Annotated in this window: 55 protein-coding genes, 1 other RNA gene and 2 riboswitches (2 of these 58 only partly in view); of the genes, 23 read left to right on the forward strand and 33 right to left on the reverse strand. The window is 61.6% G+C overall.

The window, feature by feature from the left end:
• The 3 genes in view from hybA to KI617_RS19000 are tightly spaced (at most 1 nt apart) and all read right to left on the reverse strand, a layout consistent with a single transcriptional unit that may run on beyond the window.
• Positions 1 to 186 carry the 5' portion of a hydrogenase 2 operon protein HybA gene (hybA, locus tag KI617_RS18990; RefSeq protein ID WP_226449007.1) on the reverse strand. It extends 852 nt beyond the left edge of the window, so only the first 186 of its 1,038 coding nucleotides appear in the window; the start codon lies at positions 184 to 186; its stop codon lies beyond the left edge, outside the window.
• 1 nt (position 187) lies between these two features.
• Positions 188 to 1,360, reverse strand: a complete 1,173-nt coding sequence (locus KI617_RS18995; RefSeq protein ID WP_226449008.1) for a hydrogenase small subunit — start codon at positions 1,358 to 1,360, stop codon at positions 188 to 190.
• Complete coding sequence (locus tag KI617_RS19000) at positions 1,278 to 1,535, reverse strand: hypothetical protein (protein ID WP_226449009.1); 258 nt, start codon at positions 1,533 to 1,535, stop codon at positions 1,278 to 1,280. The genes KI617_RS18995 and KI617_RS19000 overlap by 83 nt, the downstream gene beginning before the upstream one ends.
• Before the next feature lie 358 nt (positions 1,536 to 1,893).
• Here KI617_RS19000 and KI617_RS20580 point away from each other — a divergent pair, with 358 nt between their 5' ends.
• The 3 genes from KI617_RS20580 to KI617_RS19015 are packed head-to-tail and all read left to right on the forward strand — an operon-like array spanning position 1,894 to position 2,801.
• Positions 1,894 to 2,043 carry a hypothetical protein gene (locus KI617_RS20580; protein WP_404826823.1) on the forward strand — a complete coding sequence of 50 codons (150 nt, stop codon included), beginning with the start codon at positions 1,894 to 1,896 and terminating at the stop codon, positions 2,041 to 2,043.
• Between the two features lie 7 nt (positions 2,044 to 2,050).
• Positions 2,051 to 2,503 carry a type II toxin-antitoxin system HicB family antitoxin gene (locus KI617_RS19010; protein WP_226449011.1) on the forward strand — a complete coding sequence of 151 codons (453 nt, stop codon included), beginning with the start codon at positions 2,051 to 2,053 and terminating at the stop codon, positions 2,501 to 2,503.
• Between the two features lie 55 nt (positions 2,504 to 2,558).
• A complete protein-coding gene (locus KI617_RS19015) occupies positions 2,559 to 2,801 on the forward strand; it encodes a hypothetical protein (protein ID WP_226449012.1) in 243 nt (80 codons plus the stop codon).
• A 116-nt stretch (positions 2,802 to 2,917) separates the two neighbouring features.
• Here KI617_RS19015 and hypF read toward each other — a convergent pair whose 3' ends face one another.
• Entirely contained in the window at positions 2,918 to 5,194 is a 2,277-nt protein-coding gene (hypF, locus tag KI617_RS19020) for a carbamoyltransferase HypF (protein WP_226449013.1), read from the reverse strand.
• Positions 5,195 to 5,347: 153 nt separating this feature from the next.
• Between hypF and KI617_RS19025 the strand changes: the two genes are divergently transcribed.
• Positions 5,348 to 10,435: a RecQ family ATP-dependent DNA helicase gene (locus KI617_RS19025; RefSeq protein ID WP_226449014.1), complete on the forward strand. Its 5,088-nt coding sequence runs from the start codon at positions 5,348 to 5,350 to the stop codon at positions 10,433 to 10,435.
• A gap of 18 nt (positions 10,436 to 10,453) precedes the next feature.
• Here KI617_RS19025 and KI617_RS19030 read toward each other — a convergent pair whose 3' ends face one another.
• The 14 genes from KI617_RS19030 to KI617_RS19095 form a co-directional block, all read right to left on the reverse strand.
• Positions 10,454 to 11,602: a Fic family protein gene (locus tag KI617_RS19030; protein WP_226449016.1), complete on the reverse strand. Its 1,149-nt coding sequence runs from the start codon at positions 11,600 to 11,602 to the stop codon at positions 10,454 to 10,456.
• Between the two features lie 251 nt (positions 11,603 to 11,853).
• Positions 11,854 to 12,042 (reverse strand): hypothetical protein, encoded by a 189-nt coding sequence (locus KI617_RS19035; RefSeq protein WP_226449018.1) that lies wholly within the window; start codon positions 12,040 to 12,042, stop codon positions 11,854 to 11,856.
• Positions 12,043 to 12,052: 10 nt separating this feature from the next.
• The gene (gene hypB, locus KI617_RS19040; protein ID WP_226449020.1) at positions 12,053 to 13,123 is read right to left on the reverse strand and encodes a hydrogenase nickel incorporation protein HypB; all 1,071 of its coding nucleotides are present in this window, start codon (positions 13,121 to 13,123) and stop codon (positions 12,053 to 12,055) included.
• A 13-nt stretch (positions 13,124 to 13,136) separates the two neighbouring features.
• A complete protein-coding gene (hypA, locus tag KI617_RS19045) occupies positions 13,137 to 13,478 on the reverse strand; it encodes a hydrogenase maturation nickel metallochaperone HypA (RefSeq protein WP_226449022.1) in 342 nt (113 codons plus the stop codon).
• Positions 13,471 to 14,397: a hypothetical protein gene (locus KI617_RS19050; protein WP_226449024.1), complete on the reverse strand. Its 927-nt coding sequence runs from the start codon at positions 14,395 to 14,397 to the stop codon at positions 13,471 to 13,473. The genes hypA and KI617_RS19050 overlap by 8 nt, the downstream gene beginning before the upstream one ends.
• Entirely contained in the window at positions 14,394 to 14,864 is a 471-nt protein-coding gene (gene hybE, locus KI617_RS19055; protein WP_226449026.1) for a [NiFe]-hydrogenase assembly chaperone HybE, read from the reverse strand. The genes KI617_RS19050 and hybE overlap by 4 nt, the downstream gene beginning before the upstream one ends.
• The gene (locus KI617_RS19060) at positions 14,861 to 15,058 is read right to left on the reverse strand and encodes a rubredoxin (protein ID WP_226449028.1); all 198 of its coding nucleotides are present in this window, start codon (positions 15,056 to 15,058) and stop codon (positions 14,861 to 14,863) included. Before KI617_RS19060 ends, hybE begins: the two co-directional genes overlap by 4 nt.
• A 10-nt stretch (positions 15,059 to 15,068) precedes the next feature.
• The gene (locus tag KI617_RS19065; RefSeq protein WP_226449030.1) at positions 15,069 to 15,932 is read right to left on the reverse strand and encodes a hydrogenase expression/formation protein; all 864 of its coding nucleotides are present in this window, start codon (positions 15,930 to 15,932) and stop codon (positions 15,069 to 15,071) included.
• Entirely contained in the window at positions 15,929 to 16,387 is a 459-nt protein-coding gene (locus KI617_RS19070; RefSeq protein WP_226449031.1) for a thioredoxin domain-containing protein, read from the reverse strand. The genes KI617_RS19065 and KI617_RS19070 overlap by 4 nt, the downstream gene beginning before the upstream one ends.
• Positions 16,384 to 16,686, reverse strand: coding sequence for a HypC/HybG/HupF family hydrogenase formation chaperone (locus KI617_RS19075; RefSeq protein ID WP_226449033.1), 303 nt, complete (start codon positions 16,684 to 16,686; stop codon positions 16,384 to 16,386). Before KI617_RS19075 ends, KI617_RS19070 begins: the two co-directional genes overlap by 4 nt.
• 1 nt (position 16,687) lies before the next feature.
• Complete coding sequence (locus KI617_RS19080) at positions 16,688 to 17,302, reverse strand: HyaD/HybD family hydrogenase maturation endopeptidase (RefSeq protein WP_226449035.1); 615 nt, start codon at positions 17,300 to 17,302, stop codon at positions 16,688 to 16,690.
• 174 nt (positions 17,303 to 17,476) lie between these two features.
• Complete coding sequence (gene cybH, locus KI617_RS19085) at positions 17,477 to 18,181, reverse strand: Ni/Fe-hydrogenase, b-type cytochrome subunit (RefSeq protein ID WP_226449037.1); 705 nt, start codon at positions 18,179 to 18,181, stop codon at positions 17,477 to 17,479.
• A 96-nt stretch (positions 18,182 to 18,277) separates the two neighbouring features.
• Positions 18,278 to 20,074, reverse strand: coding sequence for a nickel-dependent hydrogenase large subunit (locus tag KI617_RS19090; protein ID WP_226449039.1), 1,797 nt, complete (start codon positions 20,072 to 20,074; stop codon positions 18,278 to 18,280).
• Between the two features lies 1 nt (position 20,075).
• Positions 20,076 to 21,167, reverse strand: a complete 1,092-nt coding sequence (locus tag KI617_RS19095) for a hydrogenase small subunit (protein ID WP_319004127.1) — start codon at positions 21,165 to 21,167, stop codon at positions 20,076 to 20,078.
• A 347-nt stretch (positions 21,168 to 21,514) separates the two neighbouring features.
• Between KI617_RS19095 and KI617_RS19100 the strand changes: the two genes are divergently transcribed.
• The gene (locus tag KI617_RS19100; RefSeq protein WP_404826754.1) at positions 21,515 to 26,437 is read left to right on the forward strand and encodes an EAL domain-containing protein; all 4,923 of its coding nucleotides are present in this window, start codon (positions 21,515 to 21,517) and stop codon (positions 26,435 to 26,437) included.
• Here the strand turns inward: KI617_RS19100 and KI617_RS20425 are convergent.
• Positions 26,419 to 26,553 carry a hypothetical protein gene (locus tag KI617_RS20425; RefSeq protein ID WP_264180032.1) on the reverse strand — a complete coding sequence of 45 codons (135 nt, stop codon included), beginning with the start codon at positions 26,551 to 26,553 and terminating at the stop codon, positions 26,419 to 26,421. The two genes, KI617_RS19100 and KI617_RS20425, sit on opposite strands and share 19 nt — an antisense overlap.
• Positions 26,554 to 26,616: 63 nt before the next feature.
• Between KI617_RS20425 and ccmA the strand changes: the two genes are divergently transcribed.
• From ccmA to napF, 10 genes are read left to right on the forward strand one after another with little or no spacing between them, the layout of a single operon-like run.
• The gene (gene ccmA, locus KI617_RS19105) at positions 26,617 to 27,225 is read left to right on the forward strand and encodes a cytochrome c biogenesis heme-transporting ATPase CcmA (protein WP_226449042.1); all 609 of its coding nucleotides are present in this window, start codon (positions 26,617 to 26,619) and stop codon (positions 27,223 to 27,225) included.
• A 13-nt stretch (positions 27,226 to 27,238) separates the two neighbouring features.
• Positions 27,239 to 27,907, forward strand: coding sequence for a heme exporter protein CcmB (ccmB, locus tag KI617_RS19110; protein ID WP_226449044.1), 669 nt, complete (start codon positions 27,239 to 27,241; stop codon positions 27,905 to 27,907).
• Complete coding sequence (gene ccmC / locus KI617_RS19115) at positions 27,904 to 28,650, forward strand: heme ABC transporter permease CcmC (protein ID WP_226449046.1); 747 nt, start codon at positions 27,904 to 27,906, stop codon at positions 28,648 to 28,650. The genes ccmB and ccmC overlap by 4 nt, the downstream gene beginning before the upstream one ends.
• Positions 28,647 to 28,847: a heme exporter protein CcmD gene (ccmD, locus tag KI617_RS19120; RefSeq protein WP_226449048.1), complete on the forward strand. Its 201-nt coding sequence runs from the start codon at positions 28,647 to 28,649 to the stop codon at positions 28,845 to 28,847. The genes ccmC and ccmD overlap by 4 nt, the downstream gene beginning before the upstream one ends.
• Positions 28,844 to 29,329, forward strand: a complete 486-nt coding sequence (ccmE, locus tag KI617_RS19125) for a cytochrome c maturation protein CcmE (protein WP_226449050.1) — start codon at positions 28,844 to 28,846, stop codon at positions 29,327 to 29,329. The genes ccmD and ccmE overlap by 4 nt, the downstream gene beginning before the upstream one ends.
• A 2-nt stretch (positions 29,330 to 29,331) precedes the next feature.
• The gene (locus tag KI617_RS19130; protein WP_226449052.1) at positions 29,332 to 31,326 is read left to right on the forward strand and encodes a heme lyase CcmF/NrfE family subunit; all 1,995 of its coding nucleotides are present in this window, start codon (positions 29,332 to 29,334) and stop codon (positions 31,324 to 31,326) included.
• Positions 31,323 to 31,907 (forward strand): DsbE family thiol:disulfide interchange protein, encoded by a 585-nt coding sequence (locus tag KI617_RS19135; protein WP_226449053.1) that lies wholly within the window; start codon positions 31,323 to 31,325, stop codon positions 31,905 to 31,907. Before KI617_RS19130 ends, KI617_RS19135 begins: the two co-directional genes overlap by 4 nt.
• Entirely contained in the window at positions 31,904 to 32,392 is a 489-nt protein-coding gene (locus tag KI617_RS19140; RefSeq protein ID WP_226449055.1) for a cytochrome c-type biogenesis protein, read from the forward strand. Before KI617_RS19135 ends, KI617_RS19140 begins: the two co-directional genes overlap by 4 nt.
• The gene (gene ccmI / locus KI617_RS19145; protein WP_226449057.1) at positions 32,389 to 33,228 is read left to right on the forward strand and encodes a c-type cytochrome biogenesis protein CcmI; all 840 of its coding nucleotides are present in this window, start codon (positions 32,389 to 32,391) and stop codon (positions 33,226 to 33,228) included. The genes KI617_RS19140 and ccmI overlap by 4 nt, the downstream gene beginning before the upstream one ends.
• 10 nt (positions 33,229 to 33,238) lie before the next feature.
• Complete coding sequence (gene napF, locus KI617_RS19150; protein ID WP_226449059.1) at positions 33,239 to 33,718, forward strand: ferredoxin-type protein NapF; 480 nt, start codon at positions 33,239 to 33,241, stop codon at positions 33,716 to 33,718.
• A gap of 3 nt (positions 33,719 to 33,721) precedes the next feature.
• Here the strand turns inward: napF and KI617_RS19155 are convergent, their stop codons facing one another.
• Positions 33,722 to 33,982 carry a hypothetical protein gene (locus KI617_RS19155; protein WP_226449061.1) on the reverse strand — a complete coding sequence of 87 codons (261 nt, stop codon included), beginning with the start codon at positions 33,980 to 33,982 and terminating at the stop codon, positions 33,722 to 33,724.
• A 29-nt stretch (positions 33,983 to 34,011) separates the two neighbouring features.
• On the opposite strand from KI617_RS19155, the gene KI617_RS19160 reads away from it, so the two are divergent.
• The gene (locus KI617_RS19160; protein WP_226449063.1) at positions 34,012 to 35,547 is read left to right on the forward strand and encodes a hypothetical protein; all 1,536 of its coding nucleotides are present in this window, start codon (positions 34,012 to 34,014) and stop codon (positions 35,545 to 35,547) included.
• Positions 35,548 to 35,625: 78 nt separating this feature from the next.
• Here KI617_RS19160 and KI617_RS19165 read toward each other — a convergent pair whose 3' ends face one another.
• From KI617_RS19165 to scpA, 4 genes are all read right to left on the reverse strand, one after another.
• Complete coding sequence (locus KI617_RS19165; protein ID WP_226449065.1) at positions 35,626 to 37,629, reverse strand: acetyl-CoA carboxylase biotin carboxylase subunit; 2,004 nt, start codon at positions 37,627 to 37,629, stop codon at positions 35,626 to 35,628.
• A 140-nt stretch (positions 37,630 to 37,769) separates the two neighbouring features.
• The gene (locus KI617_RS19170) at positions 37,770 to 39,305 is read right to left on the reverse strand and encodes an acyl-CoA carboxylase subunit beta (protein ID WP_226449067.1); all 1,536 of its coding nucleotides are present in this window, start codon (positions 39,303 to 39,305) and stop codon (positions 37,770 to 37,772) included.
• Positions 39,306 to 39,339: 34 nt separating this feature from the next.
• Positions 39,340 to 40,350 (reverse strand): methylmalonyl Co-A mutase-associated GTPase MeaB, encoded by a 1,011-nt coding sequence (gene meaB / locus KI617_RS19175; RefSeq protein WP_226449068.1) that lies wholly within the window; start codon positions 40,348 to 40,350, stop codon positions 39,340 to 39,342.
• Positions 40,351 to 40,357: 7 nt separating this feature from the next.
• Entirely contained in the window at positions 40,358 to 42,508 is a 2,151-nt protein-coding gene (gene scpA / locus KI617_RS19180) for a methylmalonyl-CoA mutase (protein WP_226449070.1), read from the reverse strand.
• 167 nt (positions 42,509 to 42,675) lie between these two features.
• Here scpA and KI617_RS19185 point away from each other — a divergent pair, with 167 nt between their 5' ends.
• The gene (locus tag KI617_RS19185) at positions 42,676 to 43,341 is read left to right on the forward strand and encodes a GntR family transcriptional regulator (RefSeq protein WP_226449072.1); all 666 of its coding nucleotides are present in this window, start codon (positions 42,676 to 42,678) and stop codon (positions 43,339 to 43,341) included.
• 9 nt (positions 43,342 to 43,350) lie between these two features.
• On the opposite strand, the gene KI617_RS20475 is transcribed toward KI617_RS19185, so the two are convergent.
• The 4 genes from KI617_RS20475 to KI617_RS19205 form a co-directional block, all read right to left on the reverse strand.
• A complete protein-coding gene (locus KI617_RS20475) occupies positions 43,351 to 44,637 on the reverse strand; it encodes a methyl-accepting chemotaxis protein (RefSeq protein WP_319004128.1) in 1,287 nt (428 codons plus the stop codon).
• Positions 44,612 to 45,130, reverse strand: coding sequence for a PAS domain-containing protein (locus KI617_RS19195; RefSeq protein ID WP_226449074.1), 519 nt, complete (start codon positions 45,128 to 45,130; stop codon positions 44,612 to 44,614). Before KI617_RS19195 ends, KI617_RS20475 begins: the two co-directional genes overlap by 26 nt.
• A gap of 128 nt (positions 45,131 to 45,258) precedes the next feature.
• The gene (locus KI617_RS19200; RefSeq protein ID WP_226449076.1) at positions 45,259 to 46,932 is read right to left on the reverse strand and encodes a cation acetate symporter; all 1,674 of its coding nucleotides are present in this window, start codon (positions 46,930 to 46,932) and stop codon (positions 45,259 to 45,261) included.
• A complete protein-coding gene (locus tag KI617_RS19205; protein ID WP_226449077.1) occupies positions 46,932 to 47,252 on the reverse strand; it encodes a DUF485 domain-containing protein in 321 nt (106 codons plus the stop codon). The genes KI617_RS19200 and KI617_RS19205 overlap by 1 nt, the downstream gene beginning before the upstream one ends.
• Before the next feature lie 126 nt (positions 47,253 to 47,378).
• On the opposite strand from KI617_RS19205, the gene KI617_RS19210 reads away from it, so the two are divergent.
• Positions 47,379 to 48,155 carry an enoyl-CoA hydratase/isomerase family protein gene (locus KI617_RS19210; protein WP_226449079.1) on the forward strand — a complete coding sequence of 259 codons (777 nt, stop codon included), beginning with the start codon at positions 47,379 to 47,381 and terminating at the stop codon, positions 48,153 to 48,155.
• On the opposite strand, the gene KI617_RS19215 is transcribed toward KI617_RS19210, so the two are convergent.
• The 5 genes from KI617_RS19215 to KI617_RS19235 form a co-directional block, all read right to left on the reverse strand.
• On the reverse strand, positions 48,142 to 48,948 hold the full coding sequence (locus KI617_RS19215) for a sulfite exporter TauE/SafE family protein (protein WP_226449081.1): 807 nt from the start codon (positions 48,946 to 48,948) through the stop codon (positions 48,142 to 48,144). The two genes, KI617_RS19210 and KI617_RS19215, sit on opposite strands and share 14 nt — an antisense overlap.
• Positions 48,945 to 49,406 carry an EVE domain-containing protein gene (locus KI617_RS19220; protein ID WP_226449083.1) on the reverse strand — a complete coding sequence of 154 codons (462 nt, stop codon included), beginning with the start codon at positions 49,404 to 49,406 and terminating at the stop codon, positions 48,945 to 48,947. The genes KI617_RS19215 and KI617_RS19220 overlap by 4 nt, the downstream gene beginning before the upstream one ends.
• A gap of 54 nt (positions 49,407 to 49,460) precedes the next feature.
• Positions 49,461 to 49,641: non-coding RNA, 6S RNA (gene ssrS, locus KI617_RS19225), on the reverse strand.
• A 29-nt stretch (positions 49,642 to 49,670) separates the two neighbouring features.
• Entirely contained in the window at positions 49,671 to 50,006 is a 336-nt protein-coding gene (locus KI617_RS19230) for a cell division protein ZapA (protein WP_226449085.1), read from the reverse strand.
• Position 50,007: 1 nt separating this feature from the next.
• Entirely contained in the window at positions 50,008 to 50,205 is a 198-nt protein-coding gene (locus tag KI617_RS19235) for a hypothetical protein (RefSeq protein WP_226449087.1), read from the reverse strand.
• A 115-nt stretch (positions 50,206 to 50,320) separates the two neighbouring features.
• Positions 50,321 to 50,527, forward strand: a riboswitch (cobalamin riboswitch).
• Positions 50,528 to 50,633: 106 nt separating this feature from the next.
• Between KI617_RS19235 and KI617_RS19240 the strand changes: the two genes are divergently transcribed.
• From KI617_RS19240 to KI617_RS19260, 5 genes are all read left to right on the forward strand, one after another.
• Positions 50,634 to 52,466 carry a TonB-dependent receptor domain-containing protein gene (locus KI617_RS19240; RefSeq protein ID WP_226449089.1) on the forward strand — a complete coding sequence of 611 codons (1,833 nt, stop codon included), beginning with the start codon at positions 50,634 to 50,636 and terminating at the stop codon, positions 52,464 to 52,466.
• A gap of 6 nt (positions 52,467 to 52,472) precedes the next feature.
• Positions 52,473 to 53,450 (forward strand): FecCD family ABC transporter permease, encoded by a 978-nt coding sequence (locus KI617_RS19245; RefSeq protein WP_226449091.1) that lies wholly within the window; start codon positions 52,473 to 52,475, stop codon positions 53,448 to 53,450.
• A complete protein-coding gene (locus KI617_RS19250) occupies positions 53,447 to 54,220 on the forward strand; it encodes an ABC transporter ATP-binding protein (RefSeq protein ID WP_226449093.1) in 774 nt (257 codons plus the stop codon). Before KI617_RS19245 ends, KI617_RS19250 begins: the two co-directional genes overlap by 4 nt.
• A 3-nt stretch (positions 54,221 to 54,223) precedes the next feature.
• Entirely contained in the window at positions 54,224 to 54,814 is a 591-nt protein-coding gene (cobO, locus tag KI617_RS19255) for a cob(I)yrinic acid a,c-diamide adenosyltransferase (RefSeq protein WP_226449095.1), read from the forward strand.
• Positions 54,815 to 54,840: 26 nt separating this feature from the next.
• Positions 54,841 to 55,044, forward strand: a riboswitch (cobalamin riboswitch).
• A 120-nt stretch (positions 55,045 to 55,164) separates the two neighbouring features.
• Positions 55,165 to 55,796 carry the 5' portion of an energy-coupling factor ABC transporter permease gene (locus tag KI617_RS19260; protein WP_226449097.1) on the forward strand. 46 nt of this gene lie beyond the right edge of the window, so the window shows 632 of its 678 coding nt (coding positions 1-632); its start codon is at positions 55,165 to 55,167; its stop codon lies off the right edge, out of view.

A 55,796-nucleotide genomic window follows, 5' to 3' on the forward strand; every position in this document is an offset into this window, starting at 1 on the left:
AGCCTGCTTGCAGGCTGCCACGCAAGCCTGGCAACCGACGCACAACGTGGCGTCGTAAAGCAGGCCGAGGCCTTCTGGCGGTCGAACGAGGGTATCGCGGGCGCAGGCCGTTTCCGGCAGCACGGCCGAAGCAGCCGCTGCGCCGCCGGCCAGGCAGCTCCGTAGAAAATTGCGTCGGGATGTCATGTCAGACCTCCGTTTTTTCGCCAGACTTCTTCGCTTCTTCCATCTGCTCGGCCTTGTGCGACAGGCCGAGATTCTTGGCGACCATCGCCCCGGCACCCGCTGCTGCACCCGCCACGGCGGCCAGCACAGCAGCCGAGCCAAGCGTCGCGCCGACACCCTTTTCCTCGACGATGCGCGGCAGGAAGGCGGAAGGCTCGATGTTCTTCAGCTTGGCCACTGCATGGATCGGCTTCTCGAAGCCGACGCCCTGCTCGGTACAGCCGATGCAGGGGTGGCCGCAGCCGACTGGCCAGGTACCGGCACCCGCGTCACCGAATTGGATGGTCGGACAGTTGGCGTAGGTTTCCGGCCCCTTGCAACCCAGCTTGTACAGGCAGTGGCCCTTGCGGTGGCCGTCATCACCGAACTCCATGGCGAAGCGGCCAGCATCAAAGTGGGCGCGGCGCTCGCAGTTTTCATGCACCAGGCGGGAATAGGCGAATTTCGGGCGACCGAGGTGATCGACCGCCGGCAGGGCGCCGAAGGTCAGGAAATGGACGACCGTGGACAGGAAGTTGTACGGATTGGGCGGGCAGCCGGGGATGGTCACCACCGGCTTGCCGAGCACCTTGTCCACGCCCTTGGCGCCGGTCGGATTCGGATCGGTCGACGGCATGCCACCCCACGAAGCGCAGGAACCGATGGCGATCACCGCTGCCGCGTCGGCCGCACATTCGGTCAGCAGCTCGATCGCCGTCTTGCCGCCGATCTTGCAGTAGATGCCGTTGTCGCGGGTCGGGATAGCACCCTCGACGACCAGGATGTACTTGCCCTTGTTCTCGGCCATCGCCGTCTTGCGCGCCGCTTCGACCTGGTGGCCAGCCGCCGCGAACAGCGTCTCGTGGTAATCGAGCGAAATGACGTCGAGAATCAGCTTTTCCAGCGTCGGATGCTCGGCGCGCAGGATGGACTCGGTACACCCGGTGCATTCCTGAAAATGCAGCCAGATCACACTCGGCCGCTTCTTGGTCGCCACCGCCTCGGCCACCGCGGCATCCGCCCCTTGCGGCAAGCCCAGCGTGGTCGCCAGTGCGGCGCAGAATTGCAGGAACTCACGCCGGTCCATCGACAAACGCGCAGCCGCAGCTTCGATGCGATCGTCCTGTTCCAGCGAAATCAAATTTTGGTTGGCCATGGATCTCCCCTTTTTTGCTTTCACGTCGGCCACTGGCCGACACGCCTCTCTGCTGGGGATCAGGCAATTGTTTTATTGGAATAGCTAACAGCAACAAGCGGGCCAGTAAATAAATTTCATTATTTACAATCACTTGTAAAAATTCATCGTCAAAACCCGGCAAAAAACCCGGCATAGGCTTTCCACTTCGCAAGGCGAGGTGATCAGGGGCTTGTCAGACTTGAGGAGTAGATATTTTGGAGGCGAAGCTGAGTCCTATACATCCCCGAGTTGCCCCCTTAATCGATTGACAACGGCATCAGATTAGATGACATTGCCCTGTCTCATTCGCACGACCGTGGAGCGGTGTGCATTACCAACACGGTGGAAACAGTTACACCATGTAACTATTTTTCAGTTACAATCCGCAGCCCGTTCAAGTAACCTATATGTCAAAGCATCAAAAAGCCTTAGCACGATTGACATCCAATCCACCGGCAGCGGACATTAAATGGTCCGAACTAAAGGTAGTGTTGGAGCATCTAGGCTACGAGATGCTTAAAGGTAGCGGGTCGAGACGGAAATTTTTTCACCGCGGGAAAAATGCATTGATTATTTGCCATGAACCTCACCCATCACCAAATGTGGACAAGAGCTGCATAGCGGACGTTATTGAACATTTAAAGACGCATCAATTCATCTGAGGACAAAGTGAACATTCTCAAGCACAAGGACTATGAAGGTACGGCAGAGCTCGATATGGAGCGTTTTGCTTGCCGCGGAAAAATCCTTTTCATTGATGACTTGGTAACCTACGAGGCAGACTCGCCTTCAAACCTTCAGAAGGAATTTGAGGCTGCCGTCGATGACTATATTGAGACTTGCGCTCTGCTTAATCGAGAGCCGAAAAAACCTCTAAAGGGTCAATTTAACGTTCGCGTCCCTTCCGCATTGCACAAAGCTGCTGCGCTCCGAGCAATCGCCGACGATATCTCGCTTAACGACGTTGTAGTTCGTGCTCTTGATGCCTATGTAAACATCAAGACGGACGTCAATCACAATGTGAAACTAACCGTCGAAATGCCTGATCAGCCAGTCACTATGCAAGTTGCAGGCATGATGGATGCGCAATGGGGAACGATGTTGTATGCAAGCAAACACTAATCCTCCCCCCTTCCAGATTGGTATCGGGCCCTTGCCGGTAGGAGACCCGCTTTCGGTGAAAGACCTGACGGCATTACTGATCAAGCACTACGGGTTGCACGAAGGAAATTTCGATTTACTGATCGAGTTCCAAATTGGCATGGGGGCTTTTGGACCAACCCCCGACATGCAGGCACCGGGAGCCATGATTGGGGTGTCCAAAATGGGGCTAGCGAGATCTGCTCAAATCGGTCCGCTTTCGGTAGATGCGGCAGTGGTAAATCCACCACCCAAATCCCGGATGACAAAAAAGAAATAATTTGCATCAGCTATTAAACCCGCTTCGGCGGGTTTTCTTTTGGAGTACAGCGCTATCCACGTAACGCTGGGGTCTATTTGTTCCTACGCGTTGTGCAGCGATTCCAAGGTAATCCGCTACAGCCGCGCCACCCACGCCTGCCCGAACGCTAGGCCGCCGTCGTTAGGGGGGGCTTGGCGGGCTTCGAGTAGATCGAGACCAACTGAGGAGAAGTGGTCGCGCAATGCCGTCATCAGCACGACATTCATCGCACAGCCTCCACCGATTGCGATTTTTGCCCCTTTTTTCCCGTCGACCGTAGCATTTACCCATTCAGCCAGCCCGGCTGCTACCGTGGCGTGGAAGAGGGCGGCGCCGTAGGCGGCGTTGTCCTTGCAGCCCATCAGGGCCGGCAGTAGCGGCGAGAAGTCGAGTACTTTGCCCTGTTCGCTCAGGGCATAGCCACCGGACAAGGGTTCGACCGGGCCGTGTTTGGCGGCGAGGCCTTCGAGTTCCATCGCCGCCTGCCCTTCGTAGTGCATCAGGTCACGCACGCCGAGCAGGCCGGCGGCGGCGTCGAACCAGCGGCCGAGGCTGGTGGTTGGCGGGCAGCGTAGTTTTCGGTCGAGCATGGTGAGCAGCGGGCCGGGGTCACGGCTCGGGTAGTACTGCTTGATCCAGCCGCCGACGCGATAGCCGAGGCCGGCGCCGTGCAGGGCTGAGACGGCCATGCGCCACGGCTCTTTCGCCGCGCGATCTCCACCGGGCATGGCCAGCGGGTGGAGGTGGCCGAGGCGTTGGCAATCGGCACCGCCGAGGCGCAGCAGTTCGCCGCCCCAGGCGCCGCCGTCCGGGCCGAGGCCGACGCCATCGAGCGCCAGCCCGAGAATCGGTTCGTTGATGCCATGTTCGGCGCAGATGGCGGCGATATGAGCCTGGTGGTGGCCGATGGCGATGGCGGGAACACCCAGTTTTTCGGCCAGGCGCAGGGCCAGATGGGTGGATGGGAAATCGGGGTGCAGGTCGTGGGCGATCAGTTCGGGCGTCACGTCGAGGATGGCCAGCAGGTGTTCAACCGTCTCTTCGAGGAAGCCGATGGCGGCGACGTTGTCGAGGCCGCCGATGTGCTGCGACAGGAAGGCTTCGCGGCCTTTCATGACGCAGAGGGTGTTCTTCAGGTAGCCGCCCAGCGCCAGCACGTTCGGGCCGTCGTCGGCCAAATGAATCGGCACCGGCACGTAGCCGCGGGCGCGGCGGATGAAGGCCGGGCCGGCCGCTGTTGCCCGCACGACGGAATCATCGCAGCGGATGACGATCTCGCGGTTGTGGATCAGGTAGGCATCAGCAATGCCGGCCAGGCGTTCTCGTGCCTCGTCGTTGGCGATGACCAACGGCTCGCCGTGCGGATTGGCGCTGGTCATGACCAGCAGCAGGTCGCTCGGCTGGTTAAGCCAGTCGGTACCGGCCGGGCGGCCGGCGGCTTCGTGCCAGAGCAGCAAATGCAGTGGCGTGGTCGGCAGCATGACACCGAGCCAGGCGAGGCCGGGTGCGATGCCCTTGAGTTCGCTGCCGCCCTTGGCGCAGAGCACGATGGGGGCCGCCAAGCCTTGCAGCAGCGCCAGTTCGCCGGCTCCGATCCGCGCATGCGCGGCCAGCGAAGCGGCATTCAGGCCCATCACGGCGAAGGGTTTTTCCTCGCGCTGCTTGCGTTCGCGCAGTTCAGCCACGGCCGCAGCGTCGCGTGCATCGCAAGCCAGATGGAAGCCGCCCAGCCCCTTGATGGCAACGATCTTGCCGGTGCGCAGCAGATGCAGGGTTTCGGCAATCGAGTCGCCGGCCAGCGGCTGACCGGCGGCATCTAGCAGACTCAGTTGCGGGCCGCAATCGGGGCAGCAGGTGGTTTCGGCGTGAAAGCGGCGGTCGCTGGGCCTTGTGTATTCGTCGTTGCACGGAGGGCACAGCGGGAAAGAGGCGAGACTGGTTTGCGCCCGGTCGTAGGGAATGCGCTGGCTGACGGTGTAGCGCGGGCCGCAGTGGGTGCAGGTGGTGAAGGCGTAGCGCCAGCGGAGATTGGCCGGATCGAACAGATCGGCGATGCACTCGGGGCAGATGGCAGCATCCGGGCCGATGGCGGTTTTGACTTCGCCCGCCTCGCTATCGAGGATGGTGAAACCGGGGGCCGTCACTTCGGCCGGCTCGCTGTCGATGGCATCGATACGGGCCAGTCGCGGGGCCTCACGCGGCAAACGGGTGACGAATTCGGCAAGCTTTTCGCCAGCCACTGCGGCAATCACCCCGCCGCCATCATTACGCACCCAGCCGTTCAGCCCGAGTTCGACGGCCAGTCGCCAGACATAGGGGCGAAAGCCGACGCCCTGGACGAGGCCTCGAATACGGAACAGCCGAGCAGTCATGCCATTTCCCCGGAGAAAAGTGGTGAGCTTACGCCGAGCCATGATTTCGCGCATTACAATGCCACCCAGATACCAACCGGCCAGCCTTTTCGCCCCTCCGTGCGCAGCGATTCCGATTCAATCCCCGACCCCACGCGCAGCAAGCCGCGTTGTTTGAGCATCGATCTCGAAGTCGGCATCCGCAGCGCCGTCATTCACCAACTAGCCGGGCTGCGCGGCGATAGCGACGCCCGCCTGAACTATCCGCCCGGCAAACTCCCGGAAGCACTAAACCAGCTTGATGCGTTGGCTGACGACGCAGCCTTTCTGCTCGGCCACAATCTGATCGCCTTCGATCTGCCGCAACTGCGCGCCGCCAACCCCAACCTGCGGCTGCTGGCCAAGCCAGCTATCGACACCCTGCGCCTCAACCCGCTGGCCTTCCCGAAGAACCCCTACCACCATCTGGTCAAGCACTACCAGGATGGGCAACTGCTGGGCAACCGCAAGAACAATCCACTGCTCGATGCCGAACTGGCCTTGCAGGTATTTTGCGACCAGGAACACAGCCTGCAGCAGATGCAGCAGGCTGCTCCCGATCTGCTACTCGCCTGGCACTGGCTGACGACGCGTGATCAGTCCATTTCCGGCTTGAACCGGTTTTTCATGGTCACTCGCCACAGTGCCGCTCCGAGTGCCGACGAAGCCCGCGCCGCCATCGCCCGTCTCCTTGATGGACAAAGCTGCACAACGACCAGCCGCCAGATCATTGCCGCTGCCGAAGACCACGCCTGGCCGCTGGCCTACGCGCTGGCCTGGCTGTCGGTGGCCGGCGGCAATTCGGTGATGCCACCCTGGGTGCGCTTCCAGTTTCCCGAGGCCGGCCGCCTTATCCGCCAACTTCGCGACACGCCCTGCGCCGCCCCCGACTGCGCCTGGTGTCGCCGCGAACATGACGCACTGAAGCAGTTGCAGCACTGGTTCGGCAAGAACTACGCATTTCGTCCCGAGCCGGTCGACAAGGACAGTGGCCAGCCGCTGCAGCAGGTCATCGTCGAAAGCGCCATGCGCGGCGATCACAACCTCGGCATCCTGCCGACCGGCACAGGCAAGTCGCTGTGCTACCAGATTCCCGCCCTATCGCGCTTTGTCCGCACCGGCGCGCTGTCGGTCGTCATCTCGCCACTGGTCGCGCTAATGGAGGACCAGGTCAAGGGCTTGCGCGAGCGCGGCATCGACTGCTGCGCGGCGATAAACGGCCTGCTCAACATGCCGGAACGGGCCGACGTGCTCGACCGCGTGCGCCTGGGCGACGTTGGCATCCTGCTCATCGCCCCGGAGCAGTTGCGCAATCGCAGTGTGCGCAAAGTGCTGGCACAGCGCGAAATCGGCGCCTGGATTTTCGACGAAGCCCACTGCCTGTCGAAATGGGGCCAGGATTTCCGACCGGATTACCGCTACGTCGCCCGCTTCATTGCCGAAAGCCGCGACGCCTCGCCGGACAAGACGCTGCCGCTGATCCAGTGCCTGACTGCCACCGCCAAGCCGGAAGTCGTCACCGATATCGTCGGGCATTTCCGGGAAAAGCTGGGCATCGCCATGCGCGTGCTCGACGGCGGCGCCCGGCGCGACAACCTGCGCTTCGACGTCATCCCGACCACGCCGGGCGAAAAATACGACCTGGTCGGCCGCCTGATCGCCGACGAGTTGCCGCCGGAAAAATCCGGTGGCGCCATCGCCTACTGCGCCACGCGCAAGCAGACCGAAGAGCTAGCGCAGTTTCTCCGGGAAAAGGGCCTGGCTGCAGCGGCCTATCACGCCCGCCTGCCGCCGGAAACCAAGAAGAACACGCAAAAGGCTTTCATCACTGGCGAATTGCGCGTCATCGCCGCCACCAACGCCTTCGGCATGGGCATCGACAAACCCGACGTGCGCCTCGTCGTCCACGCCGACATCCCCGGTTCGCTGGAAAACTACCTGCAGGAAGCCGGCCGGGCCGGTCGCGACCGAGCGGCGGCGCGTTGCGTGCTGCTCTACACCGCCGACGACGTCGAGCGCCAGCACAGTATGTCGGCCAACTCACGCCTGTCGCGGCGCGACATCCAGAGCGTGCTGCGCGCCCTGCGCCAGATTCAGCGCAAGAAAAACCGCGAGGAACCGATCGTCGCCACCTCTGGCGAGATTCTCGATGAAGACGAGGAAGGCAGCCTCAAGCGCGACATCGCCACCGACGACACCCGCGTCCGCACCGCCGTCGCCTGGCTGGAAGAAGCCGGCCTCGTACGACGCGAGGAAAACAGCGTGCAGATTTTTCCGTCCTCGCTACGGGTCAAGGATTTGGCCGAAGCCGAAAGCAAGCTGGCGAGCAGCATCCCGGCACCGGAAGAGCGGAAAAAATACCTGAATCTGCTGCAGATCCTGATGGTCGCCCCGGCCGACGAAGGCATCACTACCGACGAACTGATGGTCAGCGCCGGTTTCGAGGCCACGGCCTTGCGCGAGGCGCTTTATCTCTTCGACCGGCTGGGCATTTCCAGCAACGACACGGGAATGACCGCCTTCCTCCATGTCGGCGTCGAAAATGCCTCGAAGAAGCGCTTCGAGGTGGCCTGCGCGCTGGAAACCGCGCTGATCGCCCAACTGCGTGAAACGGCGCCCGATGTGATTGCCGGCGACGGCTACCCGCTCAACCTGCGGCTGCTGGCCCAGCGTCTCAAGGATGAAGGCCACCCCCAAGCCCTGCCGCACAGCCTTGGCCTGATCCTCAAGGGTCTGGCCGGCGATGGCCGCAATGACCACAATTGCCCTGATGGGCGCGGCAGCATCACTTTCAAGCGGGCCAGCGACCCGGAAACCGTATTCGTCACGCTCAACCGCAGTTGGGCTGCGCTGGACAAGACCGCCGAACGGCGCCGCACTGCCGCCGGCCTGCTGCTCGCCCATTGGCTGTCTTGCCTGCCCAACGGCGCCCGCGGCATTGACCTGCTGGCCGAAACCACGCTGGGCAAACTGGCCGCCAGCGTTGCCGGCGATGCCCTGCTCGCCGCCGAGAATGGACACGTCGACAAGCTGGTCGACCGTGCCCTGCTCTGGCTGCACGAACAAGACATCCTGCGCCTGAACAAGGGGCTGGCCGTCTTCCGCACGGCGATGACCTTACAGCTTGAGAGCAACTGGAAGCTGCAATTTGAAAAGAGCAATTACCAGCCACTGCAACTGCACTACAACGAACTGACCCGGCAAATCCACATCATGGCCGAGTACGCCGAGCGCGGCATCGAGCGCATGGCCGAAGCGCTGCAACTGGCCATGGATTACTTCAGCCTGTCGCGCGATGTCTTTTGCCAGCGCTGGCTGCCCGGGCGAGAGGAAGAACTGGAGCGTCAAACCACGCCGCAATCGTGGGAAAGCATCGTCGAAACGCTGACCAAGCCCAACCAGCGCACCATCGTCGCCGACGACCGGGACAACACCAACACGCTGGTGCTGGCCGGGCCGGGTGCCGGCAAGACACGGGTGCTGGTGCATCGTATCGCCTACCTGGTACGTATCCGCCGCGAGAACCCCCGGGCCATCGTGGCGCTGGCCTACAACCGTCATGCGGCGCTGGAAATCCGCCACCGCCTGCGCGAGCTGATCGGCAATGATGCCATTGGCGTCACCGTGCTCACCTGCCACGCCTTGGCCATGCGCCTGGTCGGCGCCAGTTTTGCCGAGCGGCAGGCACAAAACGACGACGATTTCGATGCCATCCTCAGCGAAGCCACGGCGCTGCTCGAAGGGAGAGGCTTGCCACCGGAAGATGCCGACGCACAGCGCGACCGCCTGCTGGCCGGCTTCCGCTGGATCTTCGTCGATGAATACCAGGACACCGGCCCCGCCCAATACGCCCTGATCTCGGCGCTGGCCGGCCGCAAGCGCAGCGACGAGGACGGCAGGCTGAACCTGTTCGCGGTCGGCGACGACGACCAGAACATCTACGCCTTCGTCGGCGCCTCAGTCGAATTCATCCGCAAGTTTGCCGACGACTACCAGGCTCAAACCCGCTTTCTGGTCGAGAACTACCGGTCGACCGCCAACATCATCGCCACCGCCAATGCCCTGATCGCCCCGGCCGGCGAGCGCATGAAAACCACGCAGCCGATCCGGATCAACGCAGCCCGCGACAAATCGCCACCGGGCGGCAACTGGCAAGGCCGCGACAGCGTCGGACAAGGCCGGGTGCAAATCCTGTCGGCCGGGCGCAACGCCGAACAACAGGCGATGGCCTTACTGACCGAAATCGAACGCTTGCGCTCGCTCGGGCTCGATCTCAGCCGAACCGCCGTCATCGCCCGCCAGTGGAAATACCTCGACCCCCTGCGTGCCGCCTGCGAGGCGCACAGCCTGCCGGTCAGCATGGCCGACGAGGAAGCGCCGCCGCTCTGGCGCCTGCGCGAAACCCAGGCCCTGCTCGCCTTTGCCGAGGCGCATGGCGCGCTCATCTCGTCCGGCATTCTCTCAGGCTGGATGGCCGCACGGCCGGCCAACGGCTGGGCCGACAGCGTGCGCGACGCAGTCGCTGCCTTTGCCGACGATACTCAGGGCGCCGAGGTCACGCTCGACTATTTCCGCGACTGGCTGGCCGAATGGGGCCGCGCCAACCGCCACCGACAAACTGGCCTGCTCCTGCTGTCCGCACACCGTGCCAAAGGGCTGGAGTTCGACCACGTCTTCGTGCTGGATGGCGAGTGGACAGGGCAGAAAGGCGAGGATGCCGACGCCGCCCGCCGCCTTTACTACGTGGCGATGACCCGCGCCCGCCAGACGCTGACCCTGGCCCGCCTCGACATCGGCAACCCGCTCATCGACTGCCTGCCCGACAGCCCGGCCCTGCTACGCCGGCCAGCCAGCGCATGGCTGCCCGAACCGCCCGGACTAGATCACCGCTACATCATCCCAAGCCTGAGGGAAATCGACCTCGGCTTTGCCGGCCGAAAAAAGACCGGGGAACGCATCCACGCCCGCGTCGCAGCACTCAAGGTCGGCGATGTACTGCAGTTTTCAGCCGATCAACGCGGCTACGCCCTGCTGACCCCGGACGGCATCGCCGTCGGTCGCCTGTCACAAAATTTCAAGCCGCCCCCCGACCTGCGCTGTATCGCCGCCCGCGTGCACGCCATTGTCGTCTGGCGCCAACGCGACAGCAGCGCCGAATACGCCGACCGTTGCCAGTGCGAACGCTGGGAAGTGGTGGTTCCCGAACTGGTTTTTGGCCGATGAATCCGGCTGGCGCCCCTGCTACTGCGTCAATAGATCGATGTAGGCCTGATAGCCGTAGCTGCGATTCTTCTTCTGCCCGGTCAGCTCGCTGACGATGCCAAGCTCGGCTAGCAATCCGACGGCCGCGTTGGCCGTGGGAAAGGTGGTGTCGAGCTTTTGCCGGGCGTGCTCGACCGTGAACCGGGGCATCAGCGGCAGCGCCTCGAACAGGCGGTAACTGGCGGCGGTGGTTTTGGGCGTAGCCAGCAGGCGGCGACGGTCGTTATTGATCAGGGTGGCAATGGCAACGATGCTGCGCTCCGCTTCGCCAGCCGCCATCGCTACTCCTTCGAGGAAAAAGGCGATCCAGGATTCCCAATCGCCTTGCGTTCGTATTCCCGACAGCAACTGGTAGTACATCGACTGGTATTGCTTCAGGTAGGCACTGAGGTAAAGCAAAGGCTCCGGCAGAAGCTGCCAATGCTCCATCAGCGCCGCGATCAGCAAGCGGCCGATGCGACCGTTGCCATCGAGAAACGGGTGGATGGTCTTGAACTGGGCGTGAATCAGCGCGATCCTGACCAGCGGCGGCAGATCGCTTTCCACCCCAGAATGGATGAAGCGCTCGACATCGGCCAACAGTGCCGGCACCCGCTCCGCTGGCGGCGGAACGAAGACAGCCTTGCCCGGACGCGTGCCGCCGATCCAGTTCTGCGAACGACGCAGCTCGCCCGGCTGCTTGCCGCTACCGCGAACGCCGGCGAGCAAGCAGCGATGGGCGTCGCACAACAAGCGCACGCTGATCGGCAAGCCGGCCGGGTCGCGCAGGTTGTCCTGCACCAGGCGAAACGCCCGGAGATAATTGCTCACCTCTTCGACATCGTCGGCATTGACGACCGCAAAACCCGCTTCCTCGTCGAAGAGGTCGACCAGCGTCGCCTGCGTTCCCTCAATTTGCGAGGTTAGCAAGGCCTCCTTGCGTACCGCGCCATAGAGCAGCCAATCGACGGATGGCACCAGGCCGGACACACCAGCCAGCCGGGCCAGAGCCATTTCAGACGCCCGATTGGCGGCTTCAAAACTAGCTGACGACAAGGCCGGCTCGCATGGCGGCAGCGGATGCGGCACGAAAGCCCGAACTTCCTCGCCGAGCGTGGTGGAGACCTCATAGCTTCCAGTCTGACGCATGATGTGAAAAGTTTCTTTAATAGACGGCCACGATATTAAAGCAAACTTTAATATCGCGCACGAACATGCAAAAAAATTTAAACTTTGGCCATTTCCCCCGTTCGACCGTGCCCCGAAGGAATCCACAGCGACGAGCCAGCTTTGCTGGCCGTCTTGCTGTGCAGGTGCTTTATCAGGCGCCTTGGGGAAACCGCATTTGCCACGGCGAATACGGAGCAATTCGCCCGACTCGCTCATGGCGCCAGATCAGATCATTGTCTGCGGCGACGAAACAGGCGACTAAGCACCCAGGCGGCGGTACCAGGAACAACGATGTACGCCAAAAGACCCACTGGCCCACCACCAAAATTGAGGGCGCCAACAACCGTCAGGCCGAGATTTAAAACAATCAGCGCCCCGCCGACCAGGAGGTCGAGCGGATGGCGCTCATCATTCGCCATGCCGGTCTTTCTACTTGGCCGCCAGCTGCCGTTCCAGCTCGGCCACCCGGCGCTTCAGGGCATCGACCGATTCCGAGCGCTTGCTCCGCTGTTCTTCCAGTCCGGACTGAATCCAGTCCAGCCAGGCACTGAGGCCGTCACCGCTGGTGGCCGAGACGCGGAAGATGGTCAGGTTGGGATTGACGCGGCGGGCGTTGGCTTCGGCCAGATCGGCATCGAATTCGAGGTAGGGCAGCAGGTCGCACTTGTTGAGCAGCATGACGTCGGCCGCGGCGAACATGTCGGGGTATTTCAGCGGCTTGTCCTCGCCCTCGGTGACAGAGAGGATGGCAACCTTGTGGTGTTCGCCGAGGTCGAAGGCAGCCGGGCAGACGAGGTTGCCGACGTTCTCGATCAGGAACAGCGAGTCGTCGGCCGGTTGCAGGCGTTGCATGGCGTGGCCGACCATGTGGCCGTCGAGGTGGCAGCCCTTGCCGGTGTTGATCTGCAGCGCCGGCACGCCGGTGGCGCGGATGCGCTCGGCATCGTTGGAGGTCTGCTGGTCGCCTTCGACGACGCTGATCGCCAGCTTGTCCTTCAACAGTTCGATGGTCTTGCAGAGCAGCGTGGTCTTACCGGAGCCGGGGCTGGAGACGAGGTTCAGCGCAAAGATGCCGCGCTCGTCGAACGACTGGCGGTTGGCCGCGGCATAGGCGTTGTTCTTGGACAGGATGTCCTGCTCGATCTGCACCATGCGGGCCTGCGACATGCCGGGCACGTGGGCGCGGGCCGGGCCGGTGCCGTAGTCGAGGTCGCCGGCGACACCGTGTTCGTGGTGATGATGTTCTTCGCCGTGCGCATGGGCGTGCTCGCCGTCGTGGACATGGGCGTGGCTGTGTTCGCTGCCGTCGCTGTGGTGATGCGTGTGCGAGTGCACGCCGAGCGGCGCGTCGTCGTGGCTGTGATCGTGATCATGCCCATGGTCGTGGGCATGGGTGTGCACCGTGCCGTCTTCGTGGACGTGGGTGTGCTCGTGTGAATCTTCGTGCGCCCCACCCTCGATCTTCGTTTCTCCTGCGCCGCAGCCGCAAACCGTACACATAGTCGTCTCCTGATTATTCGATTTCGATTTCCTTGACCCGCATTTCCGTCCCGCCAGTCGGCTGCACCTGGTGGCTGCCGCACTTCGGGCAGGCGCCGTACAGTTCGCTCATCGCCACCGTTTCGGCACATTGCATGCACCAGCCGGCGCCAGGCGTTGCCAAAATTTCCAGCGCAGCATCCTGCGCGATACTGCCGCGCGTGACCGCTTCGAAGCAAAATTTCAGCGCTTCCGGTTCAACCGAGGACAGGCGGCCGATTTCCAGCACAACCAGTTTCACCCGACGAGCACTTTCGCGACGCGCCGTGTCTTCGACCAGTTGCAACACGCCTTCGGCCAGCGACATCTCATGCATCGTTCAACTCCACGACAAAGGGCAGACAGGGATCAAGCGCCAGTATGGCCCGATTCAGCACCTGTTTTGCTTGATCCAGAGAAGCAAATTCGAGATTACCGAGCAAAGATGACAGGGCCGCGGCATCGGAAAAGAAATCGTCGGTCGGGGCCTGGACCCGGTAATTGGCGACCTTGCCGTCGATGATATGCACCGCATGGGTGAGCACGCCGCGCGCCGTCATGGTTTGCCCCACGCCCCAGCCATCCCCCCCGGCCATGGCAATTGGAAAGGCTGCACCACTGGCCAGCGCTTCCGCCGCCCAATTCACCTCGGCCAGACGCGCCTGGAAAACGGAACGAATCGTGGCTGGCCTGGGCATGCCCGGCATCTCCGAAGCAGTACCCTGCCAATAGGCCAGCCAGGGCTCAGGCGCCAGCACGACGGCTCGTGTTGTTTTCTGGCATGCCAACTCCGGTACGACTTCTTCCGTCGTGCGGCCGACCAGGATTTCAAGGCATTTATCGGCCAGCGGTCGCAGGGTATCGTGCAGGAGCCTTTGCGTGATGGCCAGAAATTCGTCGCTCTGCCGCGCATTGCGCCAGGCGATGAAAGCCTCCTTGGCCGAGTGCAGGCCGAGTGCCGGCGGCCAGTCGAGCAACAGGCGCCAGAGGTTTTCGTGCAGCACCTCAACCCACAATTCGACCGCATCGGCAGCCCTCGGTGCCTCGTTCTGCGCCGCCACCACTGCCGCCTGTGCCGCGGCGCGCTGGGCATGGGCGCAGAGGGTAAACAAATAGGGTACGGTCTTAACCACGGCATCGGGCAATTGGCCGATGAACAGACGGGTCACCGAGGGCCGTTTGAGTATGACCTCAAGATCTTGCAAGCGCCCACGCTGAAGCTGCGCCCGAACGGTCAGCAAACCGGCGCTGGTCATCGGCCCAGCCCCAGAAAAGCACGTCGGCTGGTGGTCTTGCCGGTTGCGGCCGGCGCCGCCAGGGGCTCGGCAAACAAGGCATGCGCGGTTGCAATCGCCGTCAGACGGGCAGCTTCGTGCGTTTCGAATTCGAGCGCCGGAGAAAACAGCGAACAGAGATGGTAGTTGCCGATACTGCTCTCCTCGGCGACGGTGAATTCGTAATCACCGGATGGAAAATGCCAGTCGTGCTTGCAGCACGCGGCCAACGCCGGCCAGCCTTCAAGTTGACCGGGCAGACAAAGCAGGTTGATCGCCCACGGCGTGATCATGACGCCCGCCCAGTGCCCATCGGCGGTGCGCTGAAAACCGACAGCCTCGACCTGCAACGCCTGATTGCAGATGGGTACATCGTGCATCCGGGTTCGGGCAATGTGGTCGAAAACAGCGACTAGCTCGGACGATGGATCGGTCGTCCACAACCTCATTCGGTCACCATAAACTTGTGCCTGGGCGCATCGCACCCGGGACAGCACCAGTCGTCCGGCAGGTTGGCAAAGGGGACGCCAGGCGGAATGCCGCGCACGTCGTCACCCTCGGCCGGGTCGTAAACCCACCAGCAGATGCCGCATTCCAGTTTGTCGTCAGGTTTGACGCCGAGATGTGAACCTTCGAATCGCATACCGGGGAATTTAGACCGGCTCCACCATCATGTCGAGGTATTCGCGCAGGCGTTCGACCGAATCGGTGAAATCCTCGTCGGCCGCCAGCGCCACTTCCGGCATGCCAACGATTTCGATGGAGTTCAGGATCAGCGTGTCCATGCTGTTGAAGTACTGGACCCACCAGACGTTCTTCAGCCGCGTGCTGGTGATCCGGCAATTGCCGTAGCCGCGGGAGAGGATGGAGACTTCGCGGTGGCCGAGCCAGCCGTAGAGCGTATCGAGGTCGGCATCACTGACCGGCAGCAGCGTCAGGTTGATGACGTGGGCCGAATCGCCCGGCTTCCAGGCTGCCGCCTGCATGCGAATTTCCTCGACCAGCGCCTGGGCGTTCATGCAGCCGAGCGGATAGGTCGGCGCCGGCAGATCGGCTGCTGCCGTGCTTGCCATGGCCTCGGTCAATACCGCCGGGATGCTGCCGGTTTCGAGGCGGTCGACCATCATCGCGCCATCATCGGCCACCTTGAGGACCCGCCACAGGCCGGAAAAGGCAGTTTCCTGAACCCGCCAATGACCCGGTGCGGTCGTGAAGGCGCTGACCTCGCCGAAGCCCATCGACTGGTTGATCACGTCACGCATCGTCGCATCGAGATCGAGCAGCTTGAGGCTGGCCCCGCCTTCGAAACCAAGTTTCTCTGCCTCGTCGGCAAACACACCCAGCAGACTGGCGGCGCGATTCACGACCTCGGCAGGCACATTATCCGGCAGACGCGGTTGCGAGAAGGTTTCCATGCCTTTCGGCATCGGCAGGTAGTCCGGCGCTTCTTCGCCCTGCGAGCCGGGCCCCATGGCGACGACGGAAATCGGGAAGGGACGCATCGTAGACGGGTTCATGCGCAGGCTCCTTGCGAGGTTTCGACCCGAATGGCGATACCGATCGGCTTGGCTTGTACGGGGCCGTTGAGCAGGCGGGCGACTTCGTTCTGGTAGTCGCCCCAGTCGCGGATGCCATTGAGCACGCCAACAAACTGGCCATCGCGCAGGAAGACCACCGCCGGCGCACGCGGTACGCCGTATTGCGCCATCAGGGCCGGGGCGAAATCGGGACCGGCGACCCAGCGGGCGATCTGCCCGGCGACCGGCTTCAGGGCTTCGGGCAGGATCACGCAGGCATCGAGCACTTCGAGATTGCGCTGCGGGTCTTCGGTCAGCAGCAGGGCGGTCAGGCCGGCCGGGAATTCCGGCTGGCTGCAATCGACGCGGGAAAAGCCGTGTTTTTGCTGCATGCGGCCGATGGCTGTTTCCAGCTTTTCGAGCGAGGTCGGTCCGGCGACAAGTTGGAGGCTCATGATGGTTGTGTCCTCAGAAAATCGGGGAGTTGGGGTTCGCGCTCAAGATCGGCGAAGAAGGCAGAAAAGTCGGTTTCGCCGGAATGGGCAGCTTCCAGCGCATTCAAGGCCGCATTGATGGCATCGGCCCGTTCGGCGTCGATCACCTCACGTGCCGCTTCAAGAAAAGTCAGCAGCCAGACACCCGGCAGTTGCTGGCCGACCAGGCTGAGGTCGACCCGAACTTCGCCGTTGCGGCCGGCGCAGCGAGCAAAGTGCTCGCCACACTCGATGACCTGGACGGGGATGCCGAGGCACATCTCAAGCAGCTTCCATATTAAGAAAACGGGCATCGCCCAGGCGGTAGGCCTGATCGGCCGGCGGCCGTTCGCCTTCGTAAACATCCATGGCCAGCGCCGCATCTGTCAGGCTGTCGGCCTTGCCTTCGCGGATGCGACCGACCACGCCCCAGCGCTCCAGCCAGTCGAGGGCCAGATTCAGAGACTGCACCATCTGTGCCTTGACGATGTCGCGCAGGCTGCCGCCGTAATCTTCCAGTTCTTCCGGCTGGACACCGATCAGCACCAGTTCGGCCGGCAGCTTGTTGGTCAGCTCGGCCGCCATCAACACCTCCTGGAAACCGGTCTGGTGCAGGCTCATCTTCTTGGCGCCCATGAAGCGCGGCACCTGATCGCCGACCACCTCGCGCAGCTTGCCGGCCGGATCGCCGTAATCGACGGCATCGAAAACGAGCAGGCAGTCGGCCTCCTGGACGTAGGGCAGCAGGTAAAGACCTTGCGTGCCACCATCCATCAGCGTCACTTGCGGCGGAAATTCCCAGCCATCGTTCAGCGCCTCGACGCAGCGCACGCCGAAGCCTTCATCGGCCCACAGGATGTTGCCGATGCCGAGAACCAGAATGCGTTTGGTATTCATTGAAACCTCTGAAAAAAGACCCCGGCACACAGGAGCGCCGGGGCAAACGCAAGGTAAATCTTCAGTCATTGACCAGGTTGCAAGCCGATGTCATTCCCGCGAAAGCGGGAATCCAGAGATGCACGAACTGGACTCCCGCCTGCGCGGGAATGACGCCGCCCTTAATCATGACCATCAGTCCTTGAACATCCGCCAGCCGCTGATCATCGTGGAGATCAGACTCTGACGACTCATGATGTCTTCGCGGATCGCCGCATAGACGTGTACCAGCACGAAAGTCATCATGATCCACATGCCCAGGCGGTGCAGGTTATGCACCTGCATAGAGCCGCCCAGCGCCGGGATCACCCAGCCAAAGAAGACGTCACTCCAATGGCCGAGACCAGACCCTTCGCTGTACAGCGCGAAGCCGGTGAACACCATGCCGACGGCCAGGATCGTGAAGAAGAAGAACATCATCAGCTGCGCCATCGGGTTGTGGCCGACGTATTTCTTCGGGGTCTTTTCGAGGAACAGATACCAGCGCAGCTCGAAGAAGACCTCGCTCCACCACTGCGGATTGGTGATCGGCAGCTTGAAGATCTGCTTGGCGTGGTGATTGCCGACAAAAGCCCAGTAGATGCGACCAAGCAGGCCAACGGCAAAGAGGTAGGCCACCGCGAAATGGGCAAAACGGATGTAGCCCATCAGGAAGTTGGCCGACGCTTCACCCGGCTGGGTGGGCAGCGGCTGGCCGATGAAATAACCGGTCACTGCCAGCACCACCATGGCCAGCGCATTGATCCAGTGCCACAGACGCACCGGCGCTTCATAGACGTAGATCGAACGGACTTGTTTACCGTACCGTTCGGCTTCCAGCATGTCCTGTTGAGAGAGCATGGAATCCTCCTTATTGCTGCCGCAAGGCAGCACACAAACCTCCCCTCGCCCTCAGGGAGAGGGGCCGGGGGAGAGGGTGGGGATACAGGCAGTCCATCAGCGGACCTTGACCGACGTCATTTCCTGGCCGTCCGGGCTCATCACGTGCGTCGAGCAGGCCAGGCAGGGATCGAAGGAATGCAGGGTGCGCAGGATTTCCAGCGGCTCGTCCGCCTTGGCCACCGGGGTGTCCATCAGCGACGCCTCGAAGGCACCGATCTGGCCCTTGTGGTCACGCGGACCGCCGTTCCAGGTGGTCGGCACGACGCACTGGTAGTTGTCGATCTTGGTGTCCTTGATGCGGATCCAGTGACCGAGCGCGCCGCGCGGTGCTTCGGTGAAACCGGCGCCCATGGCTTCCTTCGGCCAGGTGCTCGGTTCCCACTTCTCGATATTGGCGGTGTTCAGATCGCCGGACTTCAGGTTGGTCATCAGCTTGTCGAACTGCTGTTGCTGCAGCTTGACGCAGTACGCCGTTTCCAGACCGCGCGCCGCGGTGCGGCCGAGCGTCGAGAACAGGGCGGTGACCGGCACGTCTAGCTTCTTCAGTGCGCCTTCGACCAGACCGTGGATTTCCGGGTACTGCTTCGGCTGCAAATAGCCGAGCACCATGCGCGGCAGGCAGCCGACTTCCATGGCGTGGCCGCGCCAGCGCGGGGCCTTGATCCAGGAATACTTGCCGCCTTCGTCGAGTTCCTTGATGTTGGTCTTGGTGCCCTTGGTGTTCGGGCCGAGCACGAAGCTGGGTTCGGTGACGCCATCGAACGGGTGCAGGCCCTTGGTTTCGTCCGGGTACTTGTACCAGGAGTGGGCAACGAATTCCTGCACCTGCTCCGGGTCTTTCAGGTCGACCGGATGAATCTCGTCGAGCTTGCCGTTGATGATCGCACCGCGCGGCAGCAGCAGATTGCCCGAGGTGTAGTCGTTGGCCTTTTGCGGGATGTCGCCATAGGAGAGCAGGTTCTTCGACGACAGGCCACCGCCATACAGCCAGCCCTTGTAGAAGGAGCCGATGGCCAGCAGATCGGGCACATAGACCTGCTCGACGAACTCGGTACAGCGGTCAATGATGCTCTTGACCAGGTTCAGGCGCTCCATGTTGATGGCGCCAACCGCCCCGACCCCTTCGAGATTGATCGCGCAGGGCACGCCGCCGACCAGCCAGTTCGGGTGCGGGTTCTTGCCGCCGAAAATGGTGTGCACCTTGACGATCTCCTTCTGGAAATCGAGGGCTTCGAGGTAGTGCGCCACGGCCATCAGGTTGGCTTCCGGCGGCAGCTTGTAGGCCGGGTTGCCCCAGTAGCCGTTCATGAAGGGGCCAAGCTGGCCCGATTCGACGAATTTCTTCAGGCGGTTCTGGATGTCGCGGAAGTAACCCGGCGACGACAGCGGCCAAGACGAAATGCTCTGCGCCAGAGCCGAGGTGGCCTTTGGATCCGCCTTTAGCGCCGATACGACATCGACCCAGTCGAGCGCGTGCAGATGATAGAAGTGCACCAGATGGTCGTGAATGTACAAATTCAACTGCATCAGGTTACGAATGGTATTGGCGTTTTCCGGAATCTGGATCTTCAGCGCATCCTCGACGGCGCGCACCGAGGTCAGCGCATGGGTGCCGGTACAGACGCCGCAGATGCGCTCGGTGAAGGCCCAGGCATCGCGCGGGTCGCGGCCCTTGAGGATGACCTCAAGACCACGCCACATGGTGCCGGTTGAAACGGCATTGCGGATGACGTTCTTGTCGTCCAGATTCACTTCCACCCGCAGGTGGCCCTCGATGCGGCAGACCGGGTCGACAACGACGCGCTTGCCGGAGTTATCAACCTTGAAGCCTTGGGTTTCGTAGGCGGCCATCTTATTTTTCCCCCTTCTGTTCGTCAGTCTCACCGGCCTTCTGGCGGGCGCGGGCCAGTGCCGTCACGGCGGCATGCGCAGCAATCGCAGCGCCGACGGTGCCGGCAGCAGCCTTGCCGACGGTGTCGGCATTGGCTTCGACGCCGAAGGCCTTGATGTCGGTCACGCGGTCGTAGAAGCTGCCCTTGTCCCAGAAACCTTCTTCCGAACAACCGATACAGCCGTGGCCGGACTGCACCGGCCAGCTGACGCCGCCGTTCCAGCGCATCGACGAACAGGCGTTGTAGGTGGTCGGCCCCTTGCAGCCCATCTTGTAAAGGCAGTAACCCTTGCGCGAACCCTCGTCATCCCAGGCTTCGGCGAACTGGCCGGCATCGAAATGGCCGCGGCGATAGCACTTGTCGTGGATGCGCTGGCCGTAGAACATCTTCGGCCGGCCCTGACGATCGAGCTCGGGAATGCGGTCGAAGGTCAGCATGTAGGTGACGACGCCGGTCATCACCTCGGCAATCGGCGGGCAACCCGGCACGTTGATGATCGGCTTGCCGGAAATCACCTTGTGTACCGGCGTGGCGCGCGTCGGGTTCGGTTTTGCGGCCTGGACGCAGCCGTAGGAAGCGCAGGCGCCCCAGCTGATGATCGCCTTGGCATCGGCGCAGGTTTCCTTCAACACTTCGACGAAGGGCCGGCCGCCATGGATGCAGAACATGCCGTCCTCGTTGAGCGGCGGGTTGCCTTCGACGGCGACGATGTAGTTGCCCTTGTACTTCTTCTTGACCTCTTCGATGATCGCCTCGGCCTGATGGCCGGCAGCCGCCATCAAGGTATCGTCGTAATCAAGGGAAAGCATCGAGAGTACGACATCCTTGGTCAGCGGGTGCGCCGAGCGGATGAAGGATTCGGAACAACAGGTGCATTCCAGGCCGTGCAGCCAGATCACCGGCGTACGAGCCTTGGTCTCCAGCGCATGCGCGATGCGCGGCGCAGCAGCAGAACCCAGCCCGAGCGAGGTCGCGGTCAGGCTGCAGAATTTCAGGAAACTGCGCCGGGTGATGCCCTGGCGGCGCAGTACTTCATAAAAGGTCTCGGTCACTGGTATGTCCCCCGTTGGTTTTATTGCCAAGTGGGGGGCTACTACGCAAGGCGTATGCCATACGGTCCGAGACGCCAAATTATTGATACAAATCAAGGCATTTTCGGCCAGCACACCAAGGGCAGCTCTAAAACCGACCACAAGCGATAGCGATCACACCCCATCCAATATGAAAAGAAACATTCCACTACAAGACGATGGCCCGATTGATGCTCGTTAAACATCGCGACGCCAAGTCGCTCTAAAATAAAAGAAGGAGGAGTGGCGTGCCCAAAATTGTCGAGCTGATAACAACCCGAAGCGATCGAATTGCGCCCGCCGCCAGTCTCCGCGACGTGGCATCACGCATGCTGGACGTGAAGACATCCTCGGTGATTGTGGTCGACCAGGGCGCCATTGTGGGCATCATCACCGAACGCGACATGCTGCGCGCCATGCGCCAGCGCCGCCCCCTCGAACAGACCGCCGGCGAAACAATGACCAGCCCGGTGCACAGCGTGCCAGCCAACACGGACTTCCGGCTCGCCTATCGTGAAGCAGCCAGCCTCGGCATCCGCCATATCGTCGTGACCGACGAGGCCGGCCTGCCGCTCGGCATCGTCAGCGAAGCGGACTATCGCAAACACCTCGGCCCGGATTTCTTCCTCCATCTGAATACCGCCGAAACGCTGATGGAGAGCATCTTTCCGCGCCTGCCAGCCAGTGCAGCCCTTGACGAAGCGCTGGCCGCCATGGAGACCGTGCGCGGCAGTTGCGTCATCGTGGTCGACGGCCGGCAACCGGTAGGCATCGTCACCGAGCACGACATCGTCCGTCTCTTTCTAAGCAGCGAAAGCAACCCGACGCTGGGCGCGGTGATGACCCAGCCGACCATCAGCGTCCGGGAAGATTGCCCGCTGGCCGATGCCGCACAAACCATGCTCGACCGCGGCATTCGTCACCTGACGGTCGTCGACAGCGACGGCAACCTGGCCGGCCTGCTCTCCGAGCACACCCTGATGAGCCCGCTCAAACTGGGCCTGATTGACGATGCGCTGATCGATCGGCAAGCGCTCGCCCGCGCCCGTGAAGCGATGCAGGACGAAACGGCGCGCAACGAACACTACCAGCGCGCCCTGCTCGACAACTTCCCCTTCCTGGTCTGGCTGAAAGACACCGAATCGCGATTGCTGACGGCCAACCGGGCAATGGCCAAGGCTGCGGGAACCGACAGCGTGATTGGCAAAACCGATGACGAACTCTGGCCGCCCGAACTGGCCAGCGCCTATCGCGCCGACGACCTTGCCGTCATGGCCTCCCGGCAAAACAAGATCGTCGTTGAACCGGTCATCGTCGACGGCCAGCCTGTCTGGCACGAGACCTACAAGGCGCCGGTCATCGGCGAAGACGGAGCGGTGCTGGGCACGGTCGGCTTCGCCCACGACATTTCGGACCGGAAACGGGCCGAAGAGGCCATGCAATTGCGCAACCAGGCGCTGGCCGAACTGATTGGTGGCGAAGCGCTGCCCCATGTCCTCGAACTGATTGCCCTGTCGGTCGAAGCCGAAATCCCGGGCTGGCACTGCTCGATCCTGATGGCCGACAAGGCCGGGCAACGCCTGCGCCTTGGCGCCGCGCCCAGCCTGCCCCCCGCTTACGGCACCACCGTCGACGGCATGCCGATCGCCCCCGGCGTTGCCTCTTCCGGCGCTGCGGCCGCAACTCGCCAACGCGTCGTTGTCGACAATATTCACGTGCATCCGAACTGGGTGAATTACCGCGACCTGGCCGAGCATGGCCGCTTTTCCGCCTGCTGGTCGGAGCCGGTAATCGGCCGAAACGGCCAACTGCTCGGCACATTCACGGCCTACTACCCGTCGCCAACCAGCCCGCATGAGGAATACTTGGGCCTGCTGACCCAGGCAGCCCAGCTCACCGCGCTGATCATCGAACGCCAGCGGAGTTCGCACGAACTGGAAAGCAGCCTGGCCACTTTCCGCGGCATTTTCGACAGCATCGGAGAAGCCCTGTTCATTCAGGGCGAAGACCGACGCTTCCTCGACGTCAATATCAGTGCCGAGCAAATGTTCGGCCGCTCTCGCGCCAGTCTGATCGGTCAGACGCATGAATTCCTGATCGCCCCGGGAATGCTTGATCTGGATGCCATCGACCAGGCCATCTCGACAGCGCTCACCGGCACGCCGCAGACCTTCGAAGCGCTGGCCAGAAGCAGCACCGAGCGCATTTTCCCGATCGAGGTTCGTCTGCATACGGCCAGCTACTTCGGCCGCCCGGTGCTGATCGCATCTGCGGTCGATATTTCCGAACGCAAGAATGCCGAACTCCGCCTTGAAGTCGAGCACGATCTCGCCCAGGCCTTGGCCGCCGGCATGCAGCGCGACGAAGTGCTCGGGGAACTGCTCAAAGCCATCCAGCGCTTTCCCGATCTCGACGCCGGATGCGTGCACTGGCGACAAGCCGACGGCAGCTATCGCCTGATCGCCCATCAAGGCATCTCGGCCGAGTTCGCCGAAAAAATCAGCCATCTCGATGCCGACAGCCCGTTCGCCATCCTGGCGCAGGATGGTGGCGCCATCTGCAACTGCACGCCGCCCAGCAAGCACTGCGCCGGCGAAAGCATTCTCGATGACCAGGCCGTGCAACGCGAAGGCCTGGGCTGCCTGGCCACGCACCCCATCAAGGTGGACGGCCAGCCGCTCGCCTGCCTGACCCTGGGCAGCCGCCAAGCCGCCGGCGTCCTGCCGTCGACGCTGCGCTCGCTGGAAAAGCTGAGTAGCCCGTTCAGTCAGGCGCTGCACCGGCTAGCCGCCCAGGAAGAAGCCAGGCGTCTGCAAGAGAATCTGAGCGGCCTGTTCGATGCGCTGACCGATTTCATCTTCATTCTCGACCAGGCCGGCCGCATCCTCCATTACAACCGCGCCGTCGCCGAAGATCTTGGCTACGGCCCGGATGCCCTCAAGGGCCGAACGGTTGCCGCAGTGCACCCGGAAAACCTGCGCCAGATCGCCAGCGACCTCATGGCTGACATCATTTCTGGCCGCCGCTCCAGTTGCCCGCTGCCCATTCTGCGTGCCAACGGCGAGCAGATCATGGTCGAGACGCGCGTCGTCAACGGCTACTGGAACGGGCAACCGGCGCTGATCGGCATTTCGCAGGACATTAGCGAGCGCCTGGCGGCAGAAGAACGCCAGCAACTGGCCGCCAGCGTGTTCGACAACGCCCACGAAGGGATCATGATCACCGACCCGAAAGGGCGCATCATCGAAGTCAATGCCACCTTCACCGAGCTGACCGGCTACAGCCGGGCCGAAGCGGTCGGCCAGACGCCTGACCTGCTCAAGTCCGGCCATCACGACCCGGATTTCTACGAGGAAATGTGGCGAAAGATCCGCGACGACGGCTACTGGCGCGGCGAAATCTGGAACCGCAAGAAATCCGGCGAAATTTTCGTCGAGCAACTGACCATTTCGGGCGTGCGCAACCGGGAAGGGGCGCTGACGAACTTCGTCGCCATCTTCTCCGACATCACGCTGCTCAAACAACACCAGCAGCGCCTGGAGCACCTGGCCCATTTCGACGCGCTGACCCAATTGCCCAACCGCATGCTGCTCGGCGACCGGATGCAACTTGCCAAGGCGCAAACCGAGCGCAGCGGCAAAATGCTGGCCGTCTGCTATCTCGACCTCGACAACTTCAAGCCGATCAACGACCAGTTCGGCCACTCGGTCGGCGACTATCTTCTGATCGAAGTCGCCCAGCGCCTGAAAACCTGCGTCCGGGCCGGCGACACCGTTGCCCGGCTGGGTGGTGACGAGTTCGTGCTGCTCATCACCAACCTCGACGACCTGCGCGAATGCGACCACGCCATGTCCCGGGTCATTTCGGCGCTGTCACAGCCTTTCCGGGTTTCCGCCCAACTCGTCAATATTTCGGCCAGCATCGGCGTCACCCTCTACCCACATGACGGCTCGGATTCCGATACCCTGCTGCGCCATGCCGACCAGGCCATGTACGCCGCCAAACAGCAGGGACGCAACCGCTATCACCTGTTCGACCCGGAAAACGACAGGCGCGCCCGCGTCCGCCGCGAGGAAATCGGCCGGATTCGCGAAGGCCTGGCCAACGGCGAGTTCAGGCTTTATTACCAGCCCAAGGTCAACATGCGCGAAGGCTGCGTCATCGGTGCCGAAGCGCTGATCCGCTGGCAACACCCCGAGCGCGGCCTGCTCCTGCCGGGCAGTTTCCTGCCGGCGCTCGAAGGCAGCGAACTGGCCATTGAAATCGGCGACTGGGTCATTCAGGAGGCCCTGCGGCAGATTGATAGCTGGCACCGGACACATGACGCCGATCTGTCGGTCAGTATCAATATTGCCGGCAACCATCTGCAACATCCGGGATTTTCCCGGCGCCTCGGTGAACTGCTGGCCGCCTACCCGAACGTCGCTCCCAGCCAGATCGAACTTGAAGTCCTGGAAACGGCGGCGCTGGAAGACATCCAGACCACCGCCGAGCTGTTTGCCGAATGCCGGCGCCTTGGCGTCACCTTCGCGCTCGACGACTTCGGCACCGGTTACTCGTCGCTGACCTATTTCCGGCGCCTGCCGGCCGACATGCTGAAAATCGACCAGTCCTTCATTCGCAACATGCTGGACGATGCGGACGACCTGGCCATTGTCGAAGGCGTCATCGGGCTGACCAACGCCTTCCAGCGCCAGGTCATTGCCGAAGGCGTCGAGACGGTCGAGCATGGCCTGGTGCTGCTGCTGCTCGGTTGCGACATGGCCCAGGGTTTCGGCATCGCCCGCCCGATGCCGCCCGAATTGCTGCCCGACTGGATCGGACAGTTCCAGCCCGATGAGCTGTGGAGCCTGGCCACGGCCTTCGAATGGTCGAAGGAAGACCTGCCGATGCTGATTGCCGAGGTCGATCACAAGCGCTGGAAAAAGCAGCTTTACGCCTATCTGGATGACAGCAAGAGCGGGGCAGCAAGCCCTCCCGCCATCGACGAACGCGCCTGCCGCTTCGGGCGCTGGTATTACAGCCCGGAAAGCCAGCGCTATGCCGGCATCGAAGCCTTCAATACCCTGGAGGCCTTGCACACTCGCCTGCATGCGATCGGCAAGCAACTGGTTGATGACACCCAGGCTGGTGAATTTACATCAACCGAGCAACTCAAGGCCCAACTCGAAGAGCTCAGCAACCAGCTCAGCGACTGCACCCGGCAGATCCAGGCGGAAGTCCTGCTGAAAAATCAGCCCAACAGGCGATAGGCCGGCGAATCCAGGCGGCGCACCGCGGCCGACGCCATTTGAAAAGAAATAACAAGAGCACCAGAGAATCGGCAGGGGCCCCTGTTTTTCTTGGCCTCTTTTTGTTTGATGATCATCAATCTGCCGGTACACTGGCGCGTTCATAATTTGCGCCTGATTTCTTTCGGTTTTTTCCACAGATGCTTGAAGCTGACAATCTGGAATGCGTGCGCGGCGAGCGCCGCCTGTTCGCAGGCCTTGGCTTCAAGCTGGAGGCCGGGGAACTGCTTTATCTGCAAGGTAAAAACGGCGCCGGCAAGACCAGCCTGCTGCGTATGCTGATCGGCCTGTTGCCGCCGGAAGCCGGCGAAATTCGCTGGAAGGGCGTATCGATCAAATCCGACGAATTCCGGGCTGACCTCTGCTATCTCGGCCACCTGAACGCCATCAAGGAAGAATTGACGCCGCTGGAAAACCTGCTCGCCGCCGCCCATCTGGCCGACGAAGACCTCTCCGAGGACGACGCGCTGGATGCGCTGGAACAGGTCGGGCTGGCCGGCCGCGAGGATCTGGCCTGCAAATACCTGTCGCAAGGCCAGAAGCGCCGCGTCGCGCTGGCCCGGCTGGTCAAGGAAAAACGCCCGCTGTGGATACTCGACGAACCCTTCGTCGCTCTCGACGTAGCGGCGGTCGACTGGCTGGCCGGCATCATTTCCGGTCATCTGCAACGCGGCGGCCTGGCCGTGATGACGACGCACCAGCTGGTCAATATCCCGGCCGGCACCGTGCGCGAATTGCGACTCGGTTGAGGGCGATGCACACATGCTGAAAATCATTGCCGCAGTCATCGGCCGCGATCTCAAACTGGCCATGCGCCGCCAGGCCGACATCGTTTCGGCGCTGTTCTTTTTCGTCATCGTCGTCAGCCTGTTCCCGCTCGGCATCGGGCCGGAGCCGGACCTGCTGCGCAAGCTGGCACCCGGTGTGCTGTGGGTGGCTGCCCTGTTGGCAACAATGCTGTCACTGCCCCGCCTGTTCGCCGACGACCATCGCGACGGCACGCTGGAACAGCTGGCACTGGCCCCACACCCGCTTGGTCTGGTCGTTACCGGAAAAGTGATCGCTCACTGGCTGGTTTCCGGCCTGCCGCTGGCACTGATCGCCCCGGTGCTCGGCATCCAGTTCGACCTCTCCACCGATGCGCTGATCGTGCTGACCGGCGCCATCCTGCTCGGCACCCCGGCGCTGTCCGGCATCGGCGCCATTGGTGCAGCGCTGACCCTGGGTTTGCGCGGTGGCGGCGTACTGCTCTCGCTACTGGTTCTGCCTTTATATATCCCGGTGCTAATATTCGGCGCTGGCGCAGTGGATGCGACGGTGTCCGGACTCGGGGGAGAAGGACATCTCTCCCTGCTCGCCGCCATTACTTTTGCTTCTGTTGGCTTCGCCCCTTGGGCATCGGCCGCTGCCTTGAAGATCGCCCTCGAATGAAAGATCGCTTCAATCTCTATCGCTTCGCTTCGCCGGCCGTGTTTTACCCACTGGCCGGGGCGATGATTCCCTACTTTGTCGCCGTGTCGATCGTTTTTGGACTGGCTGGCCTGTATCTCGGCATGCTGGTGGCGCCGACCGATTTCCAGCAGGGTGAGGGCTACCGGATCATCTTCATCCACGTCCCGGCGTCGTGGATGTCGATGTTCATTTATCTGATCATGGCCTTCTGGGCCGCCATCGGGCTGGCTTTCAACACCCGACTGTCCGGCATGATGGCGCAAGCGCTGGCGCCGACCGGTGCGCTGATGGCCTTCCTGTCGCTATGGACCGGCGCCCTGTGGGGCAAGCCGATGTGGGGCGCCTGGTGGGTTTGGGATGCGCGCCTGACGTCCGAACTGATCCTGCTTTTCCTGTATATCGGCTACATGGCCTTGACCGCCGCAATCGACGATGCGCGCCGCGCTGACAAGGCCGGCGGCCTGTTGCTGCTGGTCGGCGTGGTCAATATCCCGATCATCTACTTCTCGGTCAAATGGTGGAACACGCTGCATCAAGGCTCCAGCGTCAATCTGGCCAAGTCGTCGATGGCCACCACCATGCTCTGGGGCATGCTGCTCATGGCCATGTGCTTCTGGATGTATTCGATTGCCGTAGCGCTGATGCGCGTGCGGACCATCATGCTCGAACGCGAGCGCAATACCGACTGGGTCAAGGCCGAGCTGGCCGGAGACGAGAAATGATCCACTGGAACAGTTTTGCCGACTTTATCGCCATGGGTGGCTATGGCTTCTACGTCTGGGGCTCGTTCGGCCTCACCGTTTTGATCATGGCGATTGAACCGATCGTCGTCATCCGCAATCGAAAGACCACCATCGCTCGCTTGAAGCGCCAACTGCGCGCCGATGCCCGCGCTGAAAACAGGAACACCGCTGAATGAAATCCCGTCACAAGAAACTCGCCCTGATCGGCGGCGCCCTGGCCATCATCGGCATCATCGCCGCGCTGGTTCTGAATGCCCTGAACAGCAATATCGCGCTCTACATCACCCCCACCGAGGTTGCCGCCGGCAAGGCGCCCAAGGACAAACTGTTCCGCATTGGCGGACTGGTCAAGGAAGGCAGCATCAGCCGCCAGGCCGATGGGGTCACCATCAGCTTCGCGATCACCGATACCGAAAAGGAAATCCCGGTCCATTACAAGGGCATCCTGCCCGACCTGTTCAAGGAAGGCAAAGGCGCGGTCGCCCAAGGCAAATTGACCGCCGAGGGCACCTTCATGGCGACCGAAGTGCTGGCCAAGCACGACGAAAACTACATGCCGCCGGAAGCTGCCAAGGCGGTCGATGATGCCCAGGCCCGCGCTGCCGGCAAGCATGTTTCCCCATCTTCCTCTGGCGACAAGCCGAAAGCGAGCTACTGAGCATGATTCCCGAACTCGGCCATTTCGCCCTGATCCTCGCCGCGCTGGTTGCCCTGATCCTGGGCACCCTGCCGCTGCTCGGCGCCCACAACAACCGCATGACCTGGGTCGCCGTCGCCCGGCCGGCCGCCACGGCGATGGCGCTGCTCGTCACCTTTTCCTTCGCCTGCCTGACGCAAGCCTTCGTGACCAACGATTTCTCCGTGGTCTACGTCGCGCAGCATTCCAATTCGCTGCTACCGCTGCAATATCGCGTCGCCGCTGTCTGGGGTGGCCACGAAGGCTCGCTGCTGCTATGGATGCTGTTCCTGACCTGGTGGGCCTTCGGCGTCGCCATGCTGTCGCGCCAGTTGCCGGAAGCCATGGTCGCCCGCGTTCTTGGTACGCTGGGCCTGGTCGCCTTCGGCTTCCTGCTCTTCATCCTGATCACGTCCAGCCCGTTCGAACGCCTGCTGCCGGGCGCCGCCGAAGGGCGCGACCTCAATCCGCTGCTGCAGGATTTCGGTCTGGTCATTCACCCGCCCCTGCTCTACATGGGCTACGTCGGCTTCTCGGTCGCCTTCGCCTTCGCCATCGCAGCCCTGCTGTCCGGTCAGCTTGACGCCGCCTGGGCCCGCTGGTCACGGCCGTGGACGATGGCCGCCTGGGTCTTCCTGACCCTCGGCATCGCCATGGGCTCATGGTGGGCCTATTACGAACTGGGCTGGGGCGGCTGGTGGTTCTGGGATCCGGTCGAGAACGCCTCGTTCATGCCCTGGCTGGTCGGCACGGCGCTGATCCATTCGCTGGCCGTCACCGAAAAGCGTGGCAGCTTCAAGAACTGGACGGTGCTGCTGGCCATTTCCGCCTTCTCGCTGTCGCTGCTCGGCACCTTCCTCGTCCGTTCCGGCGTCCTGACCTCGGTTCATGCCTTCGCCACCGATCCACGGCGCGGCATCTTCATCCTGATTTTCCTGGTTGCCGTTATCGGCACCTCGCTCGCCCTGTTCGCCTGGCGTGCCCCGAAAGTCGGTCTGGGCGGCCGTTTTGCCCTGGTTTCGCGCGAATCGCTGCTGCTGACCAACAACGTGCTGCTCGTCGTCGCCTGCGCCACCGTGCTGCTCGGTACGCTCTACCCGCTGCTGATCGATGCGCTGGGCGTCGGCAAAATTTCGGTCGGCCCGCCGTATTTCAATGCCGTCTTCGTGCCGGTCATGGCCCCGGTACTGTTCCTGATGGGCGTCGCTCCCTTCGCCCGCTGGAAGGAGGCATCGATCCCTGAGATCACCCGCACCGTGCGCTGGGCGATGATTGCCGCGGCCGTTGTCGCCATCGCGCTGCCGCTGGTTTATGGCCAATGGACTGCACTGACCGCTCTCGGCATCCTGCTCGCCGCCTGGGTCACCTTCACGACGCTGACCGCGTTCGTCGAACGCGTCCAGCACTCGCGGGCCGGCCAGTCTTTCCTGAGTGCCGCATTCAAGCAGCCACGTAGCTTTGTCGGCATGTGCATCGCCCACTTTGGTATCGCGGTATTTGTCGTCGGCGTCACCATGGTTAACAGCTTCCAGGATGAAAAGGACGTCAAGATGGCCGCCGGCGAAACCGTCAGTGTCGCCGGCTACAGCTTCACTTTCAACGGCGTCAAACAGGTCCAGGGCCCGAATTACGTGGCCGCACAGGGCGACTTCGATCTGGCGGTCGACGGCAAATTCAAGCTGAAAATGAACCCGGAAAAACGCAACTATGCCTCGTCCGGTATGCCGATGACCGAGGCCGCCATCGACGCCGGCATCCTGCGCGACGTCTATGTCTCGCTCGGCGAACCGATCGACCGCGACAAGCCGGAAGGCGAGTGGGCGGTGCGCGTTTATTACAAACCCTTTGTCGACTGGATCTGGGGCGGTTGCGTACTGATGGCGCTGGGCGGCTTGCTGGCCATGCTTGACCGCCGCTACCGCGTCAAGGCTCGCGCCTCGTCGGCCACCCAAACCCCGGCTGGAACCCAACACGCATGAACCGTTATTACTGGATCCTCGGCGCTTTCGCCGCGCTCGTCGCCCTGCTTGCCATCGGCCTCAATCTCAACCCGCGTGATGTCCCGTCGCCGCTGGTCGGCAAGCCGGCGCCGGCCTTCAATCTGACCATCCTGGCCACGCCCGACAAGACACTGGCGCCCAAGGACATGCAGGGCAAGGTCTGGCTGCTCAACGTCTGGTCGTCGTGGTGCGTTTCGTGTCGCGCCGAACACCCGGTGCTGGTCGAGTTCTCGAAGAAAGTCGATGTGCCGCTAATCGGCCTCAACTACAAGGAAGTGCGCGGCGACGGTGGCTTCGACATGAGCAAGATGCCGGCCGATGAAGAGAAGAAGCTGGCCTTCCAGCGTGCCAACAAATGGCTGGCCGACCACGGTGATCCGTACAAGCTGACGGTCATGGACCTCGATGGTCGCGTCGGCATCGACTACGGCGTCTACGGCGTGCCGGAAACCTACGTCATCGACAAGGCCGGCGTCATCCGCATGAAGCACACCGGCCCGATTTCGCCGGACGTCCTGGCCAAGAAGATCATGCCGCTGCTCGCCGAGTTGAACAAATGAAGTTTCGTACCCTGATTGTCGTTTTCTTTTTTTCGTCTTTTCTCGGGTCGTCCTTAGCTATTGCCGATTCGGCGACTGAAGCGGCGGTGGCCGCCGACCCGGTCGCCGAAAAACGCCTGCAGAAGCTCTCCGAAGAACTGCGCTGCCTGGTCTGCCAGAACCAGACCATCGCCGACTCCAACGCCGAACTGGCGCAGGATCTGCGCCGCGAAGTCCGCACCATGATCAAGGATGGCAAGACCGACAAGGAAATCGTCGATTTCATGGTCGTCCGCTACGGTGATTTCGTGCTTTACCGCCCGCCAGTCAAGGGCATCACGCTGTTGCTCTGGGGCGGCCCGGTCGCCCTGATGCTGCTCGGCCTGTTCATCCTCGTGCGCTACCTGCGCCGCCGCTCCACCCGTATCAACGCCGAAGACCAGCCGCTGTCGGCTGACGACGCCAGCCGCGCCGATGCGCTGCTCAAGGAAATCGACCAGAAATGACCCAGTTCGCCATCTTTGCCACCCTGTTGATCGTGGTGGTTGCCGCCTTCATTTTGCCGCCGCTGTGGCTCGGCCTGCGCGCCCCCAAGCCGAAAACCGACCGCAAGGAAGCCAATCTCGCCATCTTCCGTGACCAGCTGGCCGAACTTGAGCATGAAAGCACCGAAGGCTCGCTAGCCGCCGCCGATTTCGAGCAGGCCAAGCGCGAACTGCAACGTCGCCTGCTCGAAGAAGTCGAGCCCTCCGCTGCCGATGGCGTGGCTGCCACGCATGGCCCGAGCCGCAAGACGGCTATCGCCATCCTGCTCCTGCTGCCTATCCTTGGTCTGCTCGGCTACGGCATGCTGGGCAATCCGAAAGCCCTGGACCCGACGCAAACCGCTGCTCCGCAGCAGATGACGCCGGAAAAGATCAACGAAATGGTCGCCAGCCTGGCCGCCAAGATGAAAGCCAATCCGGATGACATGCAGGGCTGGTTGATGCTCGCCCGGTCCTACAAATCGCTGGGACGTTACGACGAAGCGGTGGAAGCCTTTGCCAAGGCCGAGAAAGCCATCGACAAGGATCCGGATCAACTGGCCGCCTACGCTGAAACCGTGGCCATGGCCAACGGCAAGGGGCTGAAGGGCAAGCCGGCACAACTGGTCGAAAAAGCCTTGAAGGTCGATCCCAAGCACGGCCACAGCCTGTTCCTGGCCGGCGCCGCCGCGATGGAGTCTGGCGATAACAAGAAGGGCATCGCTTATTGGGAAGCCCTGCTGGAGCAGGTCGAGCCCGGTTCGGAAATCGATCAGATGCTGCGCAGCGGCATCGAAAAGATGAAGGCCGGCAAGTAGGCATCAGGCCGTGGTCGATCTCTCCCGGCGCGGCTTCTTTCGCGGTCGACCGCGCCCCAGAGCCGAAATCCGGCCGCCCTGGGCGCTGCCGGAAGCTGCTTTCATCGACCACTGCACCCGTTGCAACGACTGCCTGAAAGCCTGCCCGACGCAGATTCTCGTCGTCGGCGATGGCGCTTACCCAACCGTTGATTTCAGCCTCGGTGAATGCACGTTTTGTGGCGACTGCGTCACCAGTTGCCAGCCCAAGGCCTTGGCCCGCCTTGAACCGGAACAAGCCGCCTGGGCCTACAAAGCCATGATTGGCGAAGACTGCCTGCCCCGTCAGGGCGTCGAATGCCGGGTCTGCGGCGACTTCTGCGATGACCGCGCCATCCGCTTTCCGCCGCGGCTCGGTGGCAGTCCGCTGCCGGAAATCGATGCCGAAAAATGCACCGGCTGCGGCGCCTGTGTAGCCCCCTGCCCGGTCGTCACCATTAGCGTTCGCTAACGCTCACTGTGCCGGGGAAGATGGAACCAGCGGCGGCGGCGAAAATCCAAGCGCTATCATCTCGGTCTCCAGCTTGATCCGCAAAACCAGCAAGCCCTGCAGGGACTCACGCGCCTTGTCTTCAGCCCAGCTATCATGATGATTGCGCAGGCAGGCTTCGATCTCATGGCGATTCGCCAAGTTGACGCCACAAACAGCCGCATAGCGATGAATCTCGTTATCGAGATCCTTCAATTCACGATCATAATGTTCAAATCCGCTCATAATCCAAGCATACCCCGCAAGGAGCGTCCATGCACTGGTTAACGCTGCCCGAACCACGCAAGAACATCGCCCAGGCCTTTCACGACCTGCCGTCGGCCAAAGCCTGGCTGTCCTCCCAGCCGCAGGCCCAGCCGATGCATATGCTGGCTGCCATCTGCCTGCAGATCGAAGCCATCGAAGGCTCCACGCTGTCGCCCGGGCTGGCGATTGAATTGCTGAACCTGCTGCGCAGTGCGGCAGTTCCGGCGCAAGATGCGATCGAAAGCCGTTACCTGCGCAAGGCGCTACCAATGCCCGAGGACGACGAGCGTTGCTTCGATACGGCCCAGCGCTTGTGGCTCCGCCTCGGCATAGCCTACCTTCGCCTGACGCCGCATTTCGGGCCGGCCGACAAATGCCTGCCGCTGCACCGTGCCGCTTGCGCCTTCCGGATGGCCCAGTACTGTCACTTCCAGGCGGCCCGGGAGATACCCGAAGTCCTTGATCGCCTGCTCTTTGGTGTTCTCGCCCAGGCCGAAAGCAACGGCCTGTTGCGCCAGGCACTGCCCGACCCCGACTTCCGCCATCTGGGCGAGGCAAACATTGCCGGACATCTGGCCTGGGCTTTCATGCTTCGCTTGATCGATCCCTACCGACTATCGGCGGCCCAACTCACCGTCGCCAACCGGGCTATCAGCCGCTGGCGCGAACTGGCCGGCTTCCAGAGCATGCCGGACGACGACCCCAAGGCGCATTCGGTCGATCTCGCACCGCTTTTCGGCGCCCCCTTGCCGGAAGGCGTGCCGCGCTGGCTCGAAGTCCGCAAGGTGGTCCGGAAAATTGAACAGCGCATCGACGCCCTGGTCGCAGGGGAAGCCCCCGAAGCCCTCAAGCTCGGACGAGAGCTGTCCGGCCCGGCCTGCATCCGCTTGCTCCGCCAGCTTGATGCCAGCCTCGATGCGCAATATCCGCAAGCGCCCACAGAAATAGGCGAAATCGAACTCGCCTTTGGCGCGAGCCATGCCTATGCCGTGCTGACCGGCGAACTGCTCGCTCCGGCTGGCGCGCTCGATGCCGGCAGCGCCACGCTGTCCCACCAGCGGGTCGCCATGTTCGGCTTCGACCGCGTTTCAGCCATGCCCACCTCGGTCAAGAAACTGAACGTGCCGAGCGAGAAATGGACGCTGGTCGACGGCAAGGCCCTCCGCGGGCAGGATAGCGAAGGAGCTCGCCGCCTGGCACCTTGCCTGATTGCCACCTCGCACGGCGGGACTCCTCGCCTTGGCGTGATGCTCGGCCTGCAAAGCTTGACCACCGGCGCCTTGGCCGCCAACCTGAAATGGTACGAAGAACAGATCGAAGCCGGGCGACTTGGCCGCGCCGCCCTGCAGGACAAACAGGCCTCGGCTAGCCCGGCCTTTCTCCTGCGGGACGGTACGCATTTCTCGCTGATCGTCCCGTCCACCGCCGGTATCCGCCTGAATATCGGCGTTACCCTTGAAGGAGCGACCGTCAGCCACTTGGTACCGACTGAAGTGCTGGAACGGGGCGTCGATTTCGTCCGCTACGCGGTCAAACGGCAATAAAAAAGGCCCGCCAACTGGCGGGCCTTGCATGCTTTGGCTGGCTGCTGATTTTTAACGACGATCAGCAGCCACAAACCATCACTCGAATTCGATGATGATCTGATCGACCGACAGGCTCTCGCCAGCGGCAGCAGAGATTTTCTTGACCTTGCAGTCCTGGTCGGCCTTGAGGATGTTTTCCATCTTCATGGCTTCGATGACCGCCAGCTTCTCGCCCGCCTTCACTTCCTGACCGACCGTAACCGCCACTTCGCGCAGCAGGCCGGGCATCGGCGACATCAGGAACTTGGAAAGGTCTGGTGCCTGCTTTTCAGGCATCAGGGCCAGCAGTTCAGCAGCACGGGCGCTCATCACCATGAAATCGGCACGGGTACCCCAGTGGAACAGGCTGTAGCGAGTCTTGTGACGCTCGACCTGCAGCGTGAATTCCTCACCGTTGCAAGTGCCGTTGAACAGCGACTCACCCAGCTTCCAGTCGGACAGGATTTCGTACTGCTCGCCCTTGTACTCGACGTGGTAACCGCCGGGAACCGGACGGGCGATCACCATGTGATTCTCGTTGCCATTCGGGTTCAGGCGAACGACGCACCACTTGTCACTAACCAGACGCTCGTGGCCCTGCAACTGACCGGTAATCGAGGCAGAGCGGTCGGTAAAGGCACGATAGACGTAGGCAGCGACCGAGACCAGCAGCGCCGGATCGTCGTGCGGCACCATCGAGGCATCGAAGCCCGTCGGGTAGTGCTTGGGGATGAAGCCGGTATCGAAGATGCCAGAATGGAAAACCGGATGCTGCATCAGCGCGGCCTGGAACGGGATGTTCGAGGAAATGCCGCGAATGACGAAGCCGTTCAGCGCATCGCGCATGCGGGAGATGGCCTGCTCGCGGGTGGCACCATGCACGATCAGCTTGGCGATCATCGAGTCGTAGAACATCGAAATCTCGCCACCATCGTAAACGCCGGTATCGACGCGCACGTGGCCCGGCACTTCCTTCGGCGGCTGGAACTTGACCAGGCGACCGGTGGAGGGCAGGAAGCCGCGGAACGGGTCTTCGGCGTTGATCCGGCATTCCATGGCCCAGCCGTCGATCTTCACGTCGGCCTGGGTCAGCGGCAGCTTTTCGCCGTAGGCAACGCGAATCATCTGCTCGACCAGGTCGAGGCCGGTGATCAGTTCAGTAACCGGGTGTTCCACCTGCAGGCGGGTGTTCATTTCCAGGAAGTAGAACTCCTTGGTCGCACCGGAGACGACGAATTCAACCGTACCGGCCGATTCGTAGTTCACCGCACGGGCCAGGGCCACGGCCTGTTCGCCCATCGCCTTGCGCATCTCGGCATCGACGAAGGGGCTCGGCGCCTCTTCGATCACCTTCTGGTGACGACGCTGGATCGAGCAATCGCGCTCATTCAGGTAAACATAATTGCCGTGCGAGTCGCCCAGCAACTGGATTTCGATGTGGCGCGGCTCGAGAACGTACTTTTCGATGAAGACGCGGTCGTCGCCGAAGGAGTTGCGAGCTTCGTTGACGCAGGACGAGAAACCTTCGTGCGCCTCGGCATCGTTGTAGGCAACGCGCAGGCCCTTGCCGCCGCCGCCGGCGGAGGCCTTGATCATGACCGGATAGCCGATACCCTGGGCGATCTTGACGGCTTCGTCGGGACCGGCGATAGCGTCGTTGTAACCCGGGATGGTATTGACCTTGGCTTCGATGGCCAGCTTCTTGGACTCGATCTTGTCGCCCATCTTGGCGATGGAGTAGTGCTTCGGACCGATGAACTTGATGCCTTCTTCTTCCAGACGACGCGAGAACGCGGCGTTTTCCGACAGGAAGCCGTAGCCCGGATGGACGGCCTGAGCACCGGTCTGCTTGCAGGCAGCGATGATCTTGTCGGCAACCAGATAGGACTCTTTCGAGGCAGCCGGACCGATGCAGACGGCTTCGTCGGCCATGTCGACAAACAAGGCGTCCTTGTCGGCTTCGGAATAGACGGCGACGGTCTTGATGCCCATCTTGCGGGCGGTCTTGATGACGCGGCAGGCAATTTCGCCGCGGTTTGCGATCAGAATTTTAGTAAACATGTATGACCCTCAATTCGGAGTGGCTAAGCAATTTGGGGCGCGCAGGGCGAGGCGGCGACGCTGGCTGCGACGAGACAGTACGCCAGTACGGCGAAGAGCAGACGAGGAAGCCAACGAAGTCATGCGCGATGCCAAATTGGTTAGAGAGGAATGTTGCCGTGCTTGCGCCAGGGGTTGTCGAGTTTCTTGTCGCGCAGCATGGCCAGCGAACGGGCGATGCGCTTGCGGGTGGCATGCGGCATGATGACGTCGTCGATGAAGCCACGCGCACCAGCCACGAACGGATTGGCGAACTTTTCCTTGTACTCGGCTTCACGCTCGGCCAGCTTGGCAACATCGCTCTTTTCCTCGCGGAAAATGATTTCGACGGCGCCCTTCGGACCCATAACGGCAATTTCAGCCGACGGCCAGGCCAGATTGACGTCACCGCGCAGGTGCTTGGAGGACATCACGTCATAGGCGCCACCGTAAGCCTTGCGGGTGATGATGGTGACCTTCGGCACGGTACATTCGGCGTAGGCGTAGAGCAGCTTAGCGCCGTGCTTGATGATGCCGCCGTATTCCTGCGTCGTACCCGGCATGAAGCCCGGCACGTCGACGAAGGTCACGACCGGAATATTGAAGGCATCGCAGAAACGAACGAAACGGGCCGCCTTGATCGAGGACTTGATGTCCAGGCAGCCGGCCAGCACCAGCGGCTGATTGGCGACGATACCAACCGGGTGACCATCCATGCGACCGAAACCGATGATGATGTTCTTGGCGTAGTCAGCCTGCAGTTCGAAAAAGTCGTTGTCATCGACGACCTTGACCAGCAATTCCTTCATGTCGTACGCCTTGTTGGCGCTGTCCGGCACGAGGGTGTCGAGCGAATAATCCATGCGATCAACCGGGTCGTTGGTCGGGGTGACCGGCGGCTTTTCCTTGTTGTTCGAAGGCACGAAGTTCATGAAGCGACGCAGCATGGACAGGGCTTCGACATCATTCTCGAAGGCCAGGTCTGCAACGCCGGACTTGGTCGTGTGGGTCACGGCGCCGCCCAGTTCCTCGGCGGTCACGTCCTCGTGGGTCACGGTCTTGACGACTTCCGGACCGGTCACGAACATGTAGGAAGAATCCTTGACCATGAAGATGAAGTCAGTCATCGACGGCGAGTAAACCGCACCACCGGCGCAGGGGCCCATGATCATCGAGATCTGCGGCACGACGCCGGAGGCCATCACGTTGCGCTGGAACACGTCGGCATAACCACCCAGGGAGGCAACGCCTTCCTGGATACGGGCGCCGCCCGAGTCGTTGAGGCCGATCACCGGGGCGCCGACCTTCATTGCCTGATCCATAACCTTGCAGATCTTCTCGGCATGAGTTTCGGACAGCGAGCCGCCGAAGACGGTGAAATCCTGCGAGAAGACAAAGACCAGACGGCCGTTGATAGTGCCGTAGCCGACCACAACGCCGTCACCGGGGGTCTTTTCGGCCTGATCCATGCCGAAATCGACGCAACGGTGTTCCTTGAACATGTCCCATTCCTCGAAGGAATCCGGGTCGAGCAACAGCTCAAGACGTTCGCGGGCGGTCAGTTTGCCCTTCTTGTGCTGGCTGTCGATACGCTTCTGGCCACCGCCGAGGCGGGCCATTTCGCGCTTTTTTTCCAGCTGACGGATGATGTCGTGCATAAAAAACTCCCTAAGTGGATCAGGTAATTTGAACTCAGTGTTTCAGATAGTCGAGCAGCGTATACGCGGCGGCAGCCGGGGTCGTATTGCCCTGTTCAACGGATAGGGTCAGTGCCGGCAGATTGGCCTGCACACGTGGATGTTGGCGGAAATGCTGGCGCAGCCCGGAATCGATCAGTTGCCACATCCAGCTCAAGGACTGGTGCTGGCGCTTGGCCTGGAATTCACCGGTTGGCTTCAAAGCCGACTGGTACTTCTCGACCTGATCCCAGAACTCGGCGATGCCTTCCTTGTGCAAGGCCGAAAGCGCAATCACCGGCGGCGCCCAGTTCGGCGACGCTGGCCGCAACATGTGCAGCGCGTTGCGCCATTGAGCACGAACGACGGCGGTCGCCTGACGATCAATATCGGCCTTGTTGATCACCACCATGTCGGCGATCTCGACGATACCCTTCTTGATCGCCTGCAAGTCATCACCGGCATTTGGCAATTGCAGCAGGCAGAACATGTCGACCATGCCAGCCACCGTCGTTTCCGACTGGCCAACACCGACGGTCTCGATAATGATCACGTCGAAACCGGCCGCTTCGCAAAGCAGCATGGCCTCGCGGGTCTTTTCTGCGACACCGCCGAGCGAACCGGCCGACGGGCTGGGGCGGATGAAGGCTTCCTCGCGCTGGCAAAGCTGCTCCATGCGCGTCTTGTCGCCGAGGATGGAACCGCCGGACACCGACGAGGAAGGATCGACGGCGAGCACAGCCAGTTTCTTGCCCTGCTCGATCAGCCAGACGCCAAGCGCCTCGATGAAGGTCGACTTTCCCGCCCCCGGCACACCGGAAATACCGATCCGGACCGCATTACCGGTCTTTGGCAACAGCGCGTTCAGCACCTGCTGGGCGCGCTGCTGGTGATCGGCACGGGTCGATTCGATCAGCGTGATCGCCTTGGCGAGCGCGCGCCGCTGACCGGCCAGCACGCTCTCGACGAGCGTCTGATCAGCCAACGAAAGCAGATGCGCCGACACCGGAGCCTCGCTCAGATTCATTCGTGAATCAGCCGCGTGCCTTGCGGATTTCTTCCATCACGCGCTTGGCCGAATCCTCGATCCGCGTACCCGGCCCGAAGATAGCCTTGGCACCCGCGTTGTAGAGGTAATCGTAGTCCTGGGCCGGAATCACTCCACCGGCAAAGACGATGATGTCGTCAGCGCCTTGCGCCAGCAAGGACTTGACCAGCTCCGGCAGCAGGGTCTTATGACCGGCAGCCAGCGAGGAAACGCCGATCGCGTGAACGTCGTTTTCGATGGCCTGACGCGCGGCTTCTTCCGGGGTCTGGAACAGCGGACCCATGTCGATGTCGAAGCCGAGGTCAGCAAAAGCAGTCGCTACCACTTTGGCGCCACGGTCATGGCCGTCCTGGCCGAGTTTGGCGATCATGATGCGCGGACGACGACCTTCTTCTTCAGCGAATTTGGCGATATCGGCCTTGATGGATTCCCAGCTTTCCTGACCTTCCACGACACCTCCGTAAACACCCGAAATGGTCTGGTTGTTGGCGCGGAAACGACCGAAGATCTTTTCCAGCGCATCGGATACTTCACCGACCGTGGCACGCAGACGCATGGCCTTGACGGTCAGGTCGAGCAGGTTACCTTCGCCGGTTTCGGCGGCCTTGGTCAGTGCTTCCAGGGCAGCATTGACGGCGGCAGTGTCGCGTGTCGCGCGAATCTGCTTGAGACGGGCAACCTGAGAATCACGGACCGCGTGGTTGTCGATATCGAGGATGTCGATGGCGTCTTCCTTGGCCAGCTTGTACTTGTTGACGCCGACGATGACGTCCTTGCCCGAGTCGATGCGCGCCTGCTTGTCGGCCGCACAGGTTTCGACCTGCATCTTGGCCCAGCCGGATTCGACGGCCTTAGTCATGCCGCCCATCGCCTCGATTTCCTGGATGATGCCCCAAGCCTTGTCGGCCATGTCCTGGGTCAGCTTTTCCATCATGTAGGAACCGGCCCACGGATCGACGACGTTGGTGATGTGGGTTTCTTCCTGGATGATCAACTGGGTGTTGCGGGCGATGCGCGACGAAAACTCGGTCGGCAGCGCGATGGCTTCGTCCAGCGCATTGGTGTGCAGCGACTGGGTGCCGCCAAAGACGGCCGCCATCGCTTCGATGGTGGTGCGCACGACATTGTTGTACGGATCCTGCTCAGTCAGCGACCAGCCCGAAGTCTGGCTGTGCGTGCGCAGCATCTTGGACTTCGGGCTCTTGGCGTTGAAGCCGGTCATGATGCGGTCCCACAGCAGGCGGCCGGCGCGCATCTTGGCGATTTCGAGGTAGAAGTTCATGCCCACCGCCCAGAAGAAGGACAGACGGCCAGCGAAGGTGTCGACGTCCATGCCAGAAGCGACGCCGGTGCGCACATATTCCATGCCGTCGGCCAGCGTGAAGGCCAACTCAATCGCCTGATTGGCGCCGGCTTCCTGGATGTGATAACCGGAAATCGAGATCGAGTTGAACTTCGGCATGTGCTGCGCGGTGTAGCCGAAAATGTCGGCAATGATCTTCATCGACGGCTTGGGCGGATAGATGTAGGTATTCCGCACCATGAATTCTTTGAGAATGTCGTTCTGGATGGTGCCGGACAGTTTGTCCTGCGACACGCCCTGCTCTTCGGCAGCAACGATGTAGCCGGCGAGAATCGGCAGCACGGCACCGTTCATCGTCATCGAGACGGAAATTTTGTCGAGCGGAATGCTGTCGAAGAGGATCTTCATGTCCTCGACGGAATCAATCGCCACGCCGGCCTTGCCGACGTCACCGGTCACCCGGGCGTTATCGGAGTCGTAACCGCGGTGCGTCGCCAGGTCGAAAGCGACGGAAACGCCCTGACCACCGGCGGCCAGGGCCTTGCGGTAGAAGGCGTTGGAAGCCTCGGCAGTAGAGAAGCCAGCGTACTGACGAATGGTCCACGGCTTAACCGCATACATGGTCGGTTGCGGGCCGCGCAGGTAGGGTGCGAAGCCGGGCAGGGTGTCGGCAAACTCGAGACCGGCGACATCTGCCTTCGTATAGAGCGCCTTGACGGCAAGACCTTCCGGGGTGTTCCAGACCAGGTTATTGACGTCGCCGCCGGGAGATTGCTTGGCGGCTGCCTTTTCCCAGGCATCCAGGTTATTGGAATCAAAGAACTTTTCAGACATGACACACCCCTCGCTGATTCGATTTTTTCGGGCTTATGATGCAGAATTCAAAATTCTACGCTTTTGGGCCCAGCTTGACATACCAAGCCCCACATAATACTGTATCCATAATTATGGAAGCAAGTCAGCAAAGCACTGACTCTGCCCGCCGAGACCACACCAAGATAATGAATCGTATCGCTCCCACCGCGCTTTACCAGGAAGTCGCCGAACGACTGCGCCAACGCATCTTCGCCCACGAACTAACTCCTGGCACCTGGATCGACGAGCAAAAACTCGCCGAGCAGTACGGTATTTCGCGCACACCGTTGCGCGAGGCGCTCAAGGTGCTCGCCTCTGAAGGACTGGTTGAGCTTAGGCCACGCCGCGGCTGTTACGTTACCGAGATTTCCCGACAGGATCTGGACGATATCTTCCCGCTGATGGCCATGCTGGAAGGGCGCTGCGCCGCCGAAGCGGTCAAGAACACCAAGCCGGCCGACATCTCGGCGCTCAAGGAAATCCACGAACGGCTGGAGTCCGCAGCACGTGATGGGCGCATTGACGCATTCTTCGAGGCCAACCAGGAATTCCACAAGAAGATTCAGGAACTCTCCGGCAACCGCTGGCTGCTCTCGGTGATCCAGGATCTACGCAAGGTGTTGAAGCTGTCGCGCCTGCACTCCTTGTCGCTGGAAGGCCGCCTGCAGCAATCGCTGGATGAGCACCGCCTGATCATGGCGGCGCTATCGGCCAGCGATGCCACTCGCGCCGAGAAGCTGATGCATGACCATCTGCTTTCCGGACGCGAAGCGCTCGCCAAGATGGATGCGAAAGCCCCCAAGGCAGCCTGACTGCGCCAATCAGCGCATCTGTTTTTCGATATTGGCAAACAGGCTGTCGTAAATCGCCACAAGCGCGTCGCGGTCGGTACTCCCCTTGATCCATTTACGGGAATGCGCAATCTTCGCCGCCTGCTGTTCCATGTCGCTGAGGGAGGTGATATTGACTTCCTCGCCATGCAGAATGGCCGTCACGTCCGCTCGCGCCCGCTGAGCGGTAGCAACAAGGCGCATCGACGACTCCATTGAGTGGGCACCACTCCCGATCGTGCTGGCCAATTCGCAAACACGATTGGCCGATGTCGCCGAATTGGCCAGCTCACTGCTGAATTCGCCTGCTGTCAGGCGCGCACCGGAGACTGCTTGTTGCAGATCACCGATCTGGATAGTGGCTTTTTGCATCGAGGTGCTGATCGCCGAGATTGCGGCAGCAATTTCTTCGGCCGAACGCTGCGCCTGATCCGCCAGTTTGCGTACTTCGTCGGCCACCACCGCAAAACCCCGCCCGGCTTCACCGGCCCGTGCCGCCTCGATGGCGGCATTCAGGGCGAGCAGATTGGTCTGTTTCGCGACACCTTCGATTCGGCCGGTCAGCAAGTGAATCGCTGCGGCCTTGGCATTAAGGTCATCGAGCGCGCTGACACCAGCTTCTGCCGCCTGCTGCGCCCCACCCAGCGCATCCGACATCCGCTGGGCAGCATTCGACATCGCGGAGGCTGAGTCCCCAAAGTCTCCGGCCAGTTGCTGCGATACTTTCGAATTGCCGCCGACTTCGATCAAAGCTTTATCGACGTGTTCGATGGCCATCGACAATCCCCGCTCGGAACGCAGGAATATCCTTGAGAGTAGGGCCTCTCGGGCAATCGTCTCCTGCGCCTCCTCGAGATGATCGAGCAGGACCTGCATTTGCTCGAGAACCGTACTGAAGGTGCCATGCAAACCAGGTCTCTGCAGCCGCCGCCAACCCCTCCCCGTCGATGAAGCTTGCATCGCCCCGAGAATTTCGCGAAAGGCTGTTTCAGTCTGGTCCAGCGCCGAGTTGAGATTAACCCGGATCGCCTCCAGCGTTGGATCAGCCATGGCATGCGGCAAACGGGCCACCAGATGGCCTTTGCTGACCTGAGTCAGGAGTGCTTCAAGCTTCACGAGCTCGGCCGCCGAAGTCGTATTCGGCCAGAAAAGCAGCACCAGGGCGACAAAAAGACAGGCCGCTGCAGCCCATGGGGAAACGAAGCCTACACCCAAGGCCAGCAACAGCAAAGTTGCCAGAGTGAGCCGCGCTTTAGAGCGAGAAGACGAGTTCTTCATAACTCACTCCTGATTGATTCATGATATCGAGCAAGACATTGGTTCCGGCTTCGATCGCCGAGCGCGCCCCGGCTGAGCGCTCCGCCGCCAGCATCGCCCGATAAACCGGCTCTATCTTGCGTACGGCCTCCGCTTTGGGACAACGCCGGACAGAGGTATAGCCGACGATGTTCCCGGCCGAATCCAGATCCGGCGTGATGTGGGTAAACACCCAGTAAAAACCGCCATCCTTCGACATGTTTTTCACGTAACCAAAGAATTCGCTGCCCGATTGGATCGTGTCCCACGCAAGCTTGAAAGCAGACCGAGGCATGTCCGGGTGGCGAATGATGTTGTGCTGAGAGCCCAGCAACTCATCTTCGGAATAGCCCGAGAATTCGATAAAAATCGGATTGCCGTAAGTGATTATTCCCTTGGCGTTGGTCTTGGAGACGATAAAGTCATCTTCGCGCATCTTGCGCTCAACGCTGGTCGGTTCAATTGCTCTTTTCATCAGCTCCTCCAAATATTCCTCAAATTTACTACAAATGGAATTTCATTGAAGGCACTAGAAATATTTAGTCCGATAAAAAACCCCCGGCAGCTTTCACTGCCGGGGGTTTTTATTCTGCTTGCGCAGGATTAGTGACTGCTGGCCGATTCAGCACCGTAACCCGTCTGGGCCCGGACATACTGATCTTCAAAAGCCTCGATTTCCTTGCCGGCGCGAACGCTGGTATCAGTCTTCGAGAAGATGTATGCGAGCAGGAAGGCAATCGGCATCGCGAACAGCGCTGGCTGGGTGTAGGGGAACAGTGCTGCCTTGTTACCCAGCACGTCGACCCACACCGACTTCGAGAAGAGCACGAAGAGCACGGCGGAAACCAGACCACCGTAGCCGCCGAACAGTGCGCCACGAGTCGTCAGGCCCTTCCAGTACATGGAAAGGATCAGCACCGGGAAGTTGGCAGCAGCAGCCACACCAAAGGCCAGGCCGACCATGAAAGCGATGTTCTGCTTCTCGAACAGAATGCCGAGCACGATGGCGACGGCGCCGAGACAGATGGTGGCGATCTTGGAAACGCGGATTTCAGCCGCCTCAGAGGCCGTCCCCTTCTTGATGACTCGGGCGTACAGGTCATGCGAGATCGCCGAGGCACCAGCCAAAGCCAGACCGGAAACCACGGCCAGGATCGTCGCGAAAGCCACAGCCGCCAGGAAGCCGAGCAGCATGTTGCCGCCAACCGCTTTGGCCAGGTGCATGGCAACCATGTTGCCGCCACCGATCATCTTGGCGCCCAGCGTACCGCCTTCGAAGAACTCCGGATTCTGACCAACGATCAGGATGCCACACAGGCCCATGATGAAGATCACGTTGAAGAAATAGGCGACGAAACCGGAGGCGTAAAGCACCGACTTGCGGGCTTCCTTGGCATCGGTCACGGTGAAGAAACGCATCAGGATGTGCGGCAGGCCAGCCGTACCGAACATCAGGCCGAGGCCAAGCGAGATGGCGGTCACCGGATCGGCCAGCAGGCTGCCCGGGTACATAAGCTTGGGACCAAGCTTATGGACGGCCGTTGCCTTTTCGAGCAAGGTCTGGAACGAGAAGCCAAACTGCCCGAAGGCCAGGAACATGACCAGCGTACCGCCAGCCAGCAGCATGCAGGCCTTGATGATCTGCACCCAGGTGGTAGCAACCATGCCGCCGAAAGTCACGTAAACCATCATCAGGATGCCAACGGCGAAGATCGCGACGTTGTATTCCAGACCGAACAGCAGCTTGATCAGCTGGCCCGCACCGACCATCTGGGCGATCAGGTAGAAGCAGACCACGGTCAGCGAAGAGATCGCTGCCATGGTGCGCACCTTGCCTTGATCCAGGCGGTAGGCGGTGATGTCGGAGAAGGTGAACTTGCCCAGATTGCGCAGGCGTTCGGCCATCAGGAAGAGAATGATCGGCCAGCCAGCGAAGAAGGCCAGCATGTAGATGTAGCCGTCATAGCCCTGGCCATAGACCATGGCGGTCAGACCGAGCAGCGTGGCGGCGGACATGTAGTCGCCGGCAATCGCCAGGCCGTTCTGGAAACCGGTGATGCCACCGCCGGCGGTGTAGAAGTCAGCGGTCGACTTGGTGCGGCTGGCTGCCCAATAGGTAATGCCCATCGTCATCGTGACGAAGATGCAGAACATGATGATGGCGTGCCAGTTGGTCGCCTGTTGTTCGGTCTGACCTTCGAGCGGGCCGCCGGCAAAAGCCAGGGCGGCAACGGCGAAGAGAGCGAGGCCGGAAGCGAGTTGAGTCAGGCGGCGCATTATTTGTTCTCCTTCCAGGCTTCCTTGACGATTTGCTGCGTCAAGGCGTCGAATTCTGTATTGGCGCGGCGAACGTAAACTGCCGTCAGCACCCAGAAGAAAATGAACATGAAGAGCTCAACGGCCACACCGACCGTCAGCATCGAACCCTCGCTCAACGGCTGTCCAAGCGAGGCGGGGTTAAACGCCACCACCATCACGAAGCCGTAAAACATGGTCAAAACAATGAATGCCAACGTCCAGGCAAAACGACCCCGTCGAGCGACGAGTTCCTGGAACTTCGGGTTGGCCCGCATCCGCTCATACATCGCGCTGCTCATGGCTGATCCTCCCTAATTAATAATTACCGTAAAAACCGGCGGCTGTATTATATCTTATAGAAGACACAGCCGGCGCTGGCGTGGCACCCTCTTATAATTCTCTGTTTTGTGCTGGCAGGACATCGAATGACGACAGTCGACCTTTTGCTTCAGGGTGAAATCGCCACCCTGACGCTGAACAATCCGGAAAAACTCAACGCAATTAATCTATCCATGTGGCAGCAACTCGCTGACAACATGGCCAAGCTCAGCTCTGATCGAAGCATTCGCTGTGTCGTCATTCGCGGTGCCGGCAACGATGCCTTCGCCGCCGGTGGTGATCTGGAAGAGTTTGTCACCGACCGAGCCACGCTTGATCAGGCGCTGCACTATCACGGACAGGTAGCCGCTGCGCTGAACGCCATCGCCGATTGCCCCCACCCGACCGTGGCGCTGATTCACGGCGCCTGCATCGGTGGCGGCCTGGAAATCGCCGGTGTCTGTGACCTGCGCATCGCCGGAGAAAGCGCCAAATTCGGCGCGCCGATCAACAAACTCGGCTTTTCGATGTACCCCGGCGAAATGGAAGGCCTGCTGCGCCTGGCCGGGCCGGCCGTGATCAAGGAAATCCTGCTCGAAGGACGCATCCTGAGCGCTCGCGAGGCCTATGAAAAAGGCTTGCTGACCCGTATCGTCAAGGATGAGCAGGTCGAGGATGAAGCCTATGCCAGCGCCCGCCGCATCTGTTCCGGCGCTCCACTGGTCGCCGGTTGGCACAAGCAATGGATACGCCGCTTGCTGAACGGCCAACCGCTGAGCGATGAAGAAAAAGCGGCCTCTTTCGCCTTTCTGGAAACCGAAGACTACAAGGAAGGTCTTGCCGCCTTCCTCGCCAAGCGCAAGCCGGTGTTCAAGGCGCGCTGAACAGCCCCCACATCATCTTGCCGGCCAAAGCCAGCAAGATGGCGGCAAAGACACGCTTAAGCGTCTTGACGGGCAACTGGTGGGTCAAACGGGCACCGATCGGCGCAGTCAGCATGCTGACTGCCGCCACCCCGACCACTGCCGGCAGATAGACGAAACCCAGACTGCCAGAAGGCAGCCCGGCCGCCGACCAGCCGTTCCAGATGTAACCAAGCGCCCCGCCCAGCGCAATCGGGAAACCAATGGCAGCCGAGGTGCCAATGGCATTTTGAACCTTGACATTGCACCAGGTCATGAAAGGCACCGACAGCACCCCGCCGCCGATCGCCACCAGGCAGGAGATGAAGCCGATCCCGGCACCCACCAAGCCGGTACCAAAGGCGCCCGGCAATTCACGATGCGGATGCGGCTTGAGGTTGATGATCATCTGCACGGACACGTAACATATAAACACCGTAAAGATCAGCGCCAGCGCCTTGGTCGGCACCAGGCTGGCCACGTGCGTGCCGATCAAAGTGCCGGCGATGATGCCCGGCGTAATTCGGGCCACAATCGGCCAAAGCACGGCGCCGTGTGCATGGTGAGTACGAACACTGGAAATTGACGTAAAGAAAATGGTCGCCATTGAAGTACCAAGCGCCAAATGCATGACCTCGCCAGAGGGGAAGGCCTGGGCCGTAAAGAGCATGACCAGCACCGGCACCATCAGCGAACCGCCGCCAATTCCCAGCAGGCCGGCAAAAAAGCCGGCAAAGGCGCCCAGGGCGAGATACGCCAGCCACCAGATCGTCATCGCAACCCCATCAATTGCTTGGTAATAAAAGCCCATTCTGCGGCACTGACCGGCATGATCGACAAGCGGTTGCCACGGGCAAGGAGGCGCATATTAGCAAGTTCTGGATGGGCCCGCAGTTCAGGCAGCGGGAGATACCGCGTCTTCTCGATGAAACGTAGATCGCGCAGCATCCAGCGTGGATTGTCGGTAGTCGATTTCGGATCGAAATAGTGGCTGGCCGGAGAAAACTGTGTTTCGTCCGGATACGGCGCCGAGCAGACCTCGCCAATTCCGGCAATGCCCGGCGCGGCGCAACCGGAATGATAGAAGAAGGCGAGATCGCCGATCTGCATCGCATCGCGCATGAAATTGCGTGCCTGATAGTTCCGGACGCCAAACCACGGAACGCTGCCCTGCGTTGCCAGATCGTCGATCGATATCTCGTCCGGTTCCGACTTCATCAGCCAGTATTGCATTTTCAATTCCTGAAAATGGAAACGGGTGGCAGATTGCTCTGCCACCCGTTGGATTTGGTCCCCGCGAGTGCCGTCAGGCCGGCATCCTGAACCTGGGTTCAGAGTGGCTGCTTTCCCCCCGTATCAGGCACACTCGACAAAGAGCGCGCACAACAACGGTTTCAATGGTCCGCAACCGATGCCAATTAGCATTGGTTCAAGGAATATATGGCCTTAACAAACACCGCAGGGAACACTTGGCGGGCTACGCCGGCAACGCTTTGATCAGAGATCCAGTTGTTGCTGAGGCGCCAGCACGGCATCCAACCGTGCTCCCATGTCACCGATTCTACGCTTCGTTTCGGAAGTATCAACCGCTTCCGAAAACTCTTTTTGCGCAGCGCCGGCATCTCCGGAAAGGTGCTCATGGGCAATATTCAGCGCGGCCATCACGGCCACCCGCTCGGCGATAGTATTCTTGGTGCGCTGGGCAATGTCGCGCATCTTGTTGTCGACCAGATCGACCGCCGACAACAGGGCATCGCGCTCTTCAGGAGTGCAGGCGACGCGGTATTCGCGCCCCATGATCTTGACGTCGAGGAAATTCGGTTCGCCACTCATCTCAGGCATCCTCGGGAATCTTGTCCATCAGGCCTTCCAGACGCTCACGAGCCACCGTCATCGTCTGGCGAAGATGCAGCCTTTCAGCCTCGGCCGCGACCATCTGGTTTCTCAAAACCTCATTCTCGGCCCGCAACTGGTGTACCAGTGCAACGACCTGTTCGATTTTGGCTTCGAGCGTTTCGAGTTCGACATTCATGGCGCGAACTATAGAGGGGAAAACGCCGCTCGGTCAAGGACTAAGCCTTTATTCTCAAAGTGGTTTATAGAAATTTTCCGACACTTTGCTGATGCACCGCAGCATTGATGCATGTAGAATGCGCCCCGTCTCAGGTGCTGCGCACGGATTCTCCAAGCGCAGTTAAACGGGAAAGCGGTGCGTCTCAAACTAGACCATTCCGCTGCTGCCCCCGCAACGGTAAGCAAGTGCGGGCGCGTCATCAAGCCACTGGGTTTCAACCTGGGAAGGCGACGCGTCAAGACTTGCGAGCCCGGATACCGGCCTGGAACACCCATTGGAAGTGCCACGGGGTGGTGGTGCCTGTTCCCTGATCAGACCTTTCCCCATGCACTTTCTTGCCAATATTGCTCCGGCATGCGGGGACGCCTGCCGGGAAAGGAAAGTCCATGCAATCCCAATCCTGTATGAAGCCGCTCGCGGCAATTATTTCCCTTTTGTTCATTGTCGACGCCAATGCGGCTGAACGCCTCGCGGCACTCGACCCAGTCGTTGTCACGGCTTCCCGACAGGAAATGAAAGCCTCGGAAGTTCTGTCGGATATCACGGTCCTCGAACGCGAGGATTTGGAGCGGGCCGGACAATCGACCCTGGAAGAGGTGCTGGCCCGGCAACCGGGAATCGAATTCATGTCGAACGGTAGCAATGGTGCGACGACCAGCCTGTACTTCCGCGGCACCAACAGCAAGCATGTCCTGTTGCTGATCGACGGCATGCGTGTCGGCTCGGTCACGGCTGGCGATGTCAGCTGGTCGCGCCTTCCGCTGGCTCAGGTCGAGCGTGTGGAAATTGTTCGTGGCCCGGCCTCGTCGCTTTACGGCGCCGATGCGCTCGGTGGAGTGGTCCAGGTATTCACCCGGCAGAGCGAAGGTCCCGCCCGCTTCTTTGGCGAGGCTGGCGCAGGAAGCTACGATACCTATTCCACTTCCGGCGGTGTCAGCGGCAGCCAGGATGGCTGGCGCTATGCGCTGAATGCCAGCACCTATCGGACACGGGGTTTCAACTCCAAGCTGCGCACGACCGGCAAGGACAACGATCGGGACGGTTTCGAAAACAACAGTGTCTCCGGCCGTATCGCCTATGAGTTTGCCAAGGGCCATGAGGCAGGTGCCCAGGTGTTTTACAGCGACGGCGAAAGCAAATACGACGCAGGCAAGGACGACCGCAATCAGCTCACAGTTTCCAGCTTCAACACCTTCCTGCGCAACCGGATCACCCAGCAGTGGACGAGCACACTAACCGTCGGCCAAAGCGTGGACGACTCCCGCAATACAGGGACCTATAACACCAGTTACAAGACCGAGCAGACGCAGTATGCCTGGCAGAACGATGTGAAGACCGGGATCGGCACCTTCCTGCTCGGCGCCGAGCGACTCGACCAGACGGTCAGCGCGACGACAGCCTATCAACTCACCTCACGCACCAACGACTCTGCCCAGATTGGCTGGCTGGGCAACTACCAGGCCCACCGCCTGCAATTGAATGCCCGCTACGACGACAACTCGCAGTTCGGCGACAAGGCAACCGGCTCGGCGGCCTACGGCTACAAGTTCGACAAGAATTGGCGGGCCAATGTCAGCTATGGCACGGCCTTCCGGGCGCCTTCTTTCAACGATCTGTACTGGCCTTTCGCCGATTACGGCGCCTGGGGAACCTATCAGGGCAACCCCAATCTCCAGCCGGAATTCGCGCACAATCGTGAAGCCGTGCTGCACTACGACAATGGCCAACACCGCGTATCGGTCACCTGGTTCCTGAACCGGGTACAGAACCTCATTGCCAGTTCAGGCGGCTTCAATGCAATGCCGGTCAACGTCGGCAACGCCCGCCTGGAAGGCATCGGCATCAACTATGCCGGCCGCGTCGGCTCCTTCATCCTCGAAGCCAACTACAATCACCAAGATCCGCGCAATACCGACACTGACAAACTGCTCGCCCGCCGGGCCCGCAATTTTGGATCGGTCGCCGTCGGCCAGGCCATCGGCCCCTGGGATTGGCGCATGGAATACCAGGCCAGCGGCTACCGCTTCGACGAGGCGCTGAACAATGTAAAACTGGACGGCTATGCCCTGCTCAACCTCTATGGCGCGTATCGTTTCACGCGTGACTGGTCTGTTTTCGCCCGCATCAACAACCTGTTCGACCGCGACTATGTCCTGGCCGACGGCTTTGCGACGCCGGGCGTGAACGCGTTTATCGGTATTCGCTACGCCCCGAAATAATCCACCATGCCCACTCGCCAGCGCGCCTTCCTGATCCTCACCAGCCTCTGCCTGTTGGCCGTGGCGAGTTTCGGCTTGGCGTTGACGGTGGGCAGTTTCAAGGTTTCCTATGGCGAAGTGCTGGCAGCGCTGCTCGGCCACGAAGGCGGCGGCGGTGACGTGGTTCTGCAGCTTCGCCTGCCGCGCGCCATTGCCGGCTTTGCCTGCGGCGGACTGCTGGCGCTGGCCGGCGCACTGATGCAGGTGTTGCTCCGTAATCCACTGGCCGATCCTTACGTGCTGGGCATTTCCGGCGGCGCCGGGGTGGGGGCGATGTTTGCCATCCTGATCGGCCTGCCGGTGCTCGGCATCGATGGCCTGGCTTTCCTTGGAGCGCTGGGGGCGATGTTCATCGTTTTCGGGCTGGCCCATGGCGATGGCAGCTGGACCCAGACCCGCCTGCTGTTGACCGGCGTCATCGTTGCTGCCGGTTGCGGTGCGCTGGTCGCTCTGATGCTGGCCATCGCCGAGGAACACAAGCTGCGCGGCATGCTGTTCTGGCTGATGGGCGACCTCGGGCAGAGCACCCAGTGGTGGCCGGCCTTGCTGGCGCTGGTCGTGGCTTTGGCCGCGGCCATGCCCTTCGCCCGCGAACTGAATCTGCTGTCGCGCGGCATGATGCAGGCGCAGGCACTGGGCGTTGCGGTTGGCCGGCTGCGTTATGCCATTTATCTGCTGGCTTCGCTGGCTACAGCGGGGTCGGTGACCACCGCCGGCTCAATCGGCTTTGTCGGGCTGGTCGTACCGCATCTGGTGCGACTGGCTACCGGCAACGACCAGCGGCTGTTGCTCCCAGCCTCGGTGCTGGCCGGCGGTTCGCTGTTGGTGCTGGCCGATACGCTGGCCCGGACACTGATCGCACCGCAGCAACTGCCAGTCGGCGTGCTGACGGCATTGATCGGCGTGCCAGTTTTCCTTTTCCTGTTGTCGAGGCAGCCGAAATGAGCCGCCCGCTGCTCGAAGCCCGTCAGCTGCGCGTCGAAATCGGCGACAAGACAGTGGTCGACCGCCTGGATCTTGCCGTCACGACTGGCGAGCGGGTAGCCATCCTCGGCCGCAATGGCGCCGGTAAATCGACCCTGCTGTCCACACTGGCCGGCCTGCGCAAAGCAGCCGGCGGCGCCGTGTTGCTCGACGGCGAGGATGCCGCGCTGATGCCGCCACGTCAGGCCGCCTTGCAACGTGCCTGGCTGGGACAGTTCCAGAACGATCCCTTTGGCTCGACCGTGCTGGAAACTGCGCTGACCGGCCGCCATCCGCACCTTGGCCGCTGGGATTGGGAATCGACCCGCGACGCGGAACTGGCGCGTGGTGCGCTGAAAGCGGTGGGGCTGGATGGCATGGAAACCCGGCAGATTCACACCCTCTCCGGCGGCGAACGCCAGCGGCTGGCCATCGCCACGCTACTGACACAGGCCGCACCGCTCTACCTGCTCGACGAGCCGCTATCGCATCTCGACCTCAACCACCAGATGGCCGTGCTTGAACTGTTCGCTGGCACGGCCCGCGACTGCGGCGCCGGCGTCATCATGGTGCTGCACGACCCGGCCCTGGCCCACCGCTTCTGTGACCGGGCGCTACTCGTTTTCGGCGACGGCCGCACCGAGATTGCGCCGGTCGACGACATCCTGACGGCCGAAACGCTGTCCGACCTTTACGGCTATGGCCTGCGACAAATCGAAGACCGCGGCCATCGCTGCTTTATTCCGGAATAGACAATGAGCATCACGCACGAAGAACGCATGCAGAAAAAGAAGGCCGTCATCGACAGCAAGATCGAGGCGGCACAAGAGGAACGCGGCGTGCTGGTGATCAACACCGGCAACGGCAAGGGCAAGTCGAGCGCGGCTTTCGGCGTCGTCGCCCGCGCCCTTGGCCACGGCCTGAAGGTTGGCGTCGTGCAGTTCGTCAAAGGCCGCTCGGATACGGGTGAGGAAGCCTTCTTCCGCCAGCAGGCCAACGTGCAATGGCATGTCGGCGGCGAGGGCTTCACCTGGGAAACCCAGGACAAGGACCGCGACGCCAAGGCCGCGCAGGCCGCCTGGGACATCGCCTGCGGTCATTTGAGCGATCCAGCCATCGGCCTCGTCGTCCTCGACGAAATGACCTACGCCTTCAAGTATGGCTGGCTGGATCTCGACACCGTCATCGCCAAGCTGCTCTCCCGCCCCCGGATGCAGCACGTGATCATCACCGGCCGCGCCGCCCCGCAGGCCCTGCGCGATGCCGCCGATACGGTCAGCGACATCGGCATGGAGAAACACGCCTTCCAGAGCGGCATCAAGGCCATGCCGGGATTGGAGTTCTGAACATAGCCAACGTCATAGTTATTCATTAGAATCAAATTTTTTCGGGTGCCCGCGCTTGTTTTGCAAGCAAGGGTGAAACGGGAAGCCGGTGACCTCGCAAACGCGACCATTCCGGCGCAGCCCCCGCTGCTGTAAGCCTGACGACTCCGCATCCGCCACTGTGTTCGCACGGGAAGGCGCGGGGAAGGACGATGGCGAGCCAGAAGACCGGCCCGAAAAATTCGTAGCACCATTCCCCGGGGTGACGGGAAGGCTCGTGTCGATCTGCCGCTTTTTTTGCATGCCGGCAATCCCGCCCAAACTCCCCCCGCCTTGGTGCCTGTTTTTTGTGCAGTCGTCGGGAGGTTCGCATGCACATCATGGAAGGTTTCCTGCCGGTCGAGCATGCGCTCGGCTGGACTGTCGCGTCGGCGCCATTTGTCGCCCTCGGCATTCGTTCGGTCCGTCGCCAGCTGCGCGAGCAGCCGGAACAGCGCATGCTGCTCGGCGTCGCCGCTGCTTTTTCCTTCGTCCTTTCCGCGCTCAAGCTGCCCTCGGTCACCGGCAGTTGCTCGCATCCGACCGGCGTCGGCCTCGGCACCCTGCTCTTCGGGCCGCTGGCCATGGTGCCGGTCGGTCTCGTCGTGCTGCTCTTCCAGGCCTTGCTGCTCGCCCACGGCGGGCTGACCACGCTCGGCGCCAACCTGTTTTCGATGGCCATCGTCGGCCCCTGCGCGGCCTATGGTGTTTTCCGCCTGGCCCGTGGCCTGGGGTTATCCCTCACCGCCGCCGTTTTTGCCGCCGCCTGCCTGGGTGACCTGGCCACCTACCTGACGACCAGCCTGCAGCTGGCCTGGGCTTTCCCCGACCCGTCCGGCGGCTTCACCGCCTCGCTGCTCAAGTTCGGCGCCATCTTCGCCGTCACCCAGTTGCCGCTGGCGATCAGCGAAGGCCTGCTCACCGTGCTGGTGGTCAATGCCCTGACCCGCTTCAATGCCGAGGA

This window comes from Ferribacterium limneticum (genome assembly GCF_020510625.1).
GTDB classification, from domain to species: domain Bacteria; phylum Pseudomonadota; class Gammaproteobacteria; order Burkholderiales; family Rhodocyclaceae; genus Azonexus; species Azonexus limneticus_A.

What these genes read in the sequence shown, in the direction of transcription:
- KI617_RS18995 (WP_226449008.1), bottom strand. Translation starts at nt 1,360, where the DNA reads ATGGCCAACCAAAATTTGATTTCGCTGGAACAGGACGATCGCATCGAA.
- KI617_RS19000 (WP_226449009.1), bottom strand. Translation starts at nt 1,535, where the DNA reads ATGCCGGGTTTTTTGCCGGGTTTTGACGATGAATTTTTACAAGTGATT.
- KI617_RS20580 (WP_404826823.1), top strand. Translation starts at nt 1,894, where the DNA reads ATGCTTAAAGGTAGCGGGTCGAGACGGAAATTTTTTCACCGCGGGAAA.
- hypF (WP_226449013.1), bottom strand. Translation starts at nt 5,194, where the DNA reads ATGACTGCTCGGCTGTTCCGTATTCGAGGCCTCGTCCAGGGCGTCGGC.
- KI617_RS19030 (WP_226449016.1), bottom strand. Translation starts at nt 11,602, where the DNA reads ATGCGTCAGACTGGAAGCTATGAGGTCTCCACCACGCTCGGCGAGGAA.
- KI617_RS19035 (WP_226449018.1), bottom strand. Translation starts at nt 12,042, where the DNA reads ATGGCGAATGATGAGCGCCATCCGCTCGACCTCCTGGTCGGCGGGGCG.
- hypB (WP_226449020.1), bottom strand. Translation starts at nt 13,123, where the DNA reads ATGTGTACGGTTTGCGGCTGCGGCGCAGGAGAAACGAAGATCGAGGGT.
- hypA (WP_226449022.1), bottom strand. Translation starts at nt 13,478, where the DNA reads ATGCATGAGATGTCGCTGGCCGAAGGCGTGTTGCAACTGGTCGAAGAC.
- KI617_RS19050 (WP_226449024.1), bottom strand. Translation starts at nt 14,397, where the DNA reads ATGACCAGCGCCGGTTTGCTGACCGTTCGGGCGCAGCTTCAGCGTGGG.
- hybE (WP_226449026.1), bottom strand. Translation starts at nt 14,864, where the DNA reads ATGAGGTTGTGGACGACCGATCCATCGTCCGAGCTAGTCGCTGTTTTC.
- KI617_RS19060 (WP_226449028.1), bottom strand. Translation starts at nt 15,058, where the DNA reads ATGCGATTCGAAGGTTCACATCTCGGCGTCAAACCTGACGACAAACTG.
- KI617_RS19065 (WP_226449030.1), bottom strand. Translation starts at nt 15,932, where the DNA reads ATGAACCCGTCTACGATGCGTCCCTTCCCGATTTCCGTCGTCGCCATG.
- KI617_RS19070 (WP_226449031.1), bottom strand. Translation starts at nt 16,387, where the DNA reads ATGAGCCTCCAACTTGTCGCCGGACCGACCTCGCTCGAAAAGCTGGAA.
- KI617_RS19075 (WP_226449033.1), bottom strand. Translation starts at nt 16,686, where the DNA reads ATGTGCCTCGGCATCCCCGTCCAGGTCATCGAGTGTGGCGAGCACTTT.
- KI617_RS19080 (WP_226449035.1), bottom strand. Translation starts at nt 17,302, where the DNA reads ATGAATACCAAACGCATTCTGGTTCTCGGCATCGGCAACATCCTGTGG.
- cybH (WP_226449037.1), bottom strand. Translation starts at nt 18,181, where the DNA reads ATGCTCTCTCAACAGGACATGCTGGAAGCCGAACGGTACGGTAAACAA.
- KI617_RS19090 (WP_226449039.1), bottom strand. Translation starts at nt 20,074, where the DNA reads ATGGCCGCCTACGAAACCCAAGGCTTCAAGGTTGATAACTCCGGCAAG.
- KI617_RS19100 (WP_404826754.1), top strand. Translation starts at nt 21,515, where the DNA reads ATGCTGGACGTGAAGACATCCTCGGTGATTGTGGTCGACCAGGGCGCC.
- KI617_RS20425 (WP_264180032.1), bottom strand. Translation starts at nt 26,553, where the DNA reads ATGATCATCAAACAAAAAGAGGCCAAGAAAAACAGGGGCCCCTGCCGA.
- ccmA (WP_226449042.1), top strand. Translation starts at nt 26,617, where the DNA reads ATGCTTGAAGCTGACAATCTGGAATGCGTGCGCGGCGAGCGCCGCCTG.
- ccmB (WP_226449044.1), top strand. Translation starts at nt 27,239, where the DNA reads ATGCTGAAAATCATTGCCGCAGTCATCGGCCGCGATCTCAAACTGGCC.
- ccmC (WP_226449046.1), top strand. Translation starts at nt 27,904, where the DNA reads ATGAAAGATCGCTTCAATCTCTATCGCTTCGCTTCGCCGGCCGTGTTT.
- ccmD (WP_226449048.1), top strand. Translation starts at nt 28,647, where the DNA reads ATGATCCACTGGAACAGTTTTGCCGACTTTATCGCCATGGGTGGCTAT.
- ccmE (WP_226449050.1), top strand. Translation starts at nt 28,844, where the DNA reads ATGAAATCCCGTCACAAGAAACTCGCCCTGATCGGCGGCGCCCTGGCC.
- KI617_RS19130 (WP_226449052.1), top strand. Translation starts at nt 29,332, where the DNA reads ATGATTCCCGAACTCGGCCATTTCGCCCTGATCCTCGCCGCGCTGGTT.
- KI617_RS19135 (WP_226449053.1), top strand. Translation starts at nt 31,323, where the DNA reads ATGAACCGTTATTACTGGATCCTCGGCGCTTTCGCCGCGCTCGTCGCC.
- KI617_RS19140 (WP_226449055.1), top strand. Translation starts at nt 31,904, where the DNA reads ATGAAGTTTCGTACCCTGATTGTCGTTTTCTTTTTTTCGTCTTTTCTC.
- ccmI (WP_226449057.1), top strand. Translation starts at nt 32,389, where the DNA reads ATGACCCAGTTCGCCATCTTTGCCACCCTGTTGATCGTGGTGGTTGCC.
- KI617_RS19155 (WP_226449061.1), bottom strand. Translation starts at nt 33,982, where the DNA reads ATGAGCGGATTTGAACATTATGATCGTGAATTGAAGGATCTCGATAAC.
- KI617_RS19160 (WP_226449063.1), top strand. Translation starts at nt 34,012, where the DNA reads ATGCACTGGTTAACGCTGCCCGAACCACGCAAGAACATCGCCCAGGCC.
- KI617_RS19165 (WP_226449065.1), bottom strand. Translation starts at nt 37,629, where the DNA reads ATGTTTACTAAAATTCTGATCGCAAACCGCGGCGAAATTGCCTGCCGC.
- KI617_RS19170 (WP_226449067.1), bottom strand. Translation starts at nt 39,305, where the DNA reads ATGCACGACATCATCCGTCAGCTGGAAAAAAAGCGCGAAATGGCCCGC.
- meaB (WP_226449068.1), bottom strand. Translation starts at nt 40,350, where the DNA reads ATGAATCTGAGCGAGGCTCCGGTGTCGGCGCATCTGCTTTCGTTGGCT.
- scpA (WP_226449070.1), bottom strand. Translation starts at nt 42,508, where the DNA reads ATGTCTGAAAAGTTCTTTGATTCCAATAACCTGGATGCCTGGGAAAAG.
- KI617_RS19185 (WP_226449072.1), top strand. Translation starts at nt 42,676, where the DNA reads ATGAATCGTATCGCTCCCACCGCGCTTTACCAGGAAGTCGCCGAACGA.
- KI617_RS20475 (WP_319004128.1), bottom strand. Translation starts at nt 44,637, where the DNA reads ATGAAGAACTCGTCTTCTCGCTCTAAAGCGCGGCTCACTCTGGCAACT.
- KI617_RS19195 (WP_226449074.1), bottom strand. Translation starts at nt 45,130, where the DNA reads ATGAAAAGAGCAATTGAACCGACCAGCGTTGAGCGCAAGATGCGCGAA.
- KI617_RS19200 (WP_226449076.1), bottom strand. Translation starts at nt 46,932, where the DNA reads ATGCGCCGCCTGACTCAACTCGCTTCCGGCCTCGCTCTCTTCGCCGTT.
- KI617_RS19205 (WP_226449077.1), bottom strand. Translation starts at nt 47,252, where the DNA reads ATGAGCAGCGCGATGTATGAGCGGATGCGGGCCAACCCGAAGTTCCAG.
- KI617_RS19210 (WP_226449079.1), top strand. Translation starts at nt 47,379, where the DNA reads ATGACGACAGTCGACCTTTTGCTTCAGGGTGAAATCGCCACCCTGACG.
- KI617_RS19215 (WP_226449081.1), bottom strand. Translation starts at nt 48,948, where the DNA reads ATGACGATCTGGTGGCTGGCGTATCTCGCCCTGGGCGCCTTTGCCGGC.
- KI617_RS19220 (WP_226449083.1), bottom strand. Translation starts at nt 49,406, where the DNA reads ATGCAATACTGGCTGATGAAGTCGGAACCGGACGAGATATCGATCGAC.
- KI617_RS19230 (WP_226449085.1), bottom strand. Translation starts at nt 50,006, where the DNA reads ATGAGTGGCGAACCGAATTTCCTCGACGTCAAGATCATGGGGCGCGAA.
- KI617_RS19235 (WP_226449087.1), bottom strand. Translation starts at nt 50,205, where the DNA reads ATGAATGTCGAACTCGAAACGCTCGAAGCCAAAATCGAACAGGTCGTT.
- KI617_RS19240 (WP_226449089.1), top strand. Translation starts at nt 50,634, where the DNA reads ATGCAATCCCAATCCTGTATGAAGCCGCTCGCGGCAATTATTTCCCTT.
- KI617_RS19245 (WP_226449091.1), top strand. Translation starts at nt 52,473, where the DNA reads ATGCCCACTCGCCAGCGCGCCTTCCTGATCCTCACCAGCCTCTGCCTG.
- KI617_RS19250 (WP_226449093.1), top strand. Translation starts at nt 53,447, where the DNA reads ATGAGCCGCCCGCTGCTCGAAGCCCGTCAGCTGCGCGTCGAAATCGGC.
- cobO (WP_226449095.1), top strand. Translation starts at nt 54,224, where the DNA reads ATGAGCATCACGCACGAAGAACGCATGCAGAAAAAGAAGGCCGTCATC.